This window comes from Streptomyces sp. NPDC002513 (assembly GCF_053595355.1).
On sequence record NZ_JBSFXK010000016.1, the window covers coordinates 56,207 to 112,126 of the forward strand.

General features: G+C 71.7%; 51 protein-coding genes and 6 pseudogenes (2 of these 57 only partly in view). 39 read left to right on the forward strand and 18 right to left on the reverse strand.

Annotated elements, in window-relative coordinates; genetic code table 11:
- Positions 1 to 200: the beginning of a nucleotidyltransferase family protein gene (locus ACWD5Q_RS13940; RefSeq protein WP_451427211.1), read on the reverse strand. 409 nt of this gene lie to the left of the window's left edge; only the first 200 of its 609 coding nucleotides appear in the window; it begins with the start codon at positions 198 to 200; the stop codon falls past the left edge of the window.
- Positions 201 to 401: 201 nt separating this feature from the next.
- Between ACWD5Q_RS13940 and ACWD5Q_RS13945 the strand changes: the two genes are divergently transcribed.
- Positions 402 to 689: a DUF5955 family protein gene (locus ACWD5Q_RS13945; protein WP_451427212.1), complete on the forward strand. Its 288-nt coding sequence runs from the start codon at positions 402 to 404 to the stop codon at positions 687 to 689.
- Positions 690 to 743: 54 nt separating this feature from the next.
- Here the strand turns inward: ACWD5Q_RS13945 and ACWD5Q_RS13950 are convergent, their stop codons facing one another.
- Complete coding sequence (locus tag ACWD5Q_RS13950) at positions 744 to 1,376, reverse strand: response regulator (RefSeq protein WP_451427213.1); 633 nt, start codon at positions 1,374 to 1,376, stop codon at positions 744 to 746.
- Complete coding sequence (locus ACWD5Q_RS13955; RefSeq protein ID WP_451427214.1) at positions 1,373 to 2,575, reverse strand: sensor histidine kinase; 1,203 nt, start codon at positions 2,573 to 2,575, stop codon at positions 1,373 to 1,375. Before ACWD5Q_RS13955 ends, ACWD5Q_RS13950 begins: the two co-directional genes overlap by 4 nt.
- A 134-nt stretch (positions 2,576 to 2,709) precedes the next feature.
- Between ACWD5Q_RS13955 and ACWD5Q_RS13960 the strand changes: the two genes are divergently transcribed.
- Together ACWD5Q_RS13960 and ACWD5Q_RS13965 are read left to right on the forward strand one after the other, a co-directional pair.
- Positions 2,710 to 3,750, forward strand: a complete 1,041-nt coding sequence (locus tag ACWD5Q_RS13960) for an ABC transporter permease (RefSeq protein WP_451427215.1) — start codon at positions 2,710 to 2,712, stop codon at positions 3,748 to 3,750.
- Positions 3,747 to 4,418 carry an ABC transporter ATP-binding protein gene (locus ACWD5Q_RS13965; protein WP_451427216.1) on the forward strand — a complete coding sequence of 224 codons (672 nt, stop codon included), beginning with the start codon at positions 3,747 to 3,749 and terminating at the stop codon, positions 4,416 to 4,418. The genes ACWD5Q_RS13960 and ACWD5Q_RS13965 overlap by 4 nt, the downstream gene beginning before the upstream one ends.
- A gap of 12 nt (positions 4,419 to 4,430) precedes the next feature.
- On the opposite strand, the gene ACWD5Q_RS13970 is transcribed toward ACWD5Q_RS13965, so the two are convergent.
- On the reverse strand, positions 4,431 to 5,225 hold the full coding sequence (locus ACWD5Q_RS13970) for an IclR family transcriptional regulator (RefSeq protein ID WP_451427217.1): 795 nt from the start codon (positions 5,223 to 5,225) through the stop codon (positions 4,431 to 4,433).
- 273 nt (positions 5,226 to 5,498) lie between these two features.
- Here ACWD5Q_RS13970 and allB point away from each other — a divergent pair, with 273 nt between their 5' ends.
- The 9 genes from allB (at position 5,499) to ACWD5Q_RS14015 (ending at position 13,958) form a co-directional block, all read left to right on the forward strand.
- Complete coding sequence (allB, locus tag ACWD5Q_RS13975) at positions 5,499 to 6,839, forward strand: allantoinase AllB (protein ID WP_451427218.1); 1,341 nt, start codon at positions 5,499 to 5,501, stop codon at positions 6,837 to 6,839.
- A gap of 43 nt (positions 6,840 to 6,882) precedes the next feature.
- Entirely contained in the window at positions 6,883 to 8,031 is a 1,149-nt protein-coding gene (gene alc / locus ACWD5Q_RS13980) for an allantoicase (RefSeq protein WP_451427219.1), read from the forward strand.
- Between the two features lie 130 nt (positions 8,032 to 8,161).
- Positions 8,162 to 8,980, forward strand: coding sequence for an AIM24 family protein (locus ACWD5Q_RS13985; protein ID WP_451427220.1), 819 nt, complete (start codon positions 8,162 to 8,164; stop codon positions 8,978 to 8,980).
- Between the two features lie 170 nt (positions 8,981 to 9,150).
- A complete protein-coding gene (locus ACWD5Q_RS13990; protein ID WP_451427221.1) occupies positions 9,151 to 9,546 on the forward strand; it encodes a ribonuclease domain-containing protein in 396 nt (131 codons plus the stop codon).
- A 237-nt stretch (positions 9,547 to 9,783) separates the two neighbouring features.
- The gene (locus ACWD5Q_RS13995; protein WP_451427222.1) at positions 9,784 to 10,008 is read left to right on the forward strand and encodes a DUF397 domain-containing protein; all 225 of its coding nucleotides are present in this window, start codon (positions 9,784 to 9,786) and stop codon (positions 10,006 to 10,008) included.
- A 237-nt stretch (positions 10,009 to 10,245) separates the two neighbouring features.
- Positions 10,246 to 11,121, forward strand: coding sequence for a PhzF family phenazine biosynthesis protein (locus ACWD5Q_RS14000; protein WP_451427223.1), 876 nt, complete (start codon positions 10,246 to 10,248; stop codon positions 11,119 to 11,121).
- Between the two features lie 13 nt (positions 11,122 to 11,134).
- Complete coding sequence (locus tag ACWD5Q_RS14005; protein ID WP_451427224.1) at positions 11,135 to 11,392, forward strand: hypothetical protein; 258 nt, start codon at positions 11,135 to 11,137, stop codon at positions 11,390 to 11,392.
- Between the two features lie 706 nt (positions 11,393 to 12,098).
- A complete protein-coding gene (locus ACWD5Q_RS14010) occupies positions 12,099 to 12,302 on the forward strand; it encodes a cold-shock protein (RefSeq protein ID WP_311699250.1) in 204 nt (67 codons plus the stop codon).
- A 171-nt stretch (positions 12,303 to 12,473) separates the two neighbouring features.
- Positions 12,474 to 13,958, forward strand: coding sequence for a DEAD/DEAH box helicase (locus tag ACWD5Q_RS14015; protein WP_451427225.1), 1,485 nt, complete (start codon positions 12,474 to 12,476; stop codon positions 13,956 to 13,958).
- Between the two features lie 38 nt (positions 13,959 to 13,996).
- Here the strand turns inward: ACWD5Q_RS14015 and ACWD5Q_RS14020 are convergent.
- A pseudogene (locus ACWD5Q_RS14020) lies at positions 13,997 to 14,179 on the reverse strand (SAM-dependent methyltransferase); the annotation flags it as partial.
- Between the two features lie 69 nt (positions 14,180 to 14,248).
- Complete coding sequence (locus ACWD5Q_RS14025; RefSeq protein WP_451427226.1) at positions 14,249 to 15,271, reverse strand: Gfo/Idh/MocA family protein; 1,023 nt, start codon at positions 15,269 to 15,271, stop codon at positions 14,249 to 14,251.
- Positions 15,272 to 15,387: 116 nt separating this feature from the next.
- On the opposite strand from ACWD5Q_RS14025, the gene ACWD5Q_RS14030 reads away from it, so the two are divergent.
- From ACWD5Q_RS14030 to ACWD5Q_RS14065, 8 genes are all read left to right on the forward strand, one after another.
- Positions 15,388 to 16,137, forward strand: coding sequence for a GntR family transcriptional regulator (locus ACWD5Q_RS14030; RefSeq protein ID WP_451427268.1), 750 nt, complete (start codon positions 15,388 to 15,390; stop codon positions 16,135 to 16,137).
- Between the two features lie 151 nt (positions 16,138 to 16,288).
- On the forward strand, positions 16,289 to 17,293 hold the full coding sequence (locus ACWD5Q_RS14035; RefSeq protein WP_451427227.1) for a sugar ABC transporter substrate-binding protein: 1,005 nt from the start codon (positions 16,289 to 16,291) through the stop codon (positions 17,291 to 17,293).
- Positions 17,290 to 18,354, forward strand: coding sequence for an ABC transporter permease (locus tag ACWD5Q_RS14040; protein ID WP_451427228.1), 1,065 nt, complete (start codon positions 17,290 to 17,292; stop codon positions 18,352 to 18,354). Before ACWD5Q_RS14035 ends, ACWD5Q_RS14040 begins: the two co-directional genes overlap by 4 nt.
- Positions 18,351 to 19,151 (forward strand): ATP-binding cassette domain-containing protein, encoded by an 801-nt coding sequence (locus ACWD5Q_RS14045; protein WP_451427229.1) that lies wholly within the window; start codon positions 18,351 to 18,353, stop codon positions 19,149 to 19,151. Before ACWD5Q_RS14040 ends, ACWD5Q_RS14045 begins: the two co-directional genes overlap by 4 nt.
- 156 nt (positions 19,152 to 19,307) lie before the next feature.
- Positions 19,308 to 20,453, forward strand: a complete 1,146-nt coding sequence (locus ACWD5Q_RS14050; RefSeq protein WP_451427230.1) for an ROK family glucokinase — start codon at positions 19,308 to 19,310, stop codon at positions 20,451 to 20,453.
- Complete coding sequence (locus tag ACWD5Q_RS14055; RefSeq protein WP_451427231.1) at positions 20,450 to 21,037, forward strand: sugar kinase; 588 nt, start codon at positions 20,450 to 20,452, stop codon at positions 21,035 to 21,037. The genes ACWD5Q_RS14050 and ACWD5Q_RS14055 overlap by 4 nt, the downstream gene beginning before the upstream one ends.
- A gap of 118 nt (positions 21,038 to 21,155) precedes the next feature.
- A complete protein-coding gene (locus ACWD5Q_RS14060; RefSeq protein WP_451427232.1) occupies positions 21,156 to 23,960 on the forward strand; it encodes a DEAD/DEAH box helicase in 2,805 nt (934 codons plus the stop codon).
- A gap of 158 nt (positions 23,961 to 24,118) precedes the next feature.
- On the forward strand, positions 24,119 to 26,344 hold the full coding sequence (locus tag ACWD5Q_RS14065) for an SWIM zinc finger family protein (RefSeq protein ID WP_451427269.1): 2,226 nt from the start codon (positions 24,119 to 24,121) through the stop codon (positions 26,342 to 26,344).
- 16 nt (positions 26,345 to 26,360) lie between these two features.
- Here the strand turns inward: ACWD5Q_RS14065 and ACWD5Q_RS14070 are convergent, their stop codons facing one another.
- The 3 genes from ACWD5Q_RS14070 to ACWD5Q_RS14080 are packed head-to-tail and all read right to left on the reverse strand — an operon-like array spanning position 26,361 to position 28,227.
- On the reverse strand, positions 26,361 to 26,489 hold the full coding sequence (locus ACWD5Q_RS14070; RefSeq protein WP_451427233.1) for a hypothetical protein: 129 nt from the start codon (positions 26,487 to 26,489) through the stop codon (positions 26,361 to 26,363).
- Positions 26,490 to 26,512: 23 nt separating this feature from the next.
- Positions 26,513 to 27,289 carry an HpcH/HpaI aldolase family protein gene (locus ACWD5Q_RS14075; RefSeq protein WP_451427234.1) on the reverse strand — a complete coding sequence of 259 codons (777 nt, stop codon included), beginning with the start codon at positions 27,287 to 27,289 and terminating at the stop codon, positions 26,513 to 26,515.
- 2 nt (positions 27,290 to 27,291) lie between these two features.
- Positions 27,292 to 28,227: a DUF6282 family protein gene (locus tag ACWD5Q_RS14080; RefSeq protein WP_451427235.1), complete on the reverse strand. Its 936-nt coding sequence runs from the start codon at positions 28,225 to 28,227 to the stop codon at positions 27,292 to 27,294.
- A 240-nt stretch (positions 28,228 to 28,467) separates the two neighbouring features.
- Between ACWD5Q_RS14080 and ACWD5Q_RS14085 the strand changes: the two genes are divergently transcribed.
- From ACWD5Q_RS14085 to ACWD5Q_RS14095, 3 genes are all read left to right on the forward strand, one after another.
- On the forward strand, positions 28,468 to 28,872 hold the full coding sequence (locus ACWD5Q_RS14085) for a cupin domain-containing protein (protein WP_451427236.1): 405 nt from the start codon (positions 28,468 to 28,470) through the stop codon (positions 28,870 to 28,872).
- A gap of 222 nt (positions 28,873 to 29,094) precedes the next feature.
- Positions 29,095 to 29,958, forward strand: coding sequence for an IclR family transcriptional regulator (locus tag ACWD5Q_RS14090; RefSeq protein WP_451427237.1), 864 nt, complete (start codon positions 29,095 to 29,097; stop codon positions 29,956 to 29,958).
- A 444-nt stretch (positions 29,959 to 30,402) separates the two neighbouring features.
- Complete coding sequence (locus ACWD5Q_RS14095) at positions 30,403 to 31,743, forward strand: MFS transporter (protein WP_451427238.1); 1,341 nt, start codon at positions 30,403 to 30,405, stop codon at positions 31,741 to 31,743.
- Between the two features lie 124 nt (positions 31,744 to 31,867).
- Here the strand turns inward: ACWD5Q_RS14095 and ACWD5Q_RS14100 are convergent, their stop codons facing one another.
- The 4 genes and pseudogenes from ACWD5Q_RS14100 to ACWD5Q_RS14115 form a co-directional block, all read right to left on the reverse strand.
- Positions 31,868 to 32,635, reverse strand: a complete 768-nt coding sequence (locus ACWD5Q_RS14100) for a thioesterase II family protein (RefSeq protein ID WP_451427239.1) — start codon at positions 32,633 to 32,635, stop codon at positions 31,868 to 31,870.
- Between the two features lie 90 nt (positions 32,636 to 32,725).
- Positions 32,726 to 32,935: an MbtH family protein gene (locus ACWD5Q_RS14105; RefSeq protein ID WP_451427240.1), complete on the reverse strand. Its 210-nt coding sequence runs from the start codon at positions 32,933 to 32,935 to the stop codon at positions 32,726 to 32,728.
- 343 nt (positions 32,936 to 33,278) lie between these two features.
- Entirely contained in the window at positions 33,279 to 33,593 is a 315-nt protein-coding gene (locus ACWD5Q_RS14110; protein ID WP_451427241.1) for a hypothetical protein, read from the reverse strand.
- Positions 33,590 to 34,072, reverse strand: a pseudogene (locus tag ACWD5Q_RS14115) (SigE family RNA polymerase sigma factor); the annotation flags it as partial. The gene ACWD5Q_RS14110 and the pseudogene ACWD5Q_RS14115, both read right to left, overlap by 4 nt.
- Positions 34,073 to 34,165: 93 nt before the next feature.
- Between ACWD5Q_RS14115 and ACWD5Q_RS14120 the strand changes: the two are divergent.
- A pseudogene (locus tag ACWD5Q_RS14120) lies at positions 34,166 to 34,297 on the forward strand (hypothetical protein); the annotation flags it as partial.
- 323 nt (positions 34,298 to 34,620) lie between these two features.
- Here ACWD5Q_RS14120 and ACWD5Q_RS14125 read toward each other — a convergent pair.
- Positions 34,621 to 34,804, reverse strand: a pseudogene (locus ACWD5Q_RS14125) (IS5-like element ISNeu3 family transposase); the annotation flags it as partial.
- A 205-nt stretch (positions 34,805 to 35,009) separates the two neighbouring features.
- Positions 35,010 to 35,912, reverse strand: coding sequence for a LysR family transcriptional regulator (locus tag ACWD5Q_RS14130; RefSeq protein WP_451427242.1), 903 nt, complete (start codon positions 35,910 to 35,912; stop codon positions 35,010 to 35,012).
- A 99-nt stretch (positions 35,913 to 36,011) separates the two neighbouring features.
- On the opposite strand from ACWD5Q_RS14130, the gene ACWD5Q_RS14135 reads away from it, so the two are divergent.
- The 6 genes and pseudogenes from ACWD5Q_RS14135 (at position 36,012) to ACWD5Q_RS14160 (ending at position 40,669) form a co-directional block, all read left to right on the forward strand.
- Entirely contained in the window at positions 36,012 to 36,758 is a 747-nt protein-coding gene (locus tag ACWD5Q_RS14135; RefSeq protein ID WP_451427243.1) for an SDR family oxidoreductase, read from the forward strand.
- Between the two features lie 255 nt (positions 36,759 to 37,013).
- Positions 37,014 to 37,265, forward strand: a pseudogene (locus tag ACWD5Q_RS14140) (transposase); the annotation flags it as partial.
- 18 nt (positions 37,266 to 37,283) lie between these two features.
- Positions 37,284 to 38,582, forward strand: a complete 1,299-nt coding sequence (pcaDC, locus tag ACWD5Q_RS14145; protein WP_451427244.1) for a bifunctional 3-oxoadipate enol-lactonase/4-carboxymuconolactone decarboxylase PcaDC — start codon at positions 37,284 to 37,286, stop codon at positions 38,580 to 38,582.
- Between the two features lie 73 nt (positions 38,583 to 38,655).
- The gene (locus ACWD5Q_RS14150; RefSeq protein ID WP_451427245.1) at positions 38,656 to 39,291 is read left to right on the forward strand and encodes an MBL fold metallo-hydrolase; all 636 of its coding nucleotides are present in this window, start codon (positions 38,656 to 38,658) and stop codon (positions 39,289 to 39,291) included.
- A 79-nt stretch (positions 39,292 to 39,370) separates the two neighbouring features.
- Positions 39,371 to 40,150 (forward strand): exodeoxyribonuclease III, encoded by a 780-nt coding sequence (locus ACWD5Q_RS14155; protein WP_451427246.1) that lies wholly within the window; start codon positions 39,371 to 39,373, stop codon positions 40,148 to 40,150.
- A 78-nt stretch (positions 40,151 to 40,228) separates the two neighbouring features.
- Complete coding sequence (locus ACWD5Q_RS14160) at positions 40,229 to 40,669, forward strand: DUF6278 family protein (RefSeq protein ID WP_451427247.1); 441 nt, start codon at positions 40,229 to 40,231, stop codon at positions 40,667 to 40,669.
- Positions 40,670 to 40,821: 152 nt separating this feature from the next.
- Here ACWD5Q_RS14160 and ACWD5Q_RS14165 read toward each other — a convergent pair whose 3' ends face one another.
- Together ACWD5Q_RS14165 and ACWD5Q_RS14170 are read right to left on the reverse strand one after the other, a co-directional pair.
- The gene (locus ACWD5Q_RS14165; RefSeq protein WP_451427248.1) at positions 40,822 to 42,390 is read right to left on the reverse strand and encodes an alpha/beta fold hydrolase; all 1,569 of its coding nucleotides are present in this window, start codon (positions 42,388 to 42,390) and stop codon (positions 40,822 to 40,824) included.
- Between the two features lie 215 nt (positions 42,391 to 42,605).
- Positions 42,606 to 43,187 carry a TetR/AcrR family transcriptional regulator gene (locus ACWD5Q_RS14170; protein ID WP_451427249.1) on the reverse strand — a complete coding sequence of 194 codons (582 nt, stop codon included), beginning with the start codon at positions 43,185 to 43,187 and terminating at the stop codon, positions 42,606 to 42,608.
- A 51-nt stretch (positions 43,188 to 43,238) separates the two neighbouring features.
- Here ACWD5Q_RS14170 and ACWD5Q_RS14175 point away from each other — a divergent pair, with 51 nt between their 5' ends.
- Both ACWD5Q_RS14175 and ggt read left to right on the forward strand, forming a co-directional pair.
- Positions 43,239 to 43,790 (forward strand): GNAT family N-acetyltransferase, encoded by a 552-nt coding sequence (locus ACWD5Q_RS14175; protein ID WP_451427250.1) that lies wholly within the window; start codon positions 43,239 to 43,241, stop codon positions 43,788 to 43,790.
- A gap of 273 nt (positions 43,791 to 44,063) precedes the next feature.
- Entirely contained in the window at positions 44,064 to 45,860 is a 1,797-nt protein-coding gene (ggt, locus tag ACWD5Q_RS14180; RefSeq protein WP_451427251.1) for a gamma-glutamyltransferase, read from the forward strand.
- A 210-nt stretch (positions 45,861 to 46,070) separates the two neighbouring features.
- Here ggt and ACWD5Q_RS14185 read toward each other — a convergent pair whose 3' ends face one another.
- The gene (locus tag ACWD5Q_RS14185; RefSeq protein ID WP_451427270.1) at positions 46,071 to 48,773 is read right to left on the reverse strand and encodes an ATP-dependent Clp protease ATP-binding subunit; all 2,703 of its coding nucleotides are present in this window, start codon (positions 48,771 to 48,773) and stop codon (positions 46,071 to 46,073) included.
- A 314-nt stretch (positions 48,774 to 49,087) separates the two neighbouring features.
- On the opposite strand from ACWD5Q_RS14185, the gene ACWD5Q_RS14190 reads away from it, so the two are divergent.
- From ACWD5Q_RS14190 to ACWD5Q_RS14220, 7 genes and pseudogenes are all read left to right on the forward strand, one after another.
- On the forward strand, positions 49,088 to 49,339 hold the full coding sequence (locus tag ACWD5Q_RS14190; protein WP_451427271.1) for a helix-turn-helix domain-containing protein: 252 nt from the start codon (positions 49,088 to 49,090) through the stop codon (positions 49,337 to 49,339).
- A gap of 131 nt (positions 49,340 to 49,470) precedes the next feature.
- Entirely contained in the window at positions 49,471 to 50,892 is a 1,422-nt protein-coding gene (locus ACWD5Q_RS14195; RefSeq protein ID WP_451427252.1) for a hypothetical protein, read from the forward strand.
- Between the two features lie 183 nt (positions 50,893 to 51,075).
- A complete protein-coding gene (locus ACWD5Q_RS14200; protein ID WP_451427253.1) occupies positions 51,076 to 51,918 on the forward strand; it encodes a nitrilase-related carbon-nitrogen hydrolase in 843 nt (280 codons plus the stop codon).
- On the forward strand, positions 51,915 to 53,198 hold the full coding sequence (locus ACWD5Q_RS14205; protein WP_451427254.1) for an aspartate aminotransferase family protein: 1,284 nt from the start codon (positions 51,915 to 51,917) through the stop codon (positions 53,196 to 53,198). Before ACWD5Q_RS14200 ends, ACWD5Q_RS14205 begins: the two co-directional genes overlap by 4 nt.
- Positions 53,199 to 53,316: 118 nt before the next feature.
- Positions 53,317 to 53,472, forward strand: a pseudogene (locus tag ACWD5Q_RS14210) (acyltransferase); the annotation flags it as partial.
- A gap of 115 nt (positions 53,473 to 53,587) precedes the next feature.
- Positions 53,588 to 54,991 carry a dihydropyrimidinase gene (gene hydA, locus ACWD5Q_RS14215; protein WP_451427255.1) on the forward strand — a complete coding sequence of 468 codons (1,404 nt, stop codon included), beginning with the start codon at positions 53,588 to 53,590 and terminating at the stop codon, positions 54,989 to 54,991.
- 11 nt (positions 54,992 to 55,002) lie between these two features.
- A protein-coding gene (locus ACWD5Q_RS14220) for a TIGR03842 family LLM class F420-dependent oxidoreductase (protein WP_451427256.1) crosses the window boundary here: on the forward strand, positions 55,003 to 55,920 show its 5' portion. It continues 99 nt past the right edge of the window; only the first 918 of its 1,017 coding nucleotides appear in the window; its start codon is at positions 55,003 to 55,005; its stop codon lies off the right edge, out of view.

Sequence of the window (55,920 nt, forward strand, 5' to 3'; positions counted from 1 at the left end):
CGTACGTCCGCGTTCGCCGCCCCCAGGACCACATGGACGCGGTCGCAGCCGGCCGCCCGCAGCACCCCCACCGCATAGTCCACCAGGGGCCGCCCCCGGTACATGAGCAGCGCCTTCGGGCGTCCGCCCAGCCGGCGTCCCCCGCCTGCGGCGAGCAGCAGCCCGGCGACCCTGTTTCGGTCCTGTTCACTTCGCGTCATACGTCCTGCATACCTGACCCCGCGCCGGTCGTACGGCGTCCCAGGACTGATTTTCGGTCCGCGTGGTGGCGCCCGGCGCACCCGGTGGCGTTTACTGACCGGCATCCCCGGCGCCCGGCCAACGCCATGGGGTGCCGGACGCCGGTGTGCGCGAAAGGCTGCGAGGGGGGAGCTGGGGTGCGGAGCTTGGGGCAGAGGCCGGTGACCGACAGCCACGAGGATCCCAGAGTGGCGGGACTACGGACCGCCGTGTCCCGGCTACGCCGTGAACTCGCCGCGCACCCCGCGGAGTTCCCCGACCGGGGCATCGCCGAGGACGAACTCGCCGTGCTCGCCGCGATGGCCGCCGGCGGCGTCCCGGAGATCCCCCGCCTGCGCCGCTCCCTGCTGCTGATCGCCGGGGCGATCGGCTCGGTCAGCGCCCTCGCCCGGGGGCTCGCGGAGGTCCGCGACGCGGTGGAACTGTTCGGGGAGCCGCGGCGCGGCTGACAGGAACTCCGTTGCTCGTAGCAGCCGCGTCCACAACCTCCCGAGACGGAACACCTAGCCCCGCCGCCGGATGATCCCCCGGTCGCCGGCCACCGCCACCGCGGCCGTGCGCGAGTCGACGCCCAGCTTGGCGTAGATGTGCACCAGATGGGACTTCACCGTGGCCTGGCTCAGGAACAGCCGCTTGCTGATGTCCAGGTTGGACAGCCCGTCCCGGACCAGCTCCAGGACCTCCAGCTCGCGGCGGCTGAGCGCGGTGACGGGCGTACGCATGCGGTGCATCAGCCGGTCGGCGACCGCCGGCGCGAGGGCCGAGTGCCCGGCGGCGGCGGTACGGACCGCCGCCGCCAGCTCCTCGGGCGGCGCGTCCTTGAGCAGATAGCCCGCCGCGCCCGCCTCCACCGCCGCGAGGATGTCCGCGTCGGTGTCGTACGTGGTGAGGACCAGGACGCGGGGCGCCCCCGGGCGTGCCGTGATCGCGGCCGTGGCCTCGGCGCCGTGCAGTCCCGCCCCGAACTGGAGGTCCATCAGCACCACGTCCACGCCGCCCGCCGCGGCGCGTTCCACGGCGGCCTCGGCCGTCGCGGCCTCCGCGACGACCGTGAAGTCCGGCTCCCCGGACAGCACCGCCCGCAGCCCGGCGCGGACGACGGGATGGTCGTCGGCCAGCAGAAGTCTGATCGTCATGCCGCGCTCTCCCTGGCCGCCCCGAGCCCCGGCGCGCCGTTCCCCGTGGCGGGCAGCGGCAGGGTCACCGCCAGTGCGGTGCCCTGACCGGGCGCCGACTCCACGGTGAGCGTGCCGCCCAGGGACTCGGCGCGGGCGTGCATCGCGGGCAGTCCGAAGCCGCCGTCCCCGTCCCGGCGGACGTCCTCGGGTGCGAAGCCGACCCCGTCGTCCACCACGTCCAGGGACACCGACGTCTCCATGAAGCTCAACGTGATCTCCGCGCGTGCGGCCTGGGCGTGCCGCAGGGTGTTGCCCAGCGCCGACTGCGCGATGCGCAGCAGCGCCACCTCGTACGGGGTGGGCAGCTCGACCGGTGTGCCGCTCACCGAGAACGCCACCGTCGGCGCGCCGACCGCGGCCGAGGCGCCGAGCCGCTCCAGCGCGCCCGTCAGCGAGCCGCGCTCCAGGTCCGGCGGGGTGAGGGCCCGCACGAAACGGCGGGCCTCGGCGAGGTTGTCCTGCGCGGCGGTGCGCGCCTGCTCGATGTGGGGGGCGGCCGGGGATCCCTCGGGCAGCAGCCGCTGGGCGGCGCGCAGCAGCAACTGGATGCTGGACAGGCCCTGCGCGAGGGTGTCGTGGATCTCCTGCGCCAGCCGCTCCCGTTCGGCGAGCACACCCGCGGTGCGCTCGGCGGCCGCGAGGTCGGCACGGGTCGCGACCAGCTCCTCGATCAGCGCGCGGCGGCGTTCGCTCTCCCGGTACAGCGCCTCGTAGCCGAGGACGGTGGCGACCGCGACGGCCGCGCCGAGCAGCGGGCCGATGAACGCGCCCGGCGTCAGCTGCGAGGTGTGCACCAGGAAGCTCGCGATCGCCGCCGCCGCGGTCAGCGCGACCGAGGGCAGACTCCAGCGCACGGGCAGCAGATGCAGTTGCAGGAAGTAGAGCGGGAAGGCCGCCCACAGGCCGTCGGGGGAGAGGACGAGCAGCACCAGCCAGGCCGCGCTCAGCGCCGCCAGCCACACCGCCGCCCGGCGCCGGGAGCGGTGCACCGCCGGGCTGACCGCCCCCGCCGCCAGCACCGCGCCCGTGCCGAGCGACGCCGCGAGCGGGGCGGGGCCGTCCGCCCGCACCGCGGCGAGGGCGAGCAGGCCCCCGAAGAGCGCGTACAGGCACAGGCGCAGGGCGGTGACGACGGAGGAGTGCGGGCGGAGGTCCATGACCCGTCCAGCCTAAGCGGACCCCGGGCGGCACCGGTCAACCGAAAGGTTGAAAGACGGCTCCTCCCTGCGGACCGGAGGAAGCCTGCCCGGGCGCGATGCCTCGCCCGGCCGTGCGGACCGAAGGTAGAGCCATGTTTGTCGCATGGAGAGACCTCCGGTTCGCCAAGGGGCGATTCGCCCTGATGGGAGCCGTGGTCGTGTTGATCACACTGCTCGTGGAGCTGCTGTCCGGGCTGACCGCCGGGCTCGCCCGGGAGAACACCTCGGCGGTCCTCGGGCTGCCCGCCGACCACCTGGCCTTCGCCGCGCCGCCCGACGGCCGGCCGGTGTCCTTCACCGACTCCTCGCTCCCGCCGTCCGCCTGGCACACCTGGGCGAAACAGCCCGGCGTCCGCTCGGCGCAACCGGTCGCCATCCACACGCTCGACGCGAGCGCCGGGAACCAGACGGCGGCGGTGACGGTCTTCGCGGTCGCGCCCGACGCGGGCATCGCACCGCCCGGGGTGGGCCCCGGCCAGGTGGTGCTCAGCGAGAAGGCCGCTGCCGACCTGGGCGTGCGGAGAGGGGACCGGGTCCGGATCGGCGGTGCGCAGCAGCGGGTCGCGGAGGTGGCGGGCAGTTCCTCGTACAGCCATACGCCCGTCGTGTGGTCCGACCTGGGCGGCGCGCGGGCCACGGTCGTCGCGCTGCGCACCCACGGCGCCGATCTCGCGGCGGGCGACCGGGCGGCCGACACCCGGACCCTGGCCACCTCGAACGCGCTCGACGCCATCGGCTCCTACCAGGCGGAGAACGGTTCCCTCCAGCTCATGCGCGGGTTCCTGTTCGCGATCTCCGCGCTCGTCATCGGCGCCTTCTTCACGGTGTGGACGATTCAGCGCTCGCCCGACATCGCCGTCCTGAAGGCGTTGGGCGCCGCCACGCCGTATCTGCTGCGCGACGCGCTCGGCCAGGCGCTGATCGTGCTCGTCGGCGGGACGCTGCTCGGGGCCGGGCTGGCCGCCGCGATCGGCGCTGTGGTCTCCGGCGGGGACGTGCCCTTCGTACTCGACGCGTCGACCCTGCTCGGGCCGTCCGGGGTGATGATCGTCCTCGGCGCGCTCGGCGCGGCCCTGTCCGTCCGCCGGATCACCTCAGTGGATCCCCTGACCGCCCTCGGGAGCGCCCGATGACCCTCGTCCTCGACGACATCACCCTCAGCTACGCCGACGGAGACGGCCGGCTCATCGCACTCGACGACGTGGGGCTGGTGGTGCCCGCCGGCACCACGACCGCCGTCGTCGGACCGTCCGGCTCCGGCAAGTCCAGCCTGCTCGCCGTCGCCGCCACCCTGGTCACCCCGGATCAGGGGCGCGTCGTGGTCGACGGTACGGAGACCGGCACGCTCAGCCGCGCCGAGCGGGCGGTGCTGCGCCGGCGCGAGATCGGCATCGTCTTCCAGCAGCCGCATCTGCTGCCCTCCCTGACCGCGCTGGAGCAGTTGCAGGTGATGGGACACCTCGACGGGCGCCGCCACGTGGCGGACCGTGCCCTGGAACTGCTCGCCGCGGTGGGTCTGGAGCAGCAGGCGCACCGCAGGCCGCACCAGCTCTCCGGTGGCCAGCGGCAGCGGGTGAACATCGCCCGCGCGCTGATGAACGAGCCCTCCGTGCTCCTGGTCGACGAGCCGACCAGCGCCCTCGACCACGAGCGGGGAGCGGCCGTGATCGACCTGCTGCTGCGGCTCACCCGCGAGCGGGGCACGGCGACGGTCCTGGTGACCCACGACAGCGCCCACCTCCACCAGGCGGACGCGGTACGGGAGATGCGGGACGGACGGCTGACGGCCCTGGTCGGATGACCTGGCCGGCGGTCAGGTGCCCGTGCCGGCCAGGGCCTCGGACAGTTCCGTCGCCACCTGCTGGAGCACGGGCACGATCCGCTCCGTCGCCGTGTCGGTGACCCGGCCCGCCGGGCCGGAGATGGAGATCGCCGTGGCCGTCGGAGAGTCGGGTACGCACACCGCGAGGCAGCGGACGCCCAGCTCCTGCTCGTTGTCGTCGACCGCGTACCCGCGCCGGCGCACTTCCGCCAGCGCCGCGAGGAAGGCGTCCGGCGTGGTGATGGTCTTCTCGGTCGCGGCGGGCATGCCGGTGCGGGCCAGCAGGGCGCGCACCTGGTCGTCCGGGGTGCCGGCGAGCAGCGCCTTGCCCACGCCCGTGGAGTGCGGCAGCACCCGGCGGCCCACCTCGGTGAACATCCGCATCGAGTGCTTGGACGGCACCTGGGCCACGTACACGATCTCGTCGCCGTCGAGCAGGGCCATGTTCGCGGTCTCGCCGGTCTCCTCCACCAGGCGCGCGAGATAGGGGCGCGCCCAGGTGCCGAGCAGCCGGGACGCCGACTCGCCGAGCCGGATCAGCCGGGGGCCGAGCGCATACCGGCGGTTGGGCTGCTGGCGTACGTAACCGCAGGCCACGAGTGTGCGCATCAGGCGGTGAATCGTCGGCAGCGGCAGCCCGCTGCTCGCGGACAGCTCGCTGAGGCCGACCTCGCCGCCCGCGTCCGCCATCCGCTCCAGCAGGTCGAAGGCGCGCTCGAGGGACTGCACCCCACCCGTGGCGGACTTGGCGGGGGCGTCGCTGGCGCTGGACGTCGACGTCGGCACGGCGCGTTCCTTTCGGGACTGGCGGGAAGGGCAGCAGCCTACCCGGCAGCCGATCGACTCCCTGCTGGTAGGGAACTACGTTCTGGTGATCGGAATTCTAATTTCGCTTTGTGGAAACGTCCAGAGAGTGTGCGTCGGGTGCTCCGGACGGCGGTCCGCCCTTGACGGCGCGGGGGAGCGGGTGAAGACTCCTTCAACAGAACGTTGAATTCCGTTGCGTGGATGCGCATCCCGCTTCCCGGAAGTGACGACGGCGCGGAGAGAGGGGCCCGGGTGACCGACGCTGAACTGGTGCTGCGGTCGAGGCGCGTCATCACGCCCGAGGGGACGCGCGCCGCATCCGTCGCGGTCGCCGCAGGAACGATCACGGCCGTCCTGCCCTACGACGCCGGCGTACCGGCCGGGGCGCGGCTGGAGGACTTCGGCGACGACGTCCTGCTGCCCGGCCTGGTCGACACCCACGTGCACGTCAACGACCCGGGCCGCACCGAATGGGAGGGCTTCTGGACGGCCACCCGGGCGGCGGCGGCCGGCGGCATCACCACCCTCGTCGACATGCCGCTCAACTCCCTGCCGCCGACCACGACAGTCGGCCACCTCCGTACGAAGCAGGAGACCGCGGCGGACAAGGCCCACGTCGACGTCGGATTCTGGGGCGGCGCGCTGCCCGGCAACGTGACGGACCTGCGGCCGCTGCACGACGCGGGCGTCTTCGGCTTCAAGGCGTTCCTGTCCCCCTCGGGCGTGGACGAGTTCCCGCACCTGGACCAGGAGCAGCTCGCCCGGTCCCTGGCCGAGATCGCCGGCTTCGACGGCCTCCTCGTCGTGCACGCGGAGGATCCGCACCACCTCGCCGCCGCCCCGCAGCGGAGCGGCCCGAGGTACGCCGACTTCCTCGCCTCCCGGCCGCGGGACGCCGAGGACACCGCCATCACCCACCTGATCGCACAGGCCCGAAGGCTCGACGCGCGTGTGCACGTGCTGCACCTGTCCTCCGCCGACGCGCTGCCCCTGATCGCCGCCGCGCGGGCGGACGGCGTACGGATCACGGTGGAGACCTGCCCGCACTACCTGACCCTCGTGGCCGAGGAAGTCCCGGACGGGGCCAGCGAGTTCAAGTGCTGCCCGCCCATCCGCGAGGCCGCCAACCAGGACCTGCTGTGGCAGGCGCTCGCCGACGGCACGATCGACTGCGTGGTCACCGACCACTCCCCGTCGACCGCCGACCTGAAGACGGACGATTTCGCCACGGCGTGGGGCGGCATAGCCGGCCTGCAACTGAGTCTGCCCGCCGTGTGGACCGAGGCACGCCGGCGCGGTCACGGCCTGGAGGACGTGGTCCGCTGGATGTCCGCGCGCACGGCGCGGCTCGTGGGGCTCCAGTCCCGCAAGGGCGCCATCGCGGCGGGTCACGACGCGGACTTCGCGGTCCTCGCTCCCGACGAGACGTTCACCGTCGACCCGGCCGCCCTCCAGCACCGCAACCGCGTCACCGCGTACGCCGGCCGGACCCTGTCCGGGGTCGTGAGGTCGACCTGGCTGCGCGGCGAACGCATCGCGGCGGACGGCGAGTTCACCGAGCCGAAGGGCAGGCTGCTCACCCGGGACCACTGACTCGACTCACACCACCGACCACCGAAAGGACGACCTGATCACCGTGACGGCGCAGCATCACACCGGCCCGGCCCGCTTCACCGGCGACGCGAAGCCCTACGGGGGCGGTGACCCGTACGCGGACTACCGCACCGCCGACTTCCCCTTCACCCACCACGCCAACCTCGCCGACCGCCGCCTCGGCGCGGCGGTCCTCGCCGCCAACGACGAGTTCTTCGCCCCGCGCGAGAACCTGCTGGTGCCGGAGCGCGCCGAGTTCGACCCCGAGCACTTCGGGCACAAGGGCAAGGTCATGGACGGCTGGGAGACCCGGCGCCGCCGCGGCGCCTCGGCCGGGCATCCCTGGCCCACCGCGGAGGACCACGACTGGGCACTGATCCGCCTGGGCGCGCCGGGTGTCGTCCACGGCATCGTCGTCGACACCGCGCACTTCAGGGGCAACTATCCGCAGGCGGTGTCCATCGAGGGCACGTCGGTGCCGGGTTCTCCCTCGCCGGAGGACCTCCTCGCCGACGACGTGAAGTGGACCACGCTCGTCCCGCGCACGCCGGTCGGCGGCCACGCGGCCAACGGCTTCACCGTGGCGGCGGAGCGGCGCGTCACGCATCTGCGCGTCAACCAGCACCCCGACGGGGGCATCGCACGTCTGCGGGTCCACGGCGACGTGGCGCCCGACCCCGGGTGGCTGCGGGCGCTGGGCACCTTCGACGTCGTCGCCCTGGAGAACGGGGGCCGCGTCGAGGACGCCTCCGACCTCTTCTACTCGCCCGCCACCAACACCATCCAGCCGGGCCGTTCCCGCAAGATGGACGACGGCTGGGAGACACGGCGCCGCCGCGACCGTGGTCATGACTGGATCCGCTACCGGCTGGTGGCCGAGGCGCGGATCCGGGCGATCGAGATCGACACCGCGTATCTGAAGGGGAACGCGGCGGGCTGGGCGTCGGTGTTGGTCAGAAGCGGCGGGGAGGCGGGGGACACGGGGGAGGCCGCGTGGCGCGAGATCCTCCCGCGCACCCGCCTCCAGCCCGACACCAACCACCGCTTCGTCCTCCCGGAAGCGGCCGTCGGCACGCACGCGCGCGTGGACATCTACCCGGACGGCGGCATCTCCCGGCTGCGCCTGTACGGCACCCTGACCGAGGAGGGCGCGGCGGCCCTGCGCACGCGACACCAGGAACTGGGCGGCTGACGTCGTCCGCGGTCCCTGCCGGTGCGGAGTTCGGCGTAGTCCCTGTCTGCGCGGGTTCGGACGCAGCCCTTGTCCGTGCGGAGTTCGCAGGGCCCGGAACCAATCGGGCCGGCTCCCGCGTTCTCCCCTCGTGACTCTTCAGCAAGAAATCGTCGGCAATGCCATGCAGATGGCGGTCGTCAGCCTGAGCCCCGGCCAGACCGTCTACTGCGAGGCGGGCAAGTTCCTTTTCAAGACCACGAACGTGACGATGGAGACCCGCCTCTCCGGCCCGTCGAACAGCGGCGGCCAGTCCCAGGGCTCGGGCGCGAGCGGTGGCATGGGCGGCCTCCTGCGCCAGGCGATGGGCACCGCCATGCAGGTCGGCCAGCGTGCGCTCGCGGGCGAGTCGCTGGCCTTCCAGTACTTCACGGCGCAGAGCGGCGAGGGCACGGTCGGCTTCGCGGGAGTGCTCCCCGGTGAGATGCGCGCGCTGGAGCTCGACGGCACGCGTGCGTGGTTCGCCGAGAAGGACGCCTTCGTGGCCGCCGAGTCGACCGTCGAGTTCGGCATCGCCTTCCAGGGCGGCCGCACCGGCATGAGCGGCGGCGAGGGCTTCGTCCTGGAGAAGTTCACCGGGTACGGCACGGTGATCATCGCCGGCGCCGGCAATTTCATCGACCTCAACCCCGCGGACTTCGGCGGCCGCATCGAGGTCGACACCGGCTGTGTCGTCGCCTTCGAGGAGGGCATCCAGTACGGCGTCCAGCGCATCGGAGGGCTCAACCGCCAGGGGATCATGAACATGGTCCTCGGCGGCGAGGGCCTGTCCCTGGCCACCCTGGAGGGCAACGGCCGCGTCATCCTGCAGTCCCTCACCATCGAGAGTCTCGCCAACGCCCTGAAGAAGGCCCAGGGCGGCGACAAACAGGGGCCGACGGGGGGACTGTTCTCCACGCACGCCGGCTGAGCGAGCACCCCCGACCCCGCCCGTACGCGGCCCGGTCCGCTGAGGATCCCGGGGCGGCGAGGGGCCTCCGGCCCCGGGCGGCGGGTCAACGTCCCGAGAACTCACGAGACAGGGCGGGGACTTTGCCGAGTTGTCATTGACATGCCACACTCGCGCGTCATCATATCGCCATGAGATTCCCCCCACGCGCATCCCGGATCGGCGCCGCAGCCGCTCTCCTCTCCGCCCTCCTCATGGGCGGCACCGTCTCCGCCACCACTGCGGACGCGGCCGCCGCCTCCGTCGGCAGTATCTGCTACAACGACCTGCCGTCCCAGGCCCATGACACGCTCGGCCTGATCGACCGCGGCGGCCCCTTCCCCTACCCGCAGGACGGCGTCGTCTTCCAGAACCGCGAGAGCGTCCTGCCCAAGCGGTCGACGGGCTACTACCACGAGTACACGGTCAAGACCCCCGGCTCCCCGACGCGCGGCGCACGCCGCATCATCACGGGTGAGGAGTACAAGGAGGACTACTACACCTCCGACCACTACGCGACGTTCGATCTGATCGACTTCGGCTGCTGACCCCACGGCGGGCCCGCGCCCGAGGAGAGCGGATCCCTTCGGGTGCGGGCCCGCCTGTCGTCCCGTCATCAGTCGCTGCGGCTTCCCCAACGCCCGGGCGAACGCGCAGCCTTGGGCCACGGCCGCCATGTCGCTGGTCAACGCGGTCAGCACGGCGTGGCTCGCCGGTTGCGAGGCTGGTCCGAACGAGTGAGGGTGGATAGGGAACGCACAACCGAGCGTCGAACGGAGCTTCTGATGCGTGCGAAGAAGGCTGAACTGTACGCGCTCGACCTGACGGAAGCACGCTGGGTCAAGAGCAGCAAGAGCACCTCGGGGCCCTACTGCGTCGAGGTGGCGGACCTCGGTGGCGGAGCTGTTGCGGTCCGTGACTCGAACCACGTAGACCTGCCGCCTCTGCGGTTCACCGCGGAAGAATGGGCAGCGTTCCGAGCGGGCGTGCGCGAGGGCGAGTTCGGTTAGAACCTCTGGCGTCGCACCCATGCTCAGCCGGGCCCGGCTGCACACGTGCGGATTCAACTGTGGTGATTCTCCGGGGGATTCTGCGCGCGCTCAGTGCCGCAGACCAGTTGGGGGGGCGCCCGGTTCGGGAAGGGACAGGGTGGGTCCGTGTCGGTGTGCGGCCCGCCGCAGGGGGCCGTCCCCCGCCTCCACTCGCGTCCGGGAATAGCCGCGGGTCCGTCCCGCGTTGCCGTAGGCGTGACGACGAATACGCCGCGGCCCGAGGTACTGCGATACACCGCCTTCTCCAGTGCTCCCGACGGCGGAAACCCCGCCGGCGTCGTTCTGGATGCCACCGCCCTGGACGACAGCGACATGCTGGCTGTCGCCGCCGACCTCGGATACTCGGAGTCCGCGTTCCTGACCGCGCCTCCGGAGGGCCTCGGAGGCCAGGAGGGACGGGCGTACAGCATCCGTTACTTCAGCCCCAAGGCCGAGGTGCCGTTCTGCGGGCACGCCACCGTCGCGACCGCCCTCGCGCTCGCCGAGCGGATAGGCCCCGGGGAGCTGGTGTTCGCGACGCGCGCCGGCGCCGTGCCGGTGGAGGTGGTCGAGCAGAGCGGGACGCTCAGGGCCACACTCACCAGTGTCGAGCCGCACATCGAGGAGATCGCCGACGCCGACCTCACGGAGGCGCTCGCCGCGCTCGGCTGGCCGGCCGCCGATCTCGACCCGGCCTTCCCGCCCCGGATCGCGTTCGCCGGTGCCCGCCATCTCGTTCTCGCGGCGGCGACACGCGTGCGCCTCGCGGATCTCGCGTACGACTTCGCGCGCCTCGAAGCCCTGATGCACCGCTTGGACCTGACCACGGTCCAGTTGGTGTGGCGAGAGTCGGCCACCGTCTTCCACGTCCGTGATCCGTTCCCTGTCGGCGGCGTCGTCGAGGACCCGGCAACCGGCGCCGCGGCCGCCGCGTTCGGTGCGTACGCCCGTGAGCTCGGCCTGGTCCCCGAGGACGCCGTCCTCACCCTGCATCAGGGCGAGGATCTGGGCCGCCCCGGCGAACTCACGGTGACGCTGCGTGCGGGTGACCCGCGGGTCCGGGTCAGCGGCACGGGCACTCGCATCGGCTGAACAACCGGGCGCCGTGCCGTCCGCGAAGAGTCTCGTCCGCGATCAGCACCGCATCGTGGGCCGCCCGGGCGGCGACCGCGTGGGCCGCTCGTGCGCAGACGGCGCCGAAGGGCCGCGCCTGGCTGACGCCGTCACCGAGGCAGTGGTCGAGCAGTACACGAACACCGGTGAGCGCGAGCGCGAGGCTCTGCTGCTGATCATCGCGCGGACCGCGCTGCGCGACGCGTTCCTCGATACCACCGCCGGCATCGAGCCCCCCTCGCGGCGCTGATCGCCGAACGCCTGGGTGACGCCGGAGCGCACACGGCCCGCGTTCTCGCGGCGAGCGTGGCCGCGGCGGTTCGCATCGCGTTGGAAGGCTGGCTCCAGCCGACCGGGAACGCGGGGGCCGCCGGGAGTTTCGGCGCCGGAGGACTGGGACGTCCTCGCGTACCGAGCCCGTCACCACAGTCTCGTAGTTCGACCGAGCGATACCGCACTGCGCCAGGAGTGCGAGGCCTGACGGCGGGAGGGATTCGAACAGCTCGGCACCGAGGGATTCCGGGCCCGTCTTTCGCGGAAACAAATCGGGATAATCCGAGCCGAGCCGAGGGGCGCCATTGGCTTTCCTCGGGTGACGGGCGAGTCGTGGAGGCCGGGTGCGCGTCGCCGGAGAGGGTGAGTTCTCCCTGGTTGCACCTTGTGTAATCCGGAAGTTCACCTTCCGCATGTATTCGAGGCGGCGCCGGGTGGGGTACCGATCCGGTGCTCCCGTGGGGCCGGAGCCTTGCGGGACGGGTGAATCTAGTGCGGATGCGCGTACTGTGCTAAACTTATGGGCAGTTGCAGTTGTGGTTCCCGAAACTTCAAGTGCCTCGGCGACCGTATGTCGTCGGGCATTTTTGTATCTCCGGTGCTTATCCGGACGGGGTTCATTGTGGCAACGCAGGGGTTCACACGGTGTGGACCCGCGGGCACTGCCCCTAAGGGGATATGAAATGGCTACTGGCACCGTCAAGTGGTTCAACGCGGAAAAGGGCTTCGGCTTCATCGAGCAGGACGGCGGCGGCCCGGACGTCTTCGCCCACTACTCGAACATCGCCACCCAGGGCTACCGTGAGCTCCAGGAAGGCCAGAAGGTGAACTTCGACATCACGCAGGGCCAGAAGGGTCCGCAGGCGGAGAACATCACTCCCGCCTGACGTCGAAGCGTATGAGATATCCGGGGCCCCGCCTTGCGGTGGGGCCCCGGATATCTTTTCTTGTATTCCGGTGGAATTCTTTTAGTCTTACATTCGGCTCGTTCTTGCAATTCATCCGGCTCGTCTCTGTCGGAAATTCCTCGATGCGCGCCCTGTCGAGGAAGGTTCTCCATGAGCCGCTCAGCTCGCACGAATGACCGTTTTCGCCCACAGGGGCAGGGGCGCCCCGGCGCCAGTCCGGGCAACACAGGGCGCCGTCCCTCCGCGGCACGGGGGGAGTTCGCGCTGCCGGTCACCGTCACCCCGCCCCTGCCCGCGGTCGCGACCTTCGGTGAACTGGACATGCCGGTCGAGTTGGTGAAGATGCTCACCGGTCTCGGCCTGAACGAGCCGTTCCCGATCCAGGCCGCCACGTTGCCGAACTCCCTCGCAGGGCGCGACGTCCTGGGCCGCGGGCGCACCGGATCGGGCAAGACGCTCGCCTTCGGCCTGGCGCTCCTCGTGCGCACGAGCGGGCAGCGTGCCGAGGCGCGGAAGCCGCTGGCCCTCATCCTCGTCCCCACGCGCGAGCTGGCCCAGCAGGTCACCGATGTGCTCACCCCGTACGCCCGGTTGCTGAAGCTGCGGCTGGCCACTGTGGTCGGCGGCATGTCGATCGGCAGGCAGGCCGGCGCACTGCGTGCCGGGGCCGAGGTGGTCGTCGCGACTCCTGGCCGCCTCGCGGATCTCGTCGAGCGCAAGGACTGCCGCCTGGACCGGGTGAACATCACCGTCCTGGACGAGGCCGACCAGATGGCGGACATGGGTTTCCTGCCGCAGGTCACCGAACTGCTGGACCAGGTACGTCCCGACGGCCAGCGCATGCTGTTCTCGGCCACGCTGGACCGCAACATCGATCTCCTGGTCCGTCGTTACCTCCATGACCCGGTCGTCCATTCGGTCGACCCGTCGGCGGGCGCGGTCGCCACGATGGAGCATCACGTGCTGCAGGTGCACGGCGCCGACAAGTACGCCACCGCCACCGAAATCGCCGCCCGCGACGGTCGCGTGATCATGTTCCTGGACACCAAGCACGCCGTCGACCAGTTCACCAAGCACCTGCTGAGCAGCGGCGTGAAGGCCGCGGCGCTGCACGGTGGCAAGTCGCAGCCCCAGCGCACCCGCACCCTGGCACAGTTCAAGACCGGCGACGTCACGGCGCTGGTGGCCACCAACGTCGCGGCTCGGGGCATTCATGTCGACGACCTCGATCTCGTCGTCAACGTCGACCCGCCCAACGACCACAAGGACTACCTGCACCGCGGTGGCCGAACCGCCCGCGCCGGCGAGTCCGGCAGGGTCGTCACGCTTGTCCTGCCCGGCCAGCGCCGGGACATGGCCCGTCTCCTGTCCGACGCGGGCATCAGGCCGCAGATCACACAGGTCCGCTCCGGCGAGGCCGAGCTGAGCCGCATCACCGGCGCCCAGGCTCCCTCCGGAGTCCCCGTCGCCGGCAGCGGGCCGGTCGCGGAGCGCCCGAAGCGGGGCGGTGCCCCCTTCCGCGGTCTCGGCACCCGCCCGGGGCGGGCCGGCGGCGGTGGCGAGTCCCGCCGGTCTGCCGAGGCCCGCCAGATCGCCGAGGCCCGCAAGGCAGCCCGGGTCCGTCGTGGCGCATAGGCCGCAACGGTCCCCTCGTACGCTGTGTGCGTGACCCGGGCCGGCCGGCACCACACGGAGATGTGCTGCGCGGAGTCCTGGGTGAACGGCGCCCCGTGCCGGTCCGCGGCGCGTCGTTCCAGCTCGAGCCCCGCGATCCGTGCCATCAGATCGAGCTCCGCCGGCCATGCGTACCGGTGCCGGGAGCTGTCGCCGCGGTAGCGGCCGTCCTCGCCGTCGCGGCGGGGCACGTTGATGCGGGGTGCGCGGAGCCTTCCGGTGCGCTGGGAGCGGACGTACGGCAGACCGCGTCAGGGGGCGGGCCAGCCGCGGATGCTCGCGATCTCACCGAGGTTCACCGGGCGGCGCTCCCGGCGGGACAGCTCGCAGGCCTCCGCGATCCGCAGCGCCTGAAGGGCCTCGTGGCCGTCGCACGGGTTGGCGCGCTCGCCCCGTACCACCTCGACGAAGGCCGCGACCTCGGCCTCGTACGCGGGCGCGAAGCGCTCCAGGAAGCCGGTCCACGGCTTGTCCGCCGGCGGTGGTCCCACCGGTTCGGTCGAGGTGATCGGCGTGCGGTCGTCCAGGCCCACCGCGAGTGTGTCCAGTTCGCCGGCCAGTTCCATCCGGACGTCGTAGCCGGCGCCGTTGGTGCGGGTCGCGGTCGCCGTGGCCAGCGCGCCGTCCTCCAGGGTGAGCACCGCCGCCGCCGTGTCGACGTCGTTCGCCCGGCGGTACATCGCCCCGCCGGCGTCCGACCCGGTCGCGTACACCTCGACCACCTCCCGGCCGGTGATCCAGCGCAGGATGTCGAAGTCGTGGATGAGGCAGTCGCGGTAGATCCCGCCGGAGAGGGGCAGATACGCGGCCGGCGGCGGCGCCTGGTCGGCCGTGATCGCGCGGACCGTGTGCAGCCGTCCGAGCCGGCCGGAGCGCACAGCCTCCCGCGCGGTGGCGTAGCCCGCGTCGAAGCGGCGCTGGAAACCCATCTGCAGTACGGTCCCCGCGGCGTCGATCTCGGCGAGCGCGGTCAGTGTGCCCGGCAGGTCCGCCGCGATGGGCTTCTCGCAGAACACCGGGAGCCCGGAGCGCGCGGCCCGGCCGATCAGCTCGGCGTGGGCCGCGGTCGCCGCCGTGATGACCACGGCGTCCACGCCCCAGGTGAAGATCTCGTCCACGCCGGGCGCGGCCGTCGAGCCCAGCCGGTCCGCGAGCGCCCGGGCCCGGGCCGTGTCCACGTCGGTGATGATGAGCGAGCCGACCTCACGGTGACGGCTGAGCGTGGCCGCGTGGAAGGTGCCGATCCGACCTGCTCCGATGAGTCCGATGCGCATGGGACCAACCTGCGGGCGCACCCCCCGCCCTGTCAATGCTTTGTCCGGACAACCGGACTACACGACTTCCCGTCAACAGGTACCGGAGCTACGCTCGCCCCGTGCCGAAACCAGATGTGGATCCGACTGCCTCCCTCCAGCTCGGGGTCGACCGGAACAGCCCGGTACCGCTGTACTTCCAGCTGTCCCAGCAGCTCGAGGCGGCGATCGAGCGCGGGGAGCTGACGCCGGGCAGTCTGCTGGGCAACGAGATCGACCTGGCCGGGCGCCTCGGCCTGTCCCGGCCCACCGTCCGCCAGGCCATCCAGTCCCTCGTCGACAAGGGCCTGCTGGTGCGCCGCCGTGGTGTCGGCACCCAGGTCGTGCACAGTCAGGTCAGGCGCCCGCTGGAGCTCAGCAGTCTGTACGACGACCTGGAGGCGGCCGGGCAGCGCCCCGCGACCCGGGTCCTGGCCAACGCCTTCGCGCCCGCCTCGGCCGAGGTCGCCGCCGCGCTCGGGCTGTCCGAGGGCGTGGAGGTGCACCGCATCGAGCGGCTGCGCCTCGCGCACGGCGAGCCGATGGCGTTCCTGTGCAACTTTCTGCCGACCGGCCTGCTGGACCTGGAGACCGAGCGGCTGGAGTCGACCGGTCTGTACCGGTTGATGCGTGCCGCGGGCATCACCCTGCACAGTGCCCGGCAGACCGTCGGGGCCCGCGCCGCCACCTTGGGCGAATGCGAGCGGCTCGGCGAATCCGAGGGTGCCCCGCTGCTCACCATGCGGCGCACGACGTTCGACGACACGGGCCGGGCTGTGGAGTTCGGCACGCACACGTACCGCGCCTCGCGCTACTCGTTCGAGTTCCAACTGCTCGTACGCCCCTGAGCGTTCGGACCTCTCCTGCCGTTCCCCGCACCTGCCTCCCCGGAACCGCGCGTCCGCGCGTTGTCCGCATCCGCCCCCTGGTCTGTGGCGTCGATGCGCGGTCGGTGATACTGGGTGGTTCCAAGAAACTACGCAGGAAAGACAGGGGCTCGTGGCACGGTTTCGGACCTGGGCAACCATCGCGCTGGCAGGGGCGCTCGGCCTATCCCTGGCGGGGTGCAGCAGCCACGGCGGGAAGCGTGCCGAGGACGCCCGCAAGGCCGCCGCCGCCGAGGGCCGGGCCGCGGTGAGCACGCCCCGCTGGACGTTCGCGATGATCACCCACTCGGGTGACGGCGACACCTTCTGGGACATCGTGCAGAGCGGCGCCGAGCAGGCCGCCGTCAAGGACAACGTCACCTTCCTGTACTCGCACGACGCCAATGCCCAGCAGCAGGCCCAGCTCGTGGACGCGGCCGTGGACCAGAAGGTCGACGGCATCATCGTCACGCTGGCCAAGCCCGACGCGATGAAGGCCGCCGTCGCCCGTGCCGAGAAGGCCGGCATCCCGGTGGTCACGGTGAACTCCGGCTCGGCACAGTCCAAGGCGTTCGGCGCGCTCACCCACATCGGCCAGGACGAGACGATCGCCGGCGAGGCGGTCGGCGACGAGCTGAACAAGCGCGGCCGCAAGAAGGTCCTGTGCGTGCTGCACGAGCAGGGCAACGTCGGCCACGAGCAGCGCTGTGCGGGCGTGAAGAAGACGTTCCACGGCACCGTGGACAACCTCTACGTCAACGGCACCAACATGCCGGACGTGCAGTCCGCGCTCGAGGCGCGCCTCCAGTCGGACACATCCCTCGACACCGTCGTCACCCTCGGCGCCCCGTACGCCGACACCGCGGTGAAGGCCCGGTCGGACGCGGGCAGCAAGGCGGAGGTCGACACCTTCGACCTGAACGCCAAGGTGGCGTCCGAGCTGGCGGACGGCACCCTCGGCTTCGCCGTGGACCAGCAGCCCTACCTCCAGGGCTACGAGGCGGTCGACCAGCTCTGGCTCTACAAGTACAACGCCAACACCCTCGGCGGCGGCCTGCCGGTCCTCACCGGACCGCAGATCATCACCAAGGACCAGGCCGCGGCGCTCGAGCAGTACACGAAGCGGGGGACGCGATGACCGTGCCGGCACCGGCATCCGCGCCCGCGAGCCCGCAGACGGGGGCGGACGAACGCCTCCTGAGAACCTCACCGCTGAAGCGGCTCCTCGGCCGCCCCGAGCTGGGCTCGGTGGTGGGCGCGCTCGCCGTCTTCCTCTTCTTCTCGATCGTCGCCGACAGCTTCCTGCGGGCCTCCAGCCTCAGTACGGTGCTGTACGCGGCGTCCACGATCGGCATCATGGCCGTCCCGGTCGCGCTGCTGATGATCGGCGGCGAGTTCGACCTGTCTGCGGGCGTCATGGTGACGTCGTCCGCGCTGGTGTCGTCGATGTTCAGCTACCAGATGACCGCCAACGTGTGGGTCGGCGTCGGGGTGTCGCTCCTGGTCACGCTCGCGATCGGCGCGTTCAACGGCTTGGTGCTGACCCGCACGAGACTGCCCAGCTTCATCGTCACGCTCGGCACGTTCCTGATGCTGACCGGCATGAACCTCGGCCTCACCAAGCTGATCAGCGGCACGGTGTCCACCAAGTCGATCTCCGACATGGACGGTTTCTCCTCGGCGCGGGCCCTCTTCGCCTCCACACTCACCGTCGGCGGCGTCCAGTTCAAGATCACCATCCTGTGGTGGTTCGCCCTGGTGGCCCTCGCCTCCTGGATCCTGCTGCGCACCCGCTCCGGCAACTGGATCTTCGCGGTCGGCGGCAACAAGGACGCGGCCCGCGCGGTCGGCGTCCCGGTCGAGCGCACCAGGATCGGCCTCTACATGGGTGTCGCCCTCGGCGCCTGGATCTCCGGCCAGCACCTGCTGTTCTCGTACGACGTCGTCCAGTCCGGCGAGGGCGTCGGCAACGAGCTGATCTACATCATCGCGGCCGTCATCGGCGGCTGTCTGATCACCGGCGGCTACGGGTCCGCGATCGGCTCGGCGGTCGGCGCGTTCCTCTTCGGCATGACCAGCAAGGGCATCGTCTTCGCCGAGTGGAACCCCGACTGGTTCAAGTTCTTCCTCGGAGCGATGCTGCTCCTCGCGGCCCTGCTCAACGCCTGGGTCCGCAAGCGCGCGGAGGCCACGACATGACCAAGGACGCCACGGAGCGCACCCCGCTCGTCGCCCTGGAGGACGTCAGCAAGCGCTACGGCAACGTCCGCGCCCTCGAAGGGATCTCCCTGGAGGTGCACGCGGGCGAGATCACCTGCGTCCTCGGCGACAACGGCGCGGGCAAGTCCACCCTCATCAAGATCGTCGCGGGGCTGCACCGGCACGACGGCGGCTCCTTCCGCATCGAGGGTGAGGAGGCCCGCCTGGCCTCCCCGCGCGAGGCCCTGGACCGCGGGATCGCCACGGTCTACCAGGACCTCGCGGTGGTCTCTCTGATGCCGGTCTGGCGCAACTTCTTCCTCGGCTCCGAGCCGCGCAGGGGCGCCGGTCCCTTCAAGCGCCTGGACGTCGACTTCATGCGCCGGACGACGCACGAGCAACTGCTGCGCATGGGCATCGACCTGCGCGACGTCGACCAGCCCATCGGCACCCTGTCCGGCGGGGAGCGACAGTGCGTGGCGATCGCCCGGGCGGTGTACTTCGGCGCCAAGGTGCTGGTCCTGGACGAGCCGACGGCGGCACTGGGCGTCAAGCAGTCGGGTGTGGTCCTCAAATATGTGGCTGCCGCACGGGACGAGGGGCTGGGTGTTGTTTTCATCACCCACAACCCGCATCACGCGTATCTGGTGGGCGACCGTTTCGTTCTGCTGAAGCGCGGCACGATGGTCGGCAGCCACACCCGTGAGGAGATCAGCCTGGACGAGCTGACCCGTCAGATGGCGGGCGGCGACGAACTGGACGATCTGCGCCATGAACTGGAACGTACGTCCCTGTAGGGGCGCGGGCCAGCGACCGGTGCGGGTCCGCCGGACGAGCGGGACCGGCCGCGGCGAACCCGGGGGAGCCGCGACGCCCGCCGCCGTCCCGGCCCGCGCGGGGCGCCAGGGCTCCACGATGCAAGCCCGCCGCGGCGTAAGGCAGAATCGGGCCCGATGAGCACCTACCGCGACCTCACCCACCGCGGCTCCGCCCGGGCCACCGTCCTGCGGACCGTGGGCACACGCGAGCGCCGTTCCCCGCTGACGGCCCCGCGCGTCCCGACGGTCGGCATCGACATCGGCGGCACCAAGGTGATGGCGGGCGTCGTCGACGCCGACGGCAACATCCTGGAGAAGCTCCGCACCGAGACGCCCGACAAGTCCAAGAGCCCCAAGGTCGTCGAGGACACCATCGTCGAACTGGTCCTGGACCTCTCCGACCGGCACGATGTGCACGCCGTCGGAATCGGCGCGGCCGGCTGGGTGGACGCGGACCGCAACCGCGTCCTGTTCGCCCCGCACCTGTCCTGGCGGAACGAACCCCTGCGCGACCGCCTCGCCGGGCGGCTCGCCGTCCCCGTCCTGGTCGACAACGACGCCAACGCCGCCGCCTGGGCCGAGTGGCGCTTCGGCGCCGGCCGCGGCGAGGACCACCTCGTCATGATCACCCTCGGCACCGGCATCGGCGGCGCCATCCTGGAGGACGGCCAGGTCAAGCGCGGCAAGTTCGGCGTCGCCGGCGAGTTCGGCCATATGCAGGTCGTGCCCGGCGGCCACCGCTGCCCGTGCGGCAACCGCGGCTGCTGGGAGCAGTACAGCTCCGGCAACGCCCTGGTACGCGAGGCCAGGGAACTGGCCGCCGCCGACTCCCCGGTGGCGTACGGGCTCATCGAGCACGTCAAGGGCAACATCTCCGACATCACCGGCCCGATGATCACCGAGCTGGCCCGCGAGGGCGACGCGATGTGCATCGAGCTGCTCCAGGACATCGGCCAGTGGCTCGGGGTGGGCATCGCCAACCTGGCGGCGGCCCTGGACCCGTCCTGCTTCGTGATCGGCGGCGGGGTCAGCGCGGCCGACGACCTGCTCATCGGTCCCGCCCGGGACGCCTTCCGGCGCCATCTGACCGGTCGCGGCTACCGGCCCGAGGCCCGGATCGCGCGCGCCCAGCTCGGCCCCGAGGCCGGAATGGTCGGCGCCGCGGACCTCGCCCGGCTCGTCGCCCGCCGCTTCCGGCGTGCCAACCGGCGCCGCGTGGAGCGCTACGAACGCTACGAGCGGTACGCGCAGGACCGCCGCACCGCCAAGGGGCCGCTGTGACGGCTTCCACGTCCGTGCCGCGCCAGTCGTCACCGCCGGACGCGCCCTCGCGGCCCCCGGAGGGCCGGGGGCACATGGTCCGGCGCCGCGCGCTGACCCTGCTGATCATCGTCCTGCTCATCGGCGTCCCCGCCGGCTACCTGGTGATCTCCGCCAACCAGAGCCGCAACAGCGGCAAGGACAAGGAGGCCAAGTACTCGGCGACCGGACTGACCGAGGGCTGGCCGTCGCGGGTGCAGCGCCGCCTCTACCAGGTCTGGATCCCGAGGGACGCCACGGACGTGGTGTCCTACGAGACGAACAACTGGAAGACCAGCCGCCTCTACGTGCAGTTCAGCACGAGCGACGACGGCCTGAACCGCTTCCTCAGCACCCTGCGGGCCACGCCCGTCTCGCTGAAGAAGGACGACCTCGCCATCGGCGAGCGCGACCGGGACGTCGTCGGCTGGACCTTCACGGAACCGGGCCCCTGGTCCGGGATGACCCACGAGCAGAAGAACCCCGCGCCCACCGTGGACGTCGTCGTGAACAGGTCCGATCCTCAAGCCCCGACCGTGTACGTGGTCTCGCGGACGATCCCCTGACGGCCACCGCCGGGCCCGCGGCGTCCGGGCCCGCCCACTCGCCGCAGCCGATTGTCAGACCCCGCCCGTAGAGTCGAAGACGTTCCGTACGACGCGACGGCGGGAGGTGACCGGACGTATGGCCGACCAGGTGGCCGAGCGGGCCGTGCCCGTGCGGCTGGCCGCCGTCTTCCTGCCCGAGCCGCTGCCCCGCCGCGGCCGGGTCGCCTTCTGGGACCCGGAGGACGGACAGCCGCCGTCGGGGACCACCGAGGAACTGACGGTCGTACGCCCGCACGGATCCGGGATGCGCACCAGCACCGTGCCCGCCGTGTCGCTGCCGGTCGCCGAGGCCCTGCCGCTGCTCACCCGGGCCCGGCGCGATCCCGCCGCACACCCCGCCACCGCCTGCTGGGGCGCGGCCGCCCTGCACGCCCTCCGGCTCGTCGCCCGCGGGCGGCTGCTGCCCGGTCTCACCCCGGACGGAGACGACGCCTGGCGCGCCGGTCCCCTGGAACCGGACGACATCACCCACCTGAGAGCCATCGCAGCCGCCCTGCCGTACGAGGGTCACGCCGTCCCGCTCCCGGGCAAGGGTCCCCTGCTGCTGCCCGAGCCCGAGGCTCTTGTGCGGTCCTTCCTCGACGCGGTCGCGGACACCCTGCCGCGCACCCCGGCGGCCGGCCACGCCGCGGGCCGGCCCTTCGCGGCGCTCGCTCCGCAACGGCTGCCCGGGGCCCACACCTGGGCCGCCGAAGTAGCGGCCGGCATGGACGCGGGCGTACGGATCTCGCTGCGCCTGGACCTGTCGGCGTTCGACCTGTTCGACGACGGGGAGGGCGCCCGCCGCGTGGGAGCCGCGGTGGTGCAGGTGCACAGCCTCGCCGACCCGACCCTCGTCGTGGACGCGGCGCAGCTGTGGGCGGGCGAGGCGGACACCGGCTTCGGCCCCCGCGCACGGGTGGACGCGGCCCTCGCCGTCCGCCGGGCGGCCCGCGTCTGGCCGCCGCTGGACCGGGTCGCCGAGCAGGAGGTGCCGGACGTCCTCGCGCTGTCCGAGGAGGAGGTGGGCGAGCTGCTGGGTGTCGCGGCCACCCGGCTGGGCGCGGCCGGGGTCGCGGTGCACTGGCCCCGGGACCTGGCGCAGGACCTCACCGCCACCGCGGTCGTCCGGCCCGCGCCCGGCTCGGCGACCGACGGCACGGGCTTCTTCGAGAGCGAGGACCTGCTGCGGTTCCGCTGGCAACTGGCGCTCGGCGAGGATCCGCTCACCGAGGCGGAGATGGACACGCTCGCGGAGGCCCACCGGCCGGTCGTCCGGCTGCGTGACCGGTGGGTGCTGGTCGATCCGGCCCTGGTCCGCAAGGCCCGCAAGCGCGAGCTGGGCCTGCTCGACCCGGTCGACGCGCTGTCCGTCGCGCTCACCGGCAGTACGGAGGTCGACGGCGAGACGGTGGAGGTCGTGCCGGCCGGCGCGCTGGCCGCGCTCCGGGACCGGCTGACGGCAGGCGTCGGCCCGGTGGAACCACCGACGGGCCTCGCCGCCCGGCTCCGGGACTACCAGCTACGGGGTCTTGGCTGGCTCGACCTCATGACCTCCCTCGGCCTCGGCGGCTGCCTCGCCGACGACATGGGGCTCGGCAAGACGGTCACCGTCATCGCCCTGCATCTGCGCCGCGCCCACCGGGAGCCGACCCTGGTGGTCTGCCCGGCCTCACTGCTGGGCAACTGGCAGCGGGAGATCACCCGCTTCGCCCCCGGCGTCCCGGTCCGCCGTTTCCACGGCCCCGAGCGCACCCTGGACGGCCTGGACGGCGGCTTCGTGCTCACCACGTACGGGACGATGCGGACGGCCGCCCCCCGACTGGCCGAACAGCCCTGGGGCCTGGTCGTCGCGGACGAGGCACAACACGTCAAGAACCCCTGCTCGGCGACGGCCAAGGCCCTGCGCACGATCCCGTCGCCCGCCCGCGTGGCCCTCACCGGCACTCCCGTGGAGAACAACCTCTCCGAGCTGTGGGCCCTGCTCGACTGGACGACTCCCGGACTGCTCGGCCCGCTGAAGTCCTTCCGCGCCCGGCACGCACGCGCCGTGGAGAACGGCGAGGACGCACAGGCCGCGGAGCGGCTGGCCCGCCTGGTCCGCCCCTTCCTCCTGCGCCGCAGGAAGTCCGACCCGGGGATCGTCCCCGAGCTTCCGCCGAAGACGGAGACCGACCATCCGGTGCCGCTCACCCGCGAGCAGGCCGCGCTCTACGAGGCGGTCGTACGGGAGTCCATGCTGGCGATCGAGACGGCGGAGGGCATCGGCCGCCGGGGCCTGGTCCTCAAGCTCCTCGGCTCGCTCAAACAGATCTGCGACCACCCCGCGCTCTACCTGAAGGAGGACACCGGGGCGGCGACCGGCCTCATCGCGCGGTCCGGGAAACTCGCCCTGCTCGACGAACTGGTGGACACGCTGCTGACGGAGGACGGCTCGGCGCTGGTGTTCACGCAGTACGTCCGCATGGCCCGTCTGATCACCACACACCTGGCCTCCCGCGCGGTGCCCGTCGAACTGCTGCACGGCGGCACCGCGGTACCCGACCGCGAACGGATGGTGGACCGCTTCCAGAGCGGGGCTACCCCGATCCTGGTCCTCTCCCTGAAGGCGGCGGGCACGGGTCTGAACCTGACCCGTGCGGGCCATGTCATCCACTTCGACCGCTGGTGGAACCCGGCGGTGGAGGAACAGGCCACGGACCGGGCCTACCGCATCGGCCAGACCCAGCCCGTCCAGGTCCACCGCCTGATCACCGAGGGCACGGTCGAGGACCGCATCGCCGAGATGCTGGAGTCCAAGCGCGCGCTGGCCGACGCGATCCTGGGCGCCGGCGAGTCGTCCCTGACGGAACTGACCGACCATGAGCTGAGGGACCTGGTCTCGCTGAGGAGGGCGGAGTGAACGGGACGGAGAAGGAGACGCGTCCCGAGGGGACACCCGGCGCGGACGGCCGCCCCGCCGACGCGGCGCGCCGTGCGCTGCGCGCCGCGCGGGAACGGGAGCGGGCCGCGGAGGAGAACGGGGACGGCGAGCCTCCCGCCGAGCACGCGGACGCCACCGTGCCCGAGGGAAGGACGACGAAGCCGCCCCGCCCGGGCGACGCGGCACGCGCGGCCCTGCGGCGGGCGAACGCGGACCGCCGAAGCGGTGCGGGGGCCGGGGCGAGCGCGGGCGTAGGAGCAGGAGCAGAGGGGGAGCCTGGGAAGGAGCCTTCAGCCGGTGCCGGTGCCGGTGCCGGTGCCGGGGCCGGGGCAGGGGGAGGCGGGGCGGTCGACGCTTCCTCGGTACCGGTTCGCGCCACACGCCCCGGCGATGCCGCCCGCGAGGCGCTGCGCGCCGCCCGGGCGGAAACAGCCCGGGCGGAAGCAGCAGCGGAAGCGGAACGGGGGCGGAACGAGACGGCGGCCGAGGGCCGCGAGTCGCCACGTCGGCTTGGGACGTCTGCGGTGCGTGAGGGGCAGGATTCGTCCGTCGGCCCGGGACCGTCCGGCGCGTGGGGTTCTTCTGTCGGCGCGGGGTCGTCCGACGCGCGGGGACCGTCCGCCGCCCCGGAGTCGTCCGGCACGCAGGGACGGTCCGTCGACCCGGGACCGTCCGCCGACCCGGGGCCATCCGGCACGCAGGGACCGTCCGCAGACCCGGGGCCGTCCGTCGACCCAGGACCATCCGCAGACCCGGGGCCGTCCGGCAGTACGGAGTCGCCCCGTGTCGTTCGGCTGTCCGGTGCCCGGCGGCGCCGGGATGCCCGGATACGGGCGGCCGGTGAGCGGAGCCGGGAGGTTCGGGATCTGATCGCCGGGGCCTTCCGGCCGCCGCCGTCGCCGGCACCGCGAGGCGGGACCGCGCCCACCGTGCGGACCGTCGGGGGGGGGGAGCGGGACGAGGCGTCCGCGCACGCCCGGAACGAGGTGGTGGACCTGTTCTCGAAACGCCGGCGTGCCCAGCCGGACTCGTCCGGGGAACCCCGGGACACGCCTCCCGCCACGCCCCCGGCGGCGCGCTACCCGCGCTCCATGGCGGCCCCGGGCCGTGACGGCGAGCTGCGGCGCACGTTCGCCTCCCTGCCGACCCGGACGTCGGCGGCGGACGCCGCCGAAGGGTTCGCCGGGACGTGGTGGGGCAACGCCTGGGTCGCGGCGCTGGAGGAGAGCGCCCTCGACACGGCACGGCTGACCCGGGGACGGGCCTACGCGGACCAGGGGAACGTGGACGCCGTCACCGTCACCCCGGGGCTCGTCCTGGCGTATGTCCAGGGGAGCCGTCCGCGCCCGTACCGGGTGCAGGTGCGGTTGCGGACGTTCTCCGACGACGAGTGGGACCGCTTCCTGGACGCCGCCGCGGAGCGGCCGGGACACATCGCCGCGCTGCTGGACAAGCAGGTGCCGCACTCCCTCGCCGAGTGCGGGGTCCGGCTGCTCCCCGGGACCGGCGACCTCGAACCGCACTGCAGTTGCCCCGATGCCGGCCACCCCTGCAAGCACGCCGCCGCGGTCTGCTACCAGACGGCACGACTGCTCGACGCCGACCCCTTCGTGCTGCTCCTGCTGCGCGGTCGCGGCGAACGAGAGGTGCTCGACGCGCTGTCCCGCCGCAACGCCGCCGCGGCGGCCCGCGCCGCGCGCGACCGGCAGCCCGCGCGGCTGCCCGGCGTACCGGCCGCCGATGCCCTCGCGCCCCGCGACCGCCCGCCGCTCCCGGCACCGTTGCCCCCGCCGTCGCATCCCGAGCAGCCGCCGGCGTATCCCGCGGCGCCGGGCGGCCCGGATTCCTTCGCCCTGGACCAGCTGGCGACGGACGCCGCCGCCCGCGCCCACACACTGCTGTCCACCGGACGGGACCCGGTCGGCGAGCTGACGCTGTGGCAGGACGCGGTGCGCCTCGCCGCGGCCCGCCCCGGTTCCGGCCTGACCGCCGGCACGCGCACGCTCTACTCCTCGCTGGCCTCCGCGACCGGCCGCACCCCGGCCGAACTGACCCGCGCGGTGGCCGCCTGGCGCCAGGGCGGCAGCGAGGGGCTTGCCGTCCTGGAGGAGCCCTGGGACCCGCCGGCGGGCCGCTTCGACCGGGCCCGCCCGCTCCTGCTCGCCGCTGATTTCCCCGCGTTCCGTCCCTGGCGCAACCACCTCACCCACCCCCACGGTCACCTCCAACTCCGCCTGGGCCGCGACGGTCTGTGGTACGCCTACGCGTCAGAGCCAGGCCACGAGGACTGGTGGCCCCGTGGCACCCCGGACCCGGACCCGGTGGGCGCACTCACCGGCCTTGCCCTCCCGGATTCCCGGTGACGACGGCGTGCCGCGGTCACCGGGAATCCGGGGCGCGGATGTGGGTGTCCGGGATGCCGCTGAGGCCGGAGCCGCCGACGGCGAGTGAGGCGCCGTCATCGATGTCGGCCCCTTCCTGCACGGCGGTGGCCGCCGCGTTGTCCATGGGGCGATGGCCTCCGTTCCGGATCAGCGGCGGTCCTCTCGTGGCGGGCCGGTCAGCGAGGCGAAGCGTGCTGTGGCAGCCGAGGACAGCAGGGCCAGGTCACTGGCCACCGCGATGTACCGGTAACCGGAAGCGGCCGCTGTCCGGGCCGCCGACTCATCGGCCGCGAAGATCCCCAGCGGCGTCGCTGTCCGCCGGGCCGCCGAGGCGATCTCGTTGATCTTCTCCTGTACGGCGGGGGCCGAGACCTGACCGGGGAAGCCCAGGTCGACCGAGAGATCCATGGTGCCGATGAACGCGATGTCCAGCTCCGCGACGATCTTCTCCAGCGGATCGTCGTAGTGCGCGGTCTCCAACTGCCCCACCCGCAGGACGCGTTCGTTGCTGGCGGTCAGGTACCGCCCCACGGGCACGGTGCCGTATCCGGCCGCGGGCTGGGCGGTGCTCAGCCCGCGCCGCCCGGCCGGTGGGTAGCGGGTGAATGCCGACAGGTCCGAGGCCTGGGCCACGGAAGCCGTCCCGGAGAGCTGGATTCCTTCGGCTCCTGCTTCCAGAAGCCGGTTGACCTGGCCGGGCTCCAAGGTCGGGACGCGTACGACCACGGGGATACCGGCCGCTCGTCCGGCCTGGATCACCGTGCGGGCACCGGCCTCGTCGATCTGTGCGTGCTCCATGTCGCAGATCAGGAAATCGAGCCCGGAGAGGGCCAGGATGTCCACCACTTCCGGCCTGGGCAGCTTCAGGAAGGTGCCGAACACCGGCCTGCGGGACGCGACGGCGCGCAACGGCTCGGGTGTCATGGTCAGATCCCCAGCATCCTGCCGGGATTGGTACTGACCAGGGCGCGGACGTCGTCTTGGCTCACCCCGAGGTCGAGCAGCCCGCGCACGGTGCGCCGGTACGCCTGCACCGGGTAGGGGTTGCCCAGCTGTCCCAGGTCGGAACCGAGGTAGGTGTTCTCGATCCCCACTGCCTTGATGTAGTCGAGCATCACGTCGAGCGTCCAGTGGAAGAAGGTGGAGCGGTCGTCGTACATGCACAGCGCGTGCTCGAACTTCGCACCCAGCTCGGCCCATTCCCGGCACCGTTCCGGCTCCGCGCCGATCACGAAGTTGGGATGGCTGACGACGATCCGCTCGATGCCCTTGGCGTGCGCGGCGCGGATCACCGCGTCCAGTTCCGCGACGCCCATGTGCCCCCCGGACAGGATGGCGTCGGCGTCCTTGATGAGGTCGAGGACGTCGTGGACCTCGGGCAGTATCCGGCCCTCGTCGTCGAGAACGCGGGTCGGGGTGTCCTTGCGGAAGGGCTTCGCGGTCCGCGGGAACTTCAGCTCCTCGTTGTGCACACAGATGTGCCGGCCGGAGGAGATGGTCGGGAACCAGACGATCCTGCCGCCGAGGTTCAACGCCAGTTCCACTGCCGCGGGGTTGATGCCGCCGACCTGGTTGTTGAGTGCCACACCGGAGTAGACCGGGATCGGCAGCCCGCCCACCGCGTCCGACACCGCGAGGACGTCGGTGACCATGCTGTGGTGGTGTGACTTGACGATCAGGGCTTTGAAGCCGGCCGCATGAGCCTGCTCCACGGCCTGCAGCAGGCCGAGCCGGCGCGGAAAGGGTGACGGGGCCGGGTGCACATGCAGGTCCACCGCTCCGGTGAGGAGTTCGGTGACTTCCTCATCGTCGACGGCGTCGTATCGGGGGTCGAGTTCCAGGTCGACTACCACGTCGGACATCGCTCCTCCTCGGATTCACTGCCCGCATTTCGGGACATGATGCTGCCTCATCGGATGCGGGTGCGATGCGGATGATCCCCGTCTATCCCTTGAAATATGCGAGCTCGGAAGAGTTGCCTACGGGGCTTGACGGGTGGATTCGGTCACCCTAGCATTCACGCCATGTTCCGCATAGAGCGAATCGCATCTCTCTATGCAGGACACTTGCTCGATGAGAACAGGTGAGAACAGGAGGACCGTATGAGCAGCAAGGAGCTGTACCGCAAGGTCGTGCGGTGGCAGGACCTGCCCACGGAGCATGTGCGGGAGGGCGTCCGGCGGAGCGGTTACATCACCGACGACGTGATGCTGGTGATGAACTACGTCGAGCCGGGGATGGCGCTGAACCCCCATGTGCACGACGACTTCGACCAGCTCGCCTACATCGTGTCGGGCCGGGCCCACTACTACATCGACGGTGTCGCCCACGAGATGACGGCCGGGTCGATGCTGCTCGTGCCGGCCGGTTCCCCGCATTACATCGAGCCCCTGGAGGGGCCGTGCCTCAACCTGGACATCTTCGTACCGCCGCGGGCCGACCTGATGCACCTGGACGCTCAGCACAAGACCGTGGACCCCACCACCGGCGCGGTCGAGGCGTCATGACCCCGCGCGATGTCCCGGCACGCTCCGCGGCAGCGGAAGCGAGTCCGGCCCCGGGCGGCGCCGCCCAGCGGCACCCGGAGGTCCGGACACAACCGGGAACGCGACCGTTACGGCGTCGGTGAACCCCCGTGCCGCACGGCGTACCCGGACCGAGGACGCCGAGGGGCAGCCGCCGGAGGGCTGGGCCGCCACGCTTCCCGGTGTTCCGCGGTGATGGAAACTATGCGTGTAGGCGAACAAGCGGAGCCCTGGGAGGCGAGCACGGTGGTCGAGCAGCCGACGGAGAAGCCGGCGAAGAGCGAGCCGGCCCGTCTGGATCAGCGGGCGGCGCAGCGGGACGGGGACATCCAGGCCGTGACCCGGTGCGCGGAGATCCTCCGCATGGTGGCACGCGACCAGGAGATCCGTCCCACGGACGTGGCGAAGAGGCTCGGCCTGCAACGCTCGACCGCGCATCGCTACCTGGCCTCCATGGCCGGGGCCGGGCTGATCGAGCGGCATGACGGCGGTACGTTCGGCCCGGGACCACTGGCCGTGCATCTGGGAGCGAGCGCGATGCGCGAGTCCAGGGTGCTCGACATCGCCGCTCCCTACATGGCCGACCTGTCCGCGCAGGCACACGAGACCGTCGTCCTCAGTCTGTGGAGCGGCGCCGGAGCCGTGGTCGCCCGGGTTCAGGAGGACGCGGGAAAACTGGTGCAGGTCGTGGTGCGAGAGGGCAGCGAGCTCCCTCCGTTCGCCGCGCAGTCCCAGCTGTTCCTCGCCCACCACCCCGACCAGGACCACATCACGCAGCTGATCGCGTCCCTGCCTCCCCATGTGCGGAACGAGGTCGAGCAGAGCGTGGAACGAGCGCGCCGGACGGGACTGGGCGAGCACTCGATGGTGGTGCAGGGAGTACGCGCCATCGCGGCGCCGGTCTTCGACGGCCGGGGCGTCATCCGGGCCACCGTAGCCCTCGTGGGCACCTCGGACGCCATCGCGGTCGAGCCGGACTCGCGGCTGGCCATGGCGCTCAGGGACACCGCGTCCCGTATCTCCGCCCGGCTGGGACACACCGAAGTTGTCCAGGAACGAGCCGAATAGGCTCGACGGCAAGAAAGCATGGACAGATGGCAAGTGAGGATCTCCACCGCACACCCGGGGAAGAGTTACGGGCGATGAGCCACGCGGAGCCGCACCTGCGCCAGTGCGCCCCGCGCACCACCACTCCCGCCGGAGGACCCACCTCCTGACGCGCTGATCTCACCGCGTCAGCACCGCCAGGGGTGGCCGGGCGGTAGGCGTCACGCTCCGGCGGACGAGCCCGGCCCGCCGACCGTCACCCACGCCGGCCGCCCCCCGCCCGGCGCCTTCTCTGATCTCCGGCCTGGACCCTGCCGCCACGGCACGTGCTGTCCCGAGGGGGCAGCCACCCCATCGTCGCGGTGATGCAGCACGCCGAACCGCATCCGCCCGTCGGGCCCCTGCGGCTTCCGGCCTGCCGTCCCGCATGTCACCCGCCGTCCCGCATGTCGAAGGAGACCGGCCATGGCCGACGCCGTGTTGCCCACGAGAACCACCACCGCCGCCGCGGATCCCGCGGACGGCGTCCGTGACCGCCGAGCACTCATCGGGGGAGTGCTCGGCTACTTCGTCGACCAGTTCGACATCTACCTCCCGGTGGTGGCACTCGCCCCCGCGATGGCGTACTTCCAGCCGGCCACCCTCGACGCCGGCACCACCGCCCTGATCACGGCGTTCATCTTCACCGCGACCCTGCTCGGGCGCCCCATCGGCGCCGCCGTCTTCGGTGTGCTCGCCGACCGCGTCGGACGACGGCGGTCCACCATCATCGCCATCGGCGGCATCGGGATCACCACCCTGGCGATCGGGCTGCTGCCCGGCTACGAGACCTGGGGGCTCGGCGCGGTGATCGCGCTGATGGTGCTGCGCCTGATCGACGGCTTCTTCCTGGGCGGCGAGTACACGGCCGCCGTACCGCTGGCCATGGAGTGGAGTCCGAAGAGCCGCCGGGGCCTGCGCAGTTCACTGATCACCTGGACGTCCCCCGGTGCCATGTGTCTGATTTCGGTGATCACCCTGCTGATGCTGCAGGTGGCCGAGGCGGGCGGCCCGGACTCGCCCTACGCCCGCTGGGGCTGGCGGATACCGTTCCTCATCGGCGGGCTCATGGCCTTCGTGTTCATGGTCTACTTCATCCGCCGGGTCGAGGAGTCGAACAGCTGGGAAGAGGCGAAGGGCGCGGGCACCACCCGGTCCCCGCTGGTCGAGCTGTTCTCCGGGAATCAGCGCCGCAGCCTCATCCAGGTGTTCGTGCTGATGTCCGGCATGTGGCTGGCCACTCAGCTCGTCTCCGCGGTCCTGCCCGGTCTGACCGCGACCACCAGGAATCTCACCTCGAACCAGTTGACCACCGCTCAGCTCATCGGCGCGGCAGCCGCCGCGCTGAGCTACCCGCTGATGGGGATGCTCAGCCAGCGCATCGGCCGCCGTCCCTTCTACCTCATCGCGGGGGCCCTCATCGCGGTGGTCACTCCCGGAGGCACCCTGCTGATCACCATGGGACCCGACCTCGGGCTCGGGGGAGTGATCGCGCTGTACGTCATCACCTTCGCGGTCGGCATCATCGGCTTCGGGCCGATCGCCGCCTACCTCACCGAACGGTTCCCGGCCGCCATCCGCTCCACCGGCTACGGCATCGGCTACAGCCTCGCGCTGGTGCTCCCCGCGCTCTACCCCTACTACCTGGACTGGCTCAAGCCCGTCATCCCCACCCATGAGGCCGTGGCGGGCCTGCTGTTCCTCGCCGGCCTGCTGATCGTCCTCGGCGCCGCCATCGGACCCGAGACCCGCGACGTCGACATCTGACTCGCTGAGCGTTTCACGCCGGCAGGCCAAAGGCGCACAGTGCCTCTGGCCTGCCGGCGTGAAACGCTCGCCGTGCCGGACTTCGCGGCCGCCGCCGGCCGAGCGACACCACGCCGAACGGCGGTCAGGCCGAGGCGCGGACGGTGAGATCGGCGGTGACGGCGGTGAGGACGGCGTCGGCGGAGGGGGCAAGGAGGAAGAAGTGGCCGCCCGGGAAGAGCCGCAGCGAGCTGTCCGCGCTGGTGAACGTCGACCAGCGCTGGAGGTCCGCCGGGGACACGTCGTCGTCCGCACCGCCGAGAACGGAGACCGGGCAGTCCAGCGGCGGGCCGGCCGGCTCGGTGAAGGAGCCGTGGAAGGAGTCGCAGAGCGCGTAGTCGGCGCGCAGCGGCGGAAGGATCAGGTCCAGCAGCGCCCGGTCGGCAAGGACCTCCTCGGGGGTTCCGCCCATGTCTCGCAGCTCCTGAACCAGTTCGGCGTCGGTCCACTCCCCCCGGCCCGGTTTCGCGGGGGTCGAGCCGGGGCCCGCGGCGCCGCTGACCAGCAGACGGGCGGGGGCCGGGTCGCCGTGCCGGGCGGCGGCCATCGCGACGCCGTACGCGAGCAGGGCGCCCATGCTGTGCCCGAACAGCGCGTACTCGCGGTCCAGGAACGGGCGCAGCGCGGTATGCAGCTGCGCGACGGCCTCCTGGTAGTGCGTCAGGCAGGGTTCGCCCACCCTCGTCTCGCGTCCCGGCAGATGCACCGCCAGGACCTCGATGTCCGCGGGCAGGGCGGCGGGCCAGTCACGGAACAGGCTGGGGCCGCCCCCCGCAGGGTGGAAGCAGATCAGGCGAAGTCGGGCGTTCGGGCGGGCGGCGAGCGGGCGCACCCAGGGAGTGGCGACGGGCATGCGGCGGCTTTCCGGTCAGCAGGACGGTGGGGTGAGCGAAGGCCCGGACACGGCATGCCCGGGTCCCGCTGCGGCGTGAGGCGGAGGCGCTCAGTCGGCCATCGCGCGGACCAGGCCGGCGGGGCGCATGTCCGTCCAGTTGGCCTCCACGTGGTCGAGACAGGCCTGGCGAGTGTCCGGGCCGTGTGCGACGGTCCAGCCGGCCGGTACCTCAGCGAACTCGGGCCACAGGGAGCGCTGGTTCTCGTCGTTCACCAGCACCAGAAAGGTGCCGTCCGCGACCTCGAACGGGTTCGCCATCGACTTCTCCATTTCTCTCTGTAGGATGCTCCGCTCCGCAGCGGCGCGTCGGCCGTGACCGGCCGATCCCGGCCAGAGCGCCCCACGGGTCGCGTCAGGCCGTGGTGTGCGGGGCCGGCGGCCGCTTGCACCCCATGCACACTGACATGATTCTGCCTCACCTGCGTGGTGGGCGTGATCGCGGAATGACCGTGATCGGTGGTGCGGAACAGCAGGCCACGGTCGAACGACATCGGTGTGAAGTGTCCGGCGCATTCAAGTCGCCCACGTGCGCCGTGAGATGCCTCCGGCCGGCGACGGCGACGGCGGCGGCCCCGGCGACACGCCGGACCGCGCCGCCAACCTAGGGCCCGGACGCGACGGGGGAGGGCACCGGGTGCGGGACGGTGGAGGTGGGGGCGACGGTGGGGCTGGAATGTCGTGCGGGTGGTGTCGGGCGGGGGCGGTCCGGGGTGTTGGAAGACAGCAGGAGGACGACGGCGGCTGCGGCCGCCGCGGTGGCGGCGATGGCAACGGACAGCACCCGCCGAATCCGGCGTGTGCCCCAGGTACTTCCGGTGGGCGGGCGGGCCGGTGACAGGTCGTGGGCGCTGATGAGCTGTCCGCGCGCTTCAAGCGCAGCGCGCAGCCGTTCCTCGAGCGGCGCCCGATTATTCATCGGTCCACCTCCAAGAGCTTTTCCAGAGTGGCGAGCGCGCGGCTCGCGGTCGACTTAACGGTGCCACGGGACACGCCGAGGGTCTCGGCGATCTGCGCCTCGGTCAGGTCGGACCAGTAACGCAGGACGAGTACCTCGCGCTGGCGTTCGGTGAGCTGCGCCAGCGCGTCGAAGACCTGCCGGTGCTCCTCGGCGAGCAGCAGCAGTTCGTCGACCGGCGCCCCCGGGCCCTGGTACGGCGGGGTGTACGCGCGGGCGGTGCGCCGCCGACGCAGTACCGAGCGGGAGGCGTTGACCACCGCGGTGTGGAGGTAGGCATGTGCGTCCTGGAGGTCGTCCAGCCGTTCGCCGTGCCGACGGCAGACGGCGGCGAAGGCATCCTGGACGACGTCCTCGGCGGTGTGCAGGTCGTCCACCAGGAAGACCGCCAGCCGGACCATGTCGAGCCGCCGGGTCCGGTACAGATCGGCGAGTGTGGGGGAATCTCCACGACGACATCAGGTCCCTGACTTCGTGGAACCGGGTTGACGGCAAGATCCAACCGCGGCATCTCGACCGTCTCGCGGTCGTCTATGGTCATCGATGAGGACCTGGGCCACTCGGCGTCAGGTCTGGTGGCCCGGCCCGGTTTCCAGCGGCTGGTCTCCGAGGTCGGCCTCGACCACGTAGGGCTGGTGCTCGGGGTGGAGATGTCCCGTCTCGCCCGCAGCCGACGCGAGTGGCGCCAGCTGCTGGAACTGTGCGCGCTGGCCGGGGCCCTGCTGGCCGACCCGAAGTCCCCCTGCAGGCCGTCGAGAAGACGGAACAGCAGCGCCAGGTCGTGGAACAGGTCTGGCACCAGCGGCTGGAGCGAGCCGACTACGCCGTCGACCGCGCCCGGCGCCAGTACCAGCTCGCCGAGCCGGAGCACCGCTGGGTCACCGCCCACCAACGCGACGGCACCCGCCGCTCCTGGATCATCGGGCCTCACGCGTGGTCGTCCGGGACCGGTCCGGGGCACCCATATCGACTCCATCACGGTGGTGAACTGGGTGCAGTCCTTGGTGTTGCCGCCCGTGATGGTGAAGGCGGGCGGGCGGCCCAAGGCGCCGCAGGCGAGGTGGATCTTGCTGGTCAGGCCGCCCCGGGACCGTCCGAGTCCGGGGCCGCGGCCCCCCTTTTTTTCGGGTCCCGGCGGCGTGCTGGTGGGCCCGGACCACGGTGGAGTCGACCGATACGAGCCAGTCGATATCGCCGGCCGCGTCCGCCCTGGCCTGGGCGGACCGGAGCATCCGCTCGCACGTCCCGTCCAGAGCCCAGCGACGGAAACGGGTGTGTGGCAGAACGAACTCCCACTCCGCATCCGACAGTTCATGTCGACGTATCGCCCGACCGTGATCCACCACGCAGGATCATTTGAAGACACCGCCTGGGGGGTCAGCTGGCCGGGAGCGCGCTGTTCTCCCGCCGGGAGGCTGTGCCGAGCACTGTACGTGCGACGTCTTCCAGTGATCTGAGCAGCGGGTTCGGGTCGTCGGCGCGCGTGATGAGCACAACCTCGCAGGGATCGGTGTCGATGACGGGCACCAGGGCGATGTCCTCGCGCACAGCGGCGCGCCGATCGCCGGCAGGGAAGATCGCGACACAGTGGCCGGTGGCGACGAGTTCCAGCTTGTCCTCGTAGCTGTCGTCGATCGCGGGCTGAGGTGGCGCCGGGCGGTCGCCGACCGGCTTGGGCGTGCTCCAGACAACCGGAGTGCTGACGCAGGCCACCAGTTCCTCGTCCGACAGAGCCCGCAGGCTGACTGCTTCCTCGTTCGCCAGAGGATGACTCACCGACGTGACGAGCACCCGCGGTTCTTCATGGAGCTTCGTCACCCGGAAGCCGTCCGTGGGGAAGGGCAGGGGCCTGTACGCGACGAGGGCGTCGACCCGCCCCTCGGCGAGAGCGCGCGTGTCCCGCCAGTCGAGGTGCCGGGTGCGGACCTGGCCTTCAGGGTGCCGGCGGCGCAGTTCCTGCATACAGGCGGTGATGACCAGTCCTTCGGCGCAGCCGACGGTGACGGTAGGGGGCTGGACGGCGGCTCTGGCCGTGCGGGCGGCTTGTTCGGCCTCGCGCAGCAGTGTCCGGGCTCTGGGAAGGAATGCCTGCCCAGCGTCGGTGAGGCTGGTGCCCTGTGGCGAGCGGTCGAACAGCCGGACACTGAGCTGAGCCTCCAGTCGCTGGATCTGGCGGCTCAGCGACGGCTGCGCCAGGTGCAGACTGGTGGCGGCCCGGCCGAAGTTGCCGTACTCCGCCACGACCGTGAAATAGCGCACCAGCCGCAGATCGATGTCCATTCGCCCAGCGTACGTCGCGTGTCGTCATACGCCTGGGACATGACGGCATACGGAACAGGTCTTGGACAGGGAGTGCGGGTGGATATTTGGCTGGAGGGCATGACCACTTATGACGGCAAGAAGATCGTGATCACGGGCGGAAGCAGCGGTATTGGCCTGACTACGGCCCGGTTGTTCGCGGACGGCGGGGCGCACGTACTGATCACCGGCCGTACCCGATCCACCCTGGACGCCGCGTTGGAGCAGTTGGGGAACAAGGCGATCGCCGTCCGTAGCGACGCCGCGTCCCTGAAGGACATCAAGGCGCTGGCCGGCACGGTCCAGGAGCGGTTCGGCACGGTGGACGCGCTGTTCGTCAACGCCGGCGTCACTGCGTCCGCGCCGTTCGACTCGACGACGGAGGAGATGTACGACGAGCTGTTCGGCATCAACGCCAAGGGCCCGTACTTCACAGTGCAGGCGTTGGCGCCGCTGCTGCGCGAGGGAGGCGGCGTGGTCCTCACCACGTCGGTGGTGAACGTCCTGGGCCTCGACGCGCTCAGTGTCTACTCGGCGAGCAAAGCAGCCCTGCGGTCGATGACGCGGACCCTGGCCCGCGAGCTGCTTCCGCGCAAGGTGCGCGTCAATGCCGTGAGCCCCGGCCCGATCGACTCGGGCATCCTGGACCGCTCCTTGCTGCCCGCCGACGTCGTCGAGGCGATGAAGGAGACCTACCGGATCACCAACCCGATGCAGCGGCTGGGGACGCCCGAGGAAGTGGCCGCCGCGGTGGCGTACTTGGCGTTCGGTGCGACCTTCTCGACGGGAACGGAGTTCCGTGTCGACGGAGGGGCTTCGCAACTCTAGGGCCTGCTTTCAGCGGGATCTAGCGAGGAACCCCGGGCCTTCAGGCCTAGGGCCCGCCCTCGGTGGAGGCGGGCGAGAGGGAGTGCTCCGAGCGGTCGCGCCGTGAAGGAGTTGAGTACCGATGCGGGGTGCGCTGGCGGACCGGCTCGTAGTGGCGATGAAGCCTCTGTCATGGGGTGGAGCCAAGGGGCCGGGCGGTCCGTGGCTGTGTGTGTCTGGTCAACCGGACGTTCTCCGGGAGGAGCCGATGGACAAGCTGAGTCGGGACGCCGTCAGTTCCGTCGCCTCAACCGTGGTGGCGACCGGCAGGCAAATGCCGCGCTTCACCGCATCGTGTTCACCCGTCTGCGGGTCGACCCGCGCACGCAGGACTACTATGAGCGCCGGATCAAGGAGGGCAAGACCTGGCGCGAAATCGTCCGTTGCCTCAAACGCTATGCGGCCCGGGAGGTCTTCCACCTTGCCAAACAGCTACGGCCAGCACCCCGCTCACAGGGGCTGTCGTGACATGAGAGGGTTAGGCGGGTGAGTGAGACACCGATGAACAGCCTGCAATACCGCTTTGACGGGCCAGAAGACGCTCCGGTCCTGATCCTCGGTCCCTCACTGGGTACCACATGGCACATGTGGGACCGGCAGATTCCGGAGCTGACCCAGCAGTGGCGGGTCTTCCGGTACGACCTGCCGGGCCACGGCGGTGCTCCCGCGCACCCGGCGGACTCCGTCGGCGACCTGGCCACCCGGCTGCTGGCCACGCTCGACGGACTCGGAGTACAGCACTTCGGCTACGCGGGCTGTGCCCTGGGCGGCGCCGTGGGGATCGAGCTGGCCCTGCGCCGCCCCGAGCGCCTCGCCTCGCTCGCCCTGATCGCCGCGTCGCCCCGCTTCGGCACGGCCGACGAGTTCCGCCAGCGCGGGGTGATCGTCCGGACGAACGGGCTCGACCCCATCGCCCGGACCTCTCCCGAGCGCTGGTTCACCGCGGGGTTCGCCGCCGCCCAGCCCGCGATCACCGAGTGGGCCGTGCAGATGGTGCGCACCACCGACCCCGGCTGCTACATCGCGGCCTGCGAGGCACTCGCCGCCTTCGACGTACGGGCCGAACTGGGCCGCATCGGCGTGCCGACCCTGGTCCTCGTAGGCTCGGAGGACCAGGTCACCGGGCCCGCCGAGGCCCGCACCCTGGTCGCCGGAATTCCGGATGCCCGGCTCGCGGTCGTCCCCGGCGCCTCCCACCTGGTGCCCGTGGAGCAGCCCACGGCGGTCACCGATCTGCTCGTCCACCATTTCTCGACCGCCTGGCAGCCCGCGTTCGACGCGACGACCGGCCAGCTCACGGCGATCACGGCGCCCCCGGTCAGGCCGGTGATCGCGCCGCCCGCGCCGGTGGCGCCCGTGGCCGAGATCGCCCCGGCCGCCGCGGCGCCCGAGCCCGCGGGCCGGACCGACCCGTACGAGGTGGGGCTCAAGATCCGCCGTGAGGTGCTCGGTGACGCGCACGTGGACCAGGCACTGGCCTCGGCGGACGACTTCTCCGGGGACTTCCAGGAGTTCATCACGCGCTACACCTGGGGCGAGATCTGGGACCGGCCGGGCCTGGACCGGCGCGTCCGTAGCTGTGTCACGCTCACCGCGCTGGTCGCGGGCGGTCATCTGGAGGAGCTGGCCTTCCACACCCGGGCGGCCCTGCGCAACGGGCTGACCCCGGCCGAGATCAAGGAGGTGCTGCTCCAGGCGGCGGTCTACTGCGGTGTACCGGCCGCGAACAGCGCGTTCAAGGTGGCGCAGCAGGTCATCCGCGAGGAGACGACTCCGCAGGAGTGAGCGTCAGCCGGGTGGGGGGAGCACCATGCCGAAAGGGGCCTCCGCACGCCCGGGCGGGGGCAGGATGGTGCTCATGAAGCTCACGAAGAAGTCGCACGCCTGCATCCGGCTCGAGAAGGACGGGCGCACGCTCGTCATCGACCCCGGCACCTTCAGTGAGGAGGACGCCGCGGTCGGCGCGGACGCCGTCCTGGTCACCCACGAGCATGCCGACCACTTCGACGAGGACCGGCTGCGTGCCGCCATGGAGGCCCGCCCGGGCGCGGAGGTCTGGACCCTCGCCTCCGTGGCGGAGAAGATCTCGGCGGCGTTCCCGGGCCGTGTGCACACCGTCGGCCACGGCGACACCTTCACCGCCGCGGGCTTCGACGTCCAGGTGCACGGCGAGCTGCACGCGGTGATCCACCCGGACATCCCGCGCATCACGAACGTCGGCTTTCTGATCGACGGCGGCACGGTCTTCCACCCGGGCGACGCGCTCACGGTCCCCGACCACCCGGTTCAGACGCTGATGCTTCCGGTGATGGCCCCCTGGAACAAGATCTCCGAGGTGATCGACTACGTCCGCGAGGTCAAGCCGCGGCGTGCGTACGACATCCACGACGCCCTTCTGACGGACCTCGCGCGCCCGATCTACGACAACCAGATCGGCGCGCTGGGCGGCGCCGAGCACCTGCGGCTGGCACCGGGCGGGTCGGCGGACGTCTGACGGCCTCGGCGCGCGGGTGACGGGCCCGGCCCCGCCACCGCGCACCCGGTTGTCGTACCCGCCGGGTAGGTTGAGAGGCATGCGCATCGCCACCTGGAACGTGAACTCGATCACCGCCCGTCTCCCGAGGCTCCTGGCCTGGCTGGAGAGCAGCGGCACCGATGTGCTGTGCCTCCAGGAGGCCAAGGTCGCCGAGGCCCAGTTCCCCTACGACCAACTGCGCGAGCTGGGGTACGAGGCGGCGGTCCACGCCACCGGCCGGTGGAACGGGGTGGCGGTGCTCTCCCGGGTCGGCCTCGAGGACGTGGTCAAGGGCCTGCCGGGAGATCCGGGCTACGACGGCGTCCAGGAGCCCCGCGCCGTCTCCGCGACCTGCGGCCCGGTCCGCGTCTGGTCGGTGTATGTGCCGAACGGCCGCGAGGTGGACCACCCGCACTACGCGTACAAGCTGCAGTGGTTCGAGGCCCTGAAGGCGGCCGTGGCGGGCGACGCCGCGGGCGGCCGCCCCTTCGCGGTGCTGGGCGACTACAACGTGGCGCCGACGGACGACGACGTCTTCGACATCGCCGCCTTCGAGGGTGCGACCCATGTCACCCCCGCCGAGCGCGCCGCCCTGGCCGCGCTGCGCGAGACCGGCCTCACGGATGTGGTCCCGCGCCCGCTGAAGTACGACCACCCCTACACGTACTGGGACTACCGCCAGCTCGGCTTCGCGAAGAACCGCGGCATGCGCATCGACCTGGTGTACGGCAACGAGCCGTTCGCGAAGGCCGTCAAGGACGCGTACGTGGACCGGGAGGAGCGCAAGGGCAAGGGCGCGTCGGACCACGCTCCGGTGGTGGTCGACCTGGGGCTGTAGCGGCCTCGCGCGACGGCATGACGGCCGGAGTCCGCGCGCCCTGTAGTGCGAGCCGTGGCGCGGTGACACGCTGGGCGTATGAACATCCCTTTTTTGGGCAACTGGCGCAAGAGACACGGCGCCTCCTTGGGCGTCGCGGTGATCTCCAACGGTGACCTCGACCCGGGCAGTGTCGCCGAACTCCTCTCCGAGTGCGAGCTGCTGCGCTCCCAGGCCGTGCAGGCGGGCGTCGAACTCGACGACTCGGCGGCGTCGTTGGAGGCGCTCGACCAGATCGTGCCGCGCTGGCGCGACGACGAGGAGATCGCGCCCTGGCTCGGTAACGACGCGGGTCTGTATCTGGGCACGGTGATCGTGCGTACGGTACCCGGGGCGACCTGGGTGGTCTGGCCGAGCGGCCATCCCGTGGTCCGGCTGGCCTCGGGGCGCGAGATCGACGTGGTCGAGGCCGGCCATACCTGGGCGGACACCGGCGCTCCCGAACTGACGCAGGTCTATGCCGAGGTGACGGAGTTCTAGCCGGGCGGACCGCGGGTCGGAACCTCGACTAGGATGGGCCGTTCGTCCCCGCGGTCTCGGTGGCCGTGGAGGGATCCCCCACGGCCACCGAGACCGCGGGGGGAGGGCAGCACCAGCTCACCGGGGTGGGCCCGGCCGGTGGCAGTCGAAGATCACTGCTCGCGCAGCGGAACGGACACGTAGGACGGGTCCGCTGCGGGCGAGGAGAAGGTCAGCTGCGCGCCGGACGGGTTGTGCTCGATGTAGAGCGGGTCGACGGTGTCGACGACCAGCGCGAGCCGGTGCCCGGCCGGGACGTCGTAGGCCGTGGAGAACAGCTCCAGGTCGACGCCGAACGGCTTGCCGGGCGTCAGTCCGTGCCAGGTGTACGGCGCGTTGCTGACCAGTTTGCCGAGGCCGAGCGGGCCCACGTCGTAGAGGTACGCGACGAGGGTGCCGCTCTCCTTGGTGCCGGTGACGGTGGTGTGCAGCTTCACCGTGCCGCGGATGTGCTGGACGGTGGCGTACTTCGGGGACTGCCACACGGCCGCGTACCGGCGCGGCAGCAGCGGGACGGACGCGATCGGCGGCACCTGGACGAGCTGGTCGAGGACGCTGGAGAGCAGGACGACCCCGCCGTCCGCGCCGGAGTCGACGTTGGCATGGATCGTGGTGGTTCCCGCGAGGTCGAGCTTCCGCTGCGTCGCGCCCACCGACTTCCAGTCGGGGTAGCCCTCGTACCCGCCCGAGGAGCGGGGCTTGAGCTCCACCGGCTGCTCGCGGTCGATGCCGTTGTCCTCGCCCTTGAGGTAGTGGCCGAACCAGCGCTCGGTGTCGGTCCACACATCGTTGGGAAGCCCGAACAGCCCGGTCAGCTCGGCCGTGGCGTGGTCGCCCGGGCGCAGCTCCAGTCTCTTCGGGACCGTCAGCTTCTCGTAGAAGTCGGCGTACTGGTTGGGCGGGAAGATCGTGTCGCCCCAGGTGTTGGCGAGCAGCAACGCCGTGCCGTTCTTGTTGATCTCGTCGACGTGGGCAGCGGCGGAACGTTTCCTTCCCCAGGCGATCAGATCCGGCTCCTTCGCCAGGTCGGAGGCGAAGAAGTCCGCGAACACCTGCCGGAGTTCGGGGCTCGGACGGCCGGTGAGGGTGCCGGCGCCGTCCAGCAAAGCACCCGCCTGGACGTGCTGGGTGCGCCCCGAGTAGATCGAGCCGATCAGGTCCGCCCAGCCGCTGAGCGAGGCGACCGCCTTGATGCGCTGGTCGTGCGCGGCCGCGAGCAGGCTGATGCCGGCGCCGTAGGAGACGCCCGCCATCCCGATGTGCCGGGCGTCGGACGGGGTGTTGGCGAGCGCCCAGTCGATGACCCTGGAGGCGTCGGCTATGTCGGGGGGGCCCGCCACTTCTGTCTCGCCGCCGGACTGCCAGAACCCCCGGACGTTGTACGTGACCACGACATAGCCGGAGTCCGCGAGTTTCTGGGCCTGGGCGAGATACTCGACCTGCGGCAGGCCCCAGCTCGTCGGGAGCACGATCAGCGGATAGCGGCGCGTGCCGTCGGCGCCCGCGGGCGTGACCACGTTCCCCTTGAGGACCGTCCCGCCGTCCCCCGTGATGTCGACGAAGCGGATGTCGTTCGACGCTGCCTGGGCGGCCGGGGTGAACCCGAGAGCGCTGCCGGCGATCAGCGTCGCCCAGAGTGCACCCACGGTGGTCGTGCGCAGGGCCTTGCGGTGGTTTCCCACGGGTCACTCCTCACGTGCCAGTGCAAAGTGACCAGACGGTAACCTCATGTCCTTACCAACGGTAACCCGTCGGTAAGTTACGTGGGAGTAACGATTGGTGACGTCGCATTACGGATGCGGGCCGTTGACCTCTTCGCGGAGGGTGTGCAAGTCCCGTACGTCGACCGGGAGTCGCGGGTGAGCGGGTAGCCGGAAAGCGCGGCCGACCGAAAGACCTAACGGAGTTCCGCCAGGTAGTCGTCCAGCAACTCGATTTGCCGCTGCGGCGGGAACGAGGCCGGGTCGAACAGGGCTTGGACCACCAGGCCGAGAACGAAGGCCTGTGCGCCGGCCGCGATGTGTGCGGGGTCGCCGGGGCGTAGTTCGCCGAGTTCCTGGGCCGCGGCCACCCGCTCGCTGAGTCTGTCGCGGCTCTGTGCGTACTTGCGGGCGTAGTCGGTGCACAGGGCCGGGTCGGAGAGCGCGGCGTCCCAGGAGGAGACCCAGATGCGGTTGCTGTCGGTGGCTTCGGGGGTCAGCGGCAGGATGTCCAGCAGTGCGTCCCTGAGGCCGGCCAGACCTTTGCCCGCACCGCGGCGGGGGCGGGATGTGGTGCGCTGTTCGAGCAGGTCGAGGGCGTACTCCAGCAGCGCGCGTTTGGCGGGGAAGTAATGCGTGAGCAGGCCGGTGGTCGCGCCGAGTTCGGCGGCGACAGCGCGCAGGGTCAGGCCGGCGAAGCCGCGTGTGGCCATGACCTGCCAGACCGCTTCGGAGACGTCGCGACGGCGGGCTTCGTGATCTCCCTTGGTGCGTGGCATGCTGCCACGGTACATTGTCATAACGCTTGTTATGTGAATGGGGAGGCTTTCATGTTCTCGCTGCCGCTGCGCGACGGTGCTCGCCTTGGGCCGCTGGAGGTCTGGCACGCCGAGGAGTTCCATGAGCACATGGACCGGGCTCGCGAGCACATACGTCCGTGGGTCGGGGCCGCGTTCGTCACCGACGACGTGGACGGGGCGCGGGCCACGCTCCGGCGGTATGCCGAACGCCAGGCCGGCGACGGCGCCCGCCTGTACGGCATCTGGCGGGATGGAGTGCTGGTCGGCGGTGTGATGTTCACCGATTTCCAGGCCGCCGCTGGTTCGTGTGAGGTCGGTTGCTGGCTTGAGCCGTCCGCTGAGGGCCACGGTCTGGTCACGCAGGCGTGCCGCGCGTTGTTGGACTGGGCCTTCATGTCCCGGGGGCTGCACCGCGCCGAATGGCATTGCCGGGCCGACAACGACCGCAGCGCAGCGGTGGCCGAGCGGCTCGGCATGACGCTGGAGGGCGTGCGACGCGAGGCATGGCCGTACGAGGGCGTGCGCTACGACAAGCAGGTCTGGGCGGTCCTCGCTCCCGAATGGCGAGCTCCGGGCCGGTGACCGGCGACGGCTCCGTCGGACGGACACGCCGTCGCTTCGGAAACCTTGCCCAGCGGCGGGGGCTTGAGCGGGTGGCGGGCGTCGTCGAGCGGGTGGATGTGTTCGGTTCGCGGCGCTGATCCCGGCCGCGACCACCCCGAGGCCGACGTCGCGCACGTCAGCGTTCCTGGCCGGGCACGGTGGCGGGCCACAGCGGACCGGTGCTCGAATGGGGCTGACGAGACCATGGCAATGTGGTTACGCTGCGTGGACGGACGTCGACTGGAGGTACGAATGCGTCGCCCTGTCGGACGGAAACTGGCGGTGTGCGCGGTCTCGGCCGCCGTGGTGTCGGTGGGAGCGGCGGCGCCGCCGCCGGCCACCCCGGCACCGGGCAAGGTCCCCGTGGCCGTGGGATACGGCGGGGCCGTGGCGAGCGTCGACGCGGACGCCTCCGCCGCTGGGATCGAGGTCCTGAGGAAGGGCGGCAACGCGGTGGACGCGGCCGTCGCCACGGCTGCCGCGCTCGGTGTCACCGAGCCCTACTCCGCGGGCATCGGCGGAGGCGGCTACTTCGTCTACTACGACGCCAAGTCCCGCACGGTGCACACCATCGACGGCCGCGAGACGGCCCCGCTCACCGCGGACTCCGGCCTGTTCACGGAGAACGGCAAGGCGCTCCCCTTCGCCGACGCGGTCAGCAGCGGCCTGAGCGTCGGCACCCCCGGCACCCCCGCCACCTGGCAGAAGGCCCTGGACGAGTGGGGCACGAGACGGCTCGGCACGGTCCTGAAGCCGGCCGAGCGCATAGCCCGCGACGGGTTCACCGTCGATGACACCTTCCGCTCCCAGACCGCGTCCAACGAGACCCGCTTCCGCTACTTCCCGGACACCGCCAAGCTGTTCCTGCCGGGAGGCGCGCTCCCCGCCGTCGGCTCCACGTTCAAGAACCCGGACCTCGCCCGCACCTACGCGGAGCTGGGGAGGAAGGGTATCGGCGCGATCTACCACGGCGATCTGGGCGACGACATCGTCGCCACCGTCGAGAAGCCCCCGGTGGACCCGGCCTCGGGCTGGAACGCCCGCCCCGGCACGCTGTCCGACAAGGACCTCGCGGCCTACCGGGCCAAGCTCCAGGCGCCCACCAAGACCTCGTACCGCGGCCTCGACGTCTACTCCATCGCACCGTCCTCCTCCGGCGGCACCACGGTCGGCGAGGCACTCAACATCCTGGAGCGGACCGACCTCGCCAAGGCGAGCGAGGCGCAGTACCTGCACCACTTCATCGAGGCGAGCCGCATCGCCTTCGCCGACCGCGGGCGCTGGGTCGGCGACCCCGCCTTCGAGGACGTGCCCACGCAGGGGCTGCTGTCCCAGAAGTACGCCGACTCCCGCGCCTGCCTGATCAAGGACGACGCGGTGCTCACCAGCCCGCTCGCCCCCGGCGACCCGCGCCGGCCCGCGGCCTGCGGCGCCGGGGGAACGGCGGCCCCGACGACGTACGAGGGCGAGAACACCACGCACCTCACCGTCGCTGACAAGTGGGGCAACGTCGTCTCCTACACGCTCACCATCGAGCAGACGGGCGGCAGCGGCATCACCGTCCCGCACCGCGGCTTCCTCCTCAACAACGAACTGACGGACTTCTCCTTCACGCCCGCCAACCCGGCCGTCCACGACCCGAATCTGCCCGGTCCGGGCAAGCGGCCGCGCTCGTCCATCTCGCCGACCATCGTGCTCGACCGGCAGGGCCGGCCGGTCGTCGCGCTCGGTTCACCCGGCGGCGCGACCATCATCACCACCGTGCTGCAGACCCTGACCGGATTCCTCGACCGGCATCTGCCGCTCGTCGACGCCATCGCCGCACCGCGCGCCAGCCAGCGCAACGCGGCGAAGACCGAACTCGAACCGGGCCTCTACAACAGCGAGTTGCGGACCCAGCTCGAGGCGATCGGGCACTCCTTCACGCTGAACCCGGAGATCGGCGCCGCCACCGGGGTGCAGCGGCTGCCCGACGGCAAGTGGCTGGCCGCCGCCGAGAAGGTACGGCGCGGCGGCGGATCCGCGATGGTCGTGGATCCGGCGCCTTAAGAGCTCCGAACAAAATGGGCGCCCGGCTCGCGGCGTCTGGCACGCACTCCCCCAAGCTCTTCGAGCAGGGGGGACCCCCAGCCGCGTTGCCAAAAGGCCCTAGTAGCTCCGCTACGAGGACCTTCCGGCGCCTTGCGATCGCACGCACCAGACGCCGCGAGCTGATCGGACGCCCATTTTGTTCGGAGCTCTTGACGGCAGGCGGGCGGCTCACTCGGGGCGGGCGGCCCCGTTCCCCTCGGGGCGGGCCGTCTCGCCGCCCTGCACCGCGGGAGGCGCGACATCCTCGCCGGAGTGAGCGGGAGCGGCACCCTCGCCGGGCTCCATGGCGCTCCGCGCACCCGGCTGGGGTGCACCGTCGGCCCCGGCCGGCTCCCCGTGGGCGGGCGGCTCCGGCCGGAAGACCAGGTGTCCGCTCTCGGCGTCCACCATGACCCGGCCGCCCCGCTCGATCCGGCTGTCCAGCAGCAGCCGGGACAACTGGTTGTCGACCTCCCGCTGGATGGTCCGGCGCAGCGGGCGGGCACCGTACTCCGGCTGGAAGCCGCGCTGCGCCAGCCAGTCGACGGCCCGCTCGGTGAAGGTGACCTCGATGTGCTGGGCCTGAAGCCGGCGCCGCGTCCTGTCGAGCATCAGGTCGGTGATCTGCCGCAGTTGGTCGGACGTCAACTGACGGAAGACCACGACCTCGTCGATGCGGTTGAGGAACTCGGGCCGGAAGTGCTGGCGCAGCGGACGCAGGATCTGCTCACGGCGCGCCTCCTCGTCCGCCTCGGCGCCGCCCGGCCCGAACCCGATGCCCGCGCCGCGCCGGGTGATCGCCTCGGAGCCGAGGTTGCTCGTCATCACGATGACGGTGTTGGCGAAGTCCACCGTGCGGCCCTGGGCGTCGGTGAGCCGGCCGTCGTCGAGGACCTGCAGCAGGATGTTGAAGACGTCCGGATGCGCCTTCTCGACCTCGTCGAGCAGCAGCAGCGAGTACGGATGCCGCCGCACCACCTCGGTGAGCTGGCCGGCCTCCTCGTGGCCCACGTACCCGGGCGGCGCGCCCACCAGACGGCTGACGGTGTGGCGCTCCTGGTACTCGCTCATGTCGAGGCGGACCATGCGCTCCTCGCTGCCGAACAGCACCTCGGCGAGGGCGCGGGCCAGCTCCGTCTTGCCGACGCCCGTCGGGCCGAGGAAGAGGAAGCTGCCGATGGGCCGGTCGGGACCGGACAGCCCGGCGCGCGAGCGCAGCACCGCGTCGGCGACCGCGCTGACCGCCTCGTCCTGCCCGATGATCCGCTCGTGCAGATGCTCCTCCAGGCCGAGCAGCCGCTGCTTCTCCTCCTCGGTGAGCCGGCTGACCGGGATGCCGGTCAGCCGGGAGACCACTTCCGCGACGGCCTCGGCGGTGACCTCCAGGTGCTGTCCCTCGTCCGCCTCGGTCTCCCCGGAGGCCTCCCCGATCCGCTCCTTCAGCTTGGTGATGCGATCGCGCAGCCGGGTGGCGTGCTCGTACTGCTCGTCGGCCACCGCCTGGTCCTTGTCCCGGGCGAGCTGCTCGACCTCGCGTTCCATGGCCCGTACGTCCGTGCCCTTGGTCCGGGCGCGCAGCCGCACCCGGGCGCCGGCCTGGTCGATCAGGTCGATCGCCTTGTCCGGCAGATGGCGGTCGGTGAGATAGCGGTCGGACAGCTCCACGGCGGCCACCAGCGCCTCGTCGGTGTAGCGGACCTGGTGGTGGGCCTCGTAGCGGTCGCGCAGCCCGCGCAGGATCTCGATGGCGTCCGGGACGGACGGCTCGGGCACCAGGATCGGCTGGAAGCGGCGGGCCAGCGCCGCGTCCTTCTCGATCCGGCGGTACTCCTCCAGCGTGGTGGCGCCCACGATGTGGAGTTCACCCCGGGCCAGGGCGGGCTTGAGGATGTTGCCCGCGTCCATGGCCCCGCCCTCGGTGCCGCCGCCGCCCGCGCCGACGACCGTGTGCAACTCGTCGATGAAGATGATCAGTTCGTCGGAGTGTGCGCGGATCTCGCCCACGATCGTGGTGAGGCGCTCCTCGAAGTCGCCGCGGTAGCGGGTGCCGGCGACCACACCGGCCAGGTCCAGGGCGAACACCCGGCGGCCGAGCAGGACGTCCGGCACATCGCCGTCGGTGATGCGCTGGGCGAGCCCCTCGACGATGGCGGTCTTGCCGACCCCCGCGTCGCCGATGAGCACCGGGTTGTTCTTGCCGCGGCGGGAGAGCACCTCGATGGTCTGTTCGATCTCCTCGTCCCGCCCGATCACCGGGTCGATACGGCCCTGGCGCGCGAGGTCGGTCAGATCGCGGCCGTACTTGTCCAGGGTCGGCGTCGCGGCGGGGCGCGGCCGTTCCGGGCGCGGCTGGGTGGTGTCGGCCGCCTCGGGCGGCAGGGAGGGCGGCGCGAAGTGCGCCGAGTGCAGGATGTGCCCGGCGGCGGAGTCCGGGTTCGCGGCCAGGGCGGTGAGCACGTGCTCGGGCCCGATGTACCCGGCGCCGCTCGACCGGGCCAGGTCGTGCGCGTCCAGCAGAGCGCGCTTGACGGCGGGGGTCAGCGAGAGCGAGGTGGGGGAGGGGGCGTCCTCGGGGTGCTGAACCGGCCCCGAGCGCTGGTCGATCTCCGACGCCAGCGAGTCCGGGTCCGCGCCGGCCCGGCTCAGCAGACTCCGGGTCGGTTCGGTGGCGAGGGCGGCGCGCAGCAGGTGCTGGGTGTCGAGGTCGCGGGCACCGTGCTCGACGGCGTACCGCGCGGCGCCGGCGACCAGTTGCCGGGCGGGCTCGCTCAGCAGCCGGCCCAGGTCGATCTGGCGCGGACCCGGGCGCGGCCCGCCACCGAAGATGCGTCGGAAGAACTCTTGGAAGGGGTCCGAGCCGTAGCCCTGCGAACCGTCGTAGCCGCTGGTCATGGCCATCCGTTCCGGCGTCCCGGCGGGGCCCGGGACACGCTCGTTGATCGACGTGCCGGTGCCGGGTGCCCGGACGGGGCCCGGTTACACCTGAGGGAGCGCGCGCGGCGCTCGTAGACCACGATGGCACGAACGCACTCCGGCGGCATGTCCAGAAACGTGCGCTCACCTCGTGCGCACCGCAGCTTCGCGCACCTCGTCTCGTCCGCGCCTCGGCCGTGCGGTCGGGCCGGCTTCCGGGGGCCGTGTCCTCGCTTGATGGCCAATTATTATACCGGGTGCCGTACGCGTCTTCCGGTATTAGAATCGGGGTCATGGTGCGCACCCCGCTGACCCCTGAAGAACACGAACGAGGCGAGCGGCTCGGGCGGTTGCTGCGTGAGGCCCGTGGCGGCCGCAGTATGGCGGAGGTGGCCGCGGGTGCGGGGATCTCCGCCGAGACCCTCCGCAAGATCGAGACCGGACGTGCGCCGACCCCGGCGTTCTTCACGGTCGCGGCGCTGGCGCGGGCGCTCGGGCTGTCCCTGGACGAACTCGTCGGGCGGTGCGCGCCGGTCACGGTATGAGCCGCTGACGTCCTCGCCCGCCGAGGAGGGAAGCATTCTGCGTCCACTCCGTGAACTCACCGTAGCCGCGCCGTAACACGACTGGTGTTGTCTAGCGGACCGGAACACTCCAGTCGGGCGGGAGCTGGGCGATGACTGTGGAACAACTCCCGGGCGAGGTCAGGGAGTTCGCGGACTACCTGAACGGGCTGCTGGCGCGGCTCGACCGGAACGACGGCTGGTTCGGGGTGTTCTGGCAGCGCGATCCCGACGGTATGCGGGCCTGCCTCGACGGCCGGGAGGTGCCTCCCTGGGACGTCGTGGAGGCGCTGCTGCAGGATGTCGCCGCGGCCTACGGGCCCGCGAGCGCCGCCCGGGAGGCCGAGCGGGCCCGGGTGCTGCACGGTGCCTCGGTCGCGGCGTACGACGCCCGGCCGGACGGCTGGGACGCCCTCGGCGACCGGCTCGATGTGATGCTCCGCGAACAGCGCTACGCGGCCGAGCGCCAGGCGGAACTCGTCCGGCGCCTGGAGTCGGCGACGACCCGGGAGGGGGCCTCCTCGCTCCGCGTCGACCTGGCCTGGGCCCGGGACGACCACGCACGTGCCACGGCCCGCTCCACGGAGATCCGCCGCCGGATGGCGGCCCTCGACCACCCTGTCCGGCGCCCGCCCGCGCGGGGCATGCGGGCCGTGGAGGTACCCGGGACGGCACTCCGGGGCGAGACGCGCCCCGGCGGCACGGCCGGCCCGGACACGGCGGCACCCTCCGGCCCCCGCCCGGCTGCCGGGCCCGCCGCGCCCCACGTCCCGGCCGCCCCTGCGGAGCCCGTCGCGGCGGACCCCGCCCCCTCCGCCGAACAGCGCCCCAGACGCCGCTTCCGAGGCGGTGCCCGGTTCGCCGGGGCGGCGGAGGCCCAGGACGTGACCACGGGCACCGCACCCGCGCCCGGCCGGGGAGGCCCGCGCGGCGCCCGGTTCGCCAAAGCCGCGGACACCGGGCCCGAGACGCTGTCCGAGGAGCGCGCGGCGGAGCCCCTCGGCCAGGCGGACCGGCGGATCACCGCGGACACCGTCGCGGCGCTCACCCGGCTGCGTGCCGAGGGGCGTAGCGGCGAGGCCCACGCCCTGCTCGTCGAGGCCGCCCACTGGCCCGCCGCCCGTTACCCGTTGCTCGCCGCCGAACTGCACCGCGCGGGCCTCGGCGCCGACTGGGCCACCCTGCTGTGGGAGACCGCGTCCCTGCCCGTCGACCGCCTGGTCGCCGCCGCCGACGCGCTCACCGCCGCGGGCCGCACCGCGGACGGGGGACAGATGCTGCGCCAGGGCGTCGTACGTCCGGCGAGCGAGATCGGCGCGGCCGTGCTGGGCCTGAGCGCCGAAGGACGGCACCACGAGGTCCGCGCCCTCCTCGACGCCTACGTACGCATGCGGAGCCCCGAAGAGGCGGCCCGCAGTGTCGCGGCGGATCCCGGGCGGCTCCTGCCGCTGCTCCTCCAGGCGGCCCGGGACGTCTCCGACGAGCGGCACTGGGACCTCGTCCACGCCCTGAGAGTCGCCGGATTCAGCACCTGAGCGGCCCGTCGGCCATCCGACCGCTTCACCCGCAGGGGTGCGAAACGTGATCGACTCAGCGGGTTGACGACGATGGTCTTGGCAAGCCCGCCCCAGAGGCTTACGTTCGAGCTTCTACCCCCTGTTCTACGGGCGTAGAGGCGCTGACGTCCGCACCCGGACTTGAGGCAAAGGAGCGGCATCATGGCCCACGTCGTACGCGCCGCACTGGTCCAGGCCACCTGGACCGGCGACACCGAATCCATGATCGACAAACATAGGGCGCACGCCCGGGAGGCGGCCCGGCAGGGCGCGCGGGTCATCGGCTTCCAGGAGGTGTTCAACGCCCCGTACTTCTGCCAGGTCCAGGAGCCCGAGCACTACCGCTGGGCCGAGCCGGTGCCCGACGGGCCCACGGTCACCCGGATGCGGGAACTGGCCCGCGAGACCGGCATGGTGATCGTCGTCCCCGTCTTCGAGATCGAACAGCCCGGCCTCTACTTCAACACCGCCGCCGTGATCGACGCCGACGGCAGTTACCTCGGCAAGTACCGCAAGCACCACATCCCCCAGATCGACGGCTTCTGGGAGAAGTACTACTTCAGGCCCGGCAACCTCGGCTGGCCCGTCTTCGACACCGCGGTCGGCAAGGTCGGCGTGTACATCTGCTACGACCGCCACTTCCCGGAGGGCTGGCGACAACTCGGCCTCAACGGCGCCCAGTTGGTCTACAACCCGTCCGCCACCTCACGCGGTCTGTCGGCTTATCTCTGGCAGCTCGAGCAGCCCGCGGCCGCCGTCGCCAACGAGTACTTCATCGCCGCGATCAACCGCGTGGGCCGCGAGGAGTACGGCGACAACGACTTCTACGGCACGAGCTACTTCGTCGACCCCCGGGGGCGGTTCGTGGGGGAGGTCGCCAGCGACAAGGAGGAGGAACTGGTCGTCCGGGACCTCGACTTCGGCCTCATCGAAGAAGTGCGGCAGCAATGGGCGTTCTACCGCGACCGCCGCCCCGACGCGTACGAAGGACTGGTGAAGCCGTGACCGCCCTGTACGCCCGCCACCGGGCCGTCCTGCCCGACTGGCTCGCGCTCTACTACGAGAACCCCTTGGAGATCACCCACGGCGAGGGCCGCCACGTCTGGGACGCCGACGGCAGGAAGTACCTGGACTTCTTCGGCGGGATCCTCACCACCATGACCGCGCACGCCCTGCCCGAGGTCACCAAGGCGGTGAGTGAGCAGGCGGGCCGGATCATCCACTCCTCGACCCTCTACCTCAACCGGCCGATGGTCGAACTGGCCGAGCGAATCGCCCAGTTGAGCGGCATCCCGGACGCCCGCGTCTTCTTCACCACGTCCGGCACCGAGGCCAACGACACCGCGTTGCTGCTCGCGACCACCTACCGGCGCAGCAACCAGATCCTGGCGATGCGCAACAGCTACCACGGCCGCTCCTTCAGCGCGGTCGGCGTCACCGGCAACCGCGGTTGGTCCCCCACCTCGCTGTCGCCGCTGGGGACCCTGTACGTCCACGGGGGCGTCCGCACCCGCGGCCCGTTCGCCCACCTGAGTGACGCCGACTTCATCGCCGCCTGCGTCGAGGACCTGAAGGACCTGCTGGGGCAGGGCCGGCCGCCCGCGGCGCTGATCGCCGAGCCCATCCAGGGCGTCGGCGGCTTCACCTCGCCGCCCGACGGGCTGTACGCGGCCTTCCGGGAGGTGCTCCGGGAGCGGGGCATCCTGTGGATCTCCGACGAGGTGCAGACCGGCTGGGGCCGCACCGGCGACCACTTCTGGGGCTGGCAGGCACACGGTCGGAGCGGGCCGCCGGACATCCTCACCTTCGCCAAGGGGATCGGCAACGGCATGTCCATCGGCGGGGTCGTCGCCCGGGCCGAGATCATGAACTGCCTGGACGCCAACTCCATCTCGACGTTCGGCGGCACCCAGGTCACCATGGCTGCGGGGGTCGCGAACCTCACCTATCTGCTGGAGCACGACCTCCAGGGCAACGCCCGGCGGGTCGGCGGACTGCTCATCGAGCGGCTGCGGGCCGTCGCCGCGCAGCTCCCGGTCGTCCGGGAGGTGCGCGGGCGCGGCCTGATGATCGGTGTCGAGCTGGTCAGGCCCGGCACCGACGAGGCCGACCCGGACGCCGCGGCCGCCGTGCTGGAAGCCGCCCGCGAGGGCGGAGCGCTGATCGGCAAGGGCGGCGGGCACAACACCAGCGTCCTGCGCATCGCCCCGCCGCTCACGCTCACCGTCGCGGAGGCCGAGGAGGGCGCGGCGATCCTCGAACGGGCCCTCAGAAGCGTCCGGTAGGAGGAAGCGGCGGAGCAGGGCGAGTGAGCCGAAGGGGCGTGCCGGTGCCGGGAGCCCGGGGGAGCGCACAGGCCCGAAGGGCTGAGCGCGGCCGGCTGCCGACACCGGCCGGAGCGCCCCAAAGGCGCAGTTCGTCGGCGAAGTGGCGAGCAACAAGGAGACCGCGCCGGTCGTGCGCGACCTGGACCTGGTGAAGCTGCCCGAGGCGCGCGACCGCCGGCAGTTCCACCGGGACCGGGCCCCGGACGCCTACGGGCCGCCGACCGCTCCCTGACCGGCCGCCCCCGTGCCCGTCCGGCCGGGCACAGACCGGGCCGGCGGCGACGGCCGCCCCGCACGGCGGCCACGACAGCAGTGTTGACCACGCCAGCCAAGGGAGCAGAGGCAGCATGAGCAGTCGTACCGTCATCCGCGGTGGCCTCGTCGTCACCGCCTCCGACGAGATCCACGCCGACGTCCTGACCGAGGACGGCCGCATCGCCGCCCTCGCCGCGTCCGGCACCCCGGCCGCCGCGGCCTTCACGGCCGAGCGGACCATCGACGCCACCGGCAAGTACGTCATCCCGGGCGGTGTCGACGCCCACACCCATATGGAGCTGCCGTTCGGCGGCACCTTCGCCTCCGACACCTTCGAGACCGGCACCCGGGCCGCCGCCTGGGGCGGCACGACCACCATCGTCGACTTCGCGGTGCAGAGCGTCGGCCGCCCCCTGCGCGAGGGCCTGGACGCCTGGCACGCCAAGGCCGAGGGCAGGTGCGCCGTCGACTACGGCTTCCACATGATCGTCTCCGACGTCAACCAGGAGACGCTGAAGGAGATGGATCTGCTGGTCGAGGAGGGTGTCACCTCCTTCAAGCAGTTCATGGCGTATCCGGGCGTCTTCTACAGCGACGACGGCCGGATCCTGCGCGCCATGCAGCGCTCCGCCGAGAACGGCGGACTGATCATGATGCACGCCGAGAACGGCATCGCGATCGATGTGCTGATCGAGCAGGCGCTGGCCCGCGGCGAGAGGGCCCCGCGCTACCACGGCGAGGTCCGCAAGGCCCTGCTGGAGGCCGAGGCCACCCACCGCGCCATCAAGCTCGCCCAGGTCGCCGGGGCACCCCTGTACGTCGTGCACGTCTCGGCGCAGGAGGCGGTCGCCGAGCTGACCCGGGCGCGCGACGAGGGCCTCAACGTCTTCGGTGAGACCTGCCCCCAGTATCTGTTCCTGTCCACCGACAACCTCGCCGAGCCGGACTTCGAGGGCGCCAAGTACGTGTGCTCGACGCCCCTGCGCCCCAAGGAGCACCAGGCGGCCCTGTGGCGGGGCCTGCGCACCAACGACCTCCAGGTGGTCTCCACCGACCACTGCCCCTTCTGCTTCGTGGGACAGAAGGAGCTGGGCCGGGGCGACTTCTCCAAGATCCCCAACGGTCTTCCGGGCGTCGAGAACCGGATGGATCTGCTGCACCAGGCCGTCGTCGACGGTCATATCTCACGCCGTCGCTGGATCGAGATCGCCTGCGCCGCCCCGGCCCGGATGTTCGGCCTCTACCCGACGAAGGGCACCATCGCCCCGGGCGCGGACGCCGACATCGTCATCTACGACCCGCACGCCGAGCAGGTGATGTCCGCCCAGACGCACCACATGAACGTCGACTACTCGGCGTACGAGGGAAAGCGCGTCACCGGCCGGGTCGAGACCGTCCTCTCGCGTGGCGAACCCGTCATCACCGAGCGGGAGTTCACCGGACGCGCCGGACACGGCGTCTACACCCCCCGCTCCACCTGCCAGTACCTCACCTAGGAGTGGCGCTCATGGACTTCGGACTCGTCCTGCAGACCGACCCGCCGGCCTCGCGGGTCGTCAGCCTGATGAAGAGAGCCGAACGCAACGGCTTCCGCTACGGCTGGACCTTCGACTCGGCCGTGCTGTGGCAGGAACCGTTCGTGATCTACAGCCAGATCCTCGAGCACACCACCAAGCTCCACGTCGGCCCCATGGTGACCAACCCCGGCACCCGTACCTGGGAGGTGACCGCCTCCACCTTCGCCACCCTCAACGACATGTACGGCAACCGGACCGTCTGCGGCATCGGCCGCGGCGACTCCGCGATGCGCGTCGCCGGCCGCAAGCCCAACACCCTCGCCCGCCTCGGCGAGGCCATCGACGTCATCCGCGACCTCGCCGAGGGCCAGGAAGCCGTGGTGGACGGCAATCCGATCCGTATCCCGTGGATCAGGAACGGGAAGCTGCCGGTGTGGATGGCGGCGTACGGGCCGAAGGCGCTCGCGCTCGCCGGGCAGAAGGCCGACGGCTTCATCCTCCAGCTCGCCGACCCCATCCTCACCGAGTGGATGGTCAAGGCCGTGCGGGCGGCGGCGCAGCAGGCCGGCCGCGACCCGGACGAGCTGACCATCTGTGTCGCCGCCCCGGCGTACGTCACGGCCGACGCCTCGCCCGAGGCCCTGGCTCACGCCCGCGAGCAGTGCCGTTGGTTCGGCGGCATGGTCGGCAACCACGTCGCCGACCTCGTCGCCAGGTACGGCGCGCACTCCGCCTCCGTACCCGGCGAACTCACCGACTACATCAAGGCCCGGGAGGGCTACGACTACGCGCACCACGGGCGCGCCGACAACCCGGACACCCGGTTCGTGCCCGACGAGATCGTGGACCGGTTCTGCGTGATCGGCCCGGTAGGGAAGCACATCGAGAAGCTCACCGCGCTGCGTGAC

Excerpts from the sequence above, each read along its gene's own strand:
- ACWD5Q_RS14040 (WP_451427228.1), top strand. The coding sequence starts at position 17,290 with ATGACCGTGCCGGCACCGGCATCCGCGCCCGCGAGCCCGCAGACGGGG.
- ACWD5Q_RS14195 (WP_451427252.1), top strand. The coding sequence starts at position 49,471 with ATGACTGTGGAACAACTCCCGGGCGAGGTCAGGGAGTTCGCGGACTAC.
- ACWD5Q_RS14110 (WP_451427241.1), bottom strand. The coding sequence starts at position 33,593 with ATGAATAATCGGGCGCCGCTCGAGGAACGGCTGCGCGCTGCGCTTGAA.
- ACWD5Q_RS14155 (WP_451427246.1), top strand. The coding sequence starts at position 39,371 with ATGCGCATCGCCACCTGGAACGTGAACTCGATCACCGCCCGTCTCCCG.
- ACWD5Q_RS14075 (WP_451427234.1), bottom strand. The coding sequence starts at position 27,289 with ATGACACCCGAGCCGTTGCGCGCCGTCGCGTCCCGCAGGCCGGTGTTC.
- ACWD5Q_RS14090 (WP_451427237.1), top strand. The coding sequence starts at position 29,095 with ATGCGTGTAGGCGAACAAGCGGAGCCCTGGGAGGCGAGCACGGTGGTC.
- ACWD5Q_RS14150 (WP_451427245.1), top strand. The coding sequence starts at position 38,656 with ATGAAGCTCACGAAGAAGTCGCACGCCTGCATCCGGCTCGAGAAGGAC.
- ACWD5Q_RS13960 (WP_451427215.1), top strand. The coding sequence starts at position 2,710 with ATGTTTGTCGCATGGAGAGACCTCCGGTTCGCCAAGGGGCGATTCGCC.
- ACWD5Q_RS14100 (WP_451427239.1), bottom strand. The coding sequence starts at position 32,635 with ATGCCCGTCGCCACTCCCTGGGTGCGCCCGCTCGCCGCCCGCCCGAAC.
- ACWD5Q_RS14135 (WP_451427243.1), top strand. The coding sequence starts at position 36,012 with ATGACCACTTATGACGGCAAGAAGATCGTGATCACGGGCGGAAGCAGC.
- hydA (WP_451427255.1), top strand. The coding sequence starts at position 53,588 with ATGAGCAGTCGTACCGTCATCCGCGGTGGCCTCGTCGTCACCGCCTCC.
- ACWD5Q_RS14105 (WP_451427240.1), bottom strand. The coding sequence starts at position 32,935 with ATGGCGAACCCGTTCGAGGTCGCGGACGGCACCTTTCTGGTGCTGGTG.
- ACWD5Q_RS14050 (WP_451427230.1), top strand. The coding sequence starts at position 19,308 with ATGAGCACCTACCGCGACCTCACCCACCGCGGCTCCGCCCGGGCCACC.
- ACWD5Q_RS13995 (WP_451427222.1), top strand. The coding sequence starts at position 9,784 with ATGCGTGCGAAGAAGGCTGAACTGTACGCGCTCGACCTGACGGAAGCA.
- ACWD5Q_RS14200 (WP_451427253.1), top strand. The coding sequence starts at position 51,076 with ATGGCCCACGTCGTACGCGCCGCACTGGTCCAGGCCACCTGGACCGGC.
- ACWD5Q_RS13990 (WP_451427221.1), top strand. The coding sequence starts at position 9,151 with ATGAGATTCCCCCCACGCGCATCCCGGATCGGCGCCGCAGCCGCTCTC.
- ACWD5Q_RS14015 (WP_451427225.1), top strand. The coding sequence starts at position 12,474 with ATGAGCCGCTCAGCTCGCACGAATGACCGTTTTCGCCCACAGGGGCAG.
- ACWD5Q_RS14175 (WP_451427250.1), top strand. The coding sequence starts at position 43,239 with ATGTTCTCGCTGCCGCTGCGCGACGGTGCTCGCCTTGGGCCGCTGGAG.
- ACWD5Q_RS13950 (WP_451427213.1), bottom strand. The coding sequence starts at position 1,376 with ATGACGATCAGACTTCTGCTGGCCGACGACCATCCCGTCGTCCGCGCC.
- ACWD5Q_RS14130 (WP_451427242.1), bottom strand. The coding sequence starts at position 35,912 with ATGGACATCGATCTGCGGCTGGTGCGCTATTTCACGGTCGTGGCGGAG.
- ACWD5Q_RS14060 (WP_451427232.1), top strand. The coding sequence starts at position 21,156 with ATGGCCGACCAGGTGGCCGAGCGGGCCGTGCCCGTGCGGCTGGCCGCC.
- ACWD5Q_RS14070 (WP_451427233.1), bottom strand. The coding sequence starts at position 26,489 with ATGGACAACGCGGCGGCCACCGCCGTGCAGGAAGGGGCCGACATCGAT.
- ACWD5Q_RS13965 (WP_451427216.1), top strand. The coding sequence starts at position 3,747 with ATGACCCTCGTCCTCGACGACATCACCCTCAGCTACGCCGACGGAGAC.
- ACWD5Q_RS14085 (WP_451427236.1), top strand. The coding sequence starts at position 28,468 with ATGAGCAGCAAGGAGCTGTACCGCAAGGTCGTGCGGTGGCAGGACCTG.
- ACWD5Q_RS14010 (WP_311699250.1), top strand. The coding sequence starts at position 12,099 with ATGGCTACTGGCACCGTCAAGTGGTTCAACGCGGAAAAGGGCTTCGGC.
- ACWD5Q_RS14025 (WP_451427226.1), bottom strand. The coding sequence starts at position 15,271 with ATGCGCATCGGACTCATCGGAGCAGGTCGGATCGGCACCTTCCACGCG.
- ACWD5Q_RS13955 (WP_451427214.1), bottom strand. The coding sequence starts at position 2,575 with ATGGACCTCCGCCCGCACTCCTCCGTCGTCACCGCCCTGCGCCTGTGC.
- ACWD5Q_RS14185 (WP_451427270.1), bottom strand. The coding sequence starts at position 48,773 with ATGACCAGCGGCTACGACGGTTCGCAGGGCTACGGCTCGGACCCCTTC.
- ACWD5Q_RS14095 (WP_451427238.1), top strand. The coding sequence starts at position 30,403 with ATGGCCGACGCCGTGTTGCCCACGAGAACCACCACCGCCGCCGCGGAT.
- ACWD5Q_RS14160 (WP_451427247.1), top strand. The coding sequence starts at position 40,229 with ATGAACATCCCTTTTTTGGGCAACTGGCGCAAGAGACACGGCGCCTCC.
- ggt (WP_451427251.1), top strand. The coding sequence starts at position 44,064 with ATGCGTCGCCCTGTCGGACGGAAACTGGCGGTGTGCGCGGTCTCGGCC.
- ACWD5Q_RS14190 (WP_451427271.1), top strand. The coding sequence starts at position 49,088 with ATGGTGCGCACCCCGCTGACCCCTGAAGAACACGAACGAGGCGAGCGG.
- ACWD5Q_RS14170 (WP_451427249.1), bottom strand. The coding sequence starts at position 43,187 with ATGCCACGCACCAAGGGAGATCACGAAGCCCGCCGTCGCGACGTCTCC.
- ACWD5Q_RS14080 (WP_451427235.1), bottom strand. The coding sequence starts at position 28,227 with ATGTCCGACGTGGTAGTCGACCTGGAACTCGACCCCCGATACGACGCC.
- ACWD5Q_RS14045 (WP_451427229.1), top strand. The coding sequence starts at position 18,351 with ATGACCAAGGACGCCACGGAGCGCACCCCGCTCGTCGCCCTGGAGGAC.